At 65.8% G+C, this 57671-nt stretch carries 45 protein-coding genes and 7 pseudogenes (2 of these 52 running past the window's edge); 26 read left to right on the top strand and 26 right to left on the bottom strand.

All coding sequences use genetic code 11. The features are described from left to right. Positions 1 to 103, bottom strand: the start of a protein-coding gene (locus tag DXZ73_RS37645) for an IS701 family transposase (RefSeq protein ID WP_116208983.1). Its footprint begins 1082 nt before the window's first position; only the first 103 of its 1185 coding nucleotides appear in the window; the start codon lies at positions 101 to 103; its stop codon lies off the left edge, out of view. A 132-nt stretch (positions 104 to 235) separates the two neighbouring features. Here DXZ73_RS37645 and DXZ73_RS37640 point away from each other — a divergent pair, with 132 nt between their 5' ends. From DXZ73_RS37640 to DXZ73_RS37630, 3 genes are read left to right on the top strand one after another with little or no spacing between them, the layout of a single operon-like run. After that, on the top strand, positions 236 to 817 hold the full coding sequence (locus DXZ73_RS37640; RefSeq protein ID WP_116208984.1) for a helix-turn-helix domain-containing protein: 582 nt from the start codon (positions 236 to 238) through the stop codon (positions 815 to 817). Further along, positions 814 to 1368 (top strand): IS630 family transposase, encoded by a 555-nt coding sequence (locus DXZ73_RS37635; protein ID WP_116208986.1) that lies wholly within the window; start codon positions 814 to 816, stop codon positions 1366 to 1368. The genes DXZ73_RS37640 and DXZ73_RS37635 overlap by 4 nt, the downstream gene beginning before the upstream one ends. Next, the gene (locus DXZ73_RS37630; RefSeq protein ID WP_275898553.1) at positions 1365 to 1685 is read left to right on the top strand and encodes a helicase associated domain-containing protein; all 321 of its coding nucleotides are present in this window, start codon (positions 1365 to 1367) and stop codon (positions 1683 to 1685) included. The genes DXZ73_RS37635 and DXZ73_RS37630 overlap by 4 nt, the downstream gene beginning before the upstream one ends. Positions 1686 to 1738: 53 nt before the next feature. Here DXZ73_RS37630 and DXZ73_RS37625 read toward each other — a convergent pair whose 3' ends face one another. The 3 genes from DXZ73_RS37625 to DXZ73_RS39960 are packed head-to-tail and all read right to left on the bottom strand — an operon-like array spanning position 1739 to position 3778. Continuing rightward, the gene (locus tag DXZ73_RS37625; RefSeq protein WP_116208990.1) at positions 1739 to 2551 is read right to left on the bottom strand and encodes a hypothetical protein; all 813 of its coding nucleotides are present in this window, start codon (positions 2549 to 2551) and stop codon (positions 1739 to 1741) included. 19 nt (positions 2552 to 2570) lie between these two features. Further along, positions 2571 to 3470 carry an aldo/keto reductase gene (locus DXZ73_RS37620; RefSeq protein WP_162889887.1) on the bottom strand — a complete coding sequence of 300 codons (900 nt, stop codon included), beginning with the start codon at positions 3468 to 3470 and terminating at the stop codon, positions 2571 to 2573. Beyond that, the gene (locus tag DXZ73_RS39960; RefSeq protein ID WP_162889888.1) at positions 3467 to 3778 is read right to left on the bottom strand and encodes a hypothetical protein; all 312 of its coding nucleotides are present in this window, start codon (positions 3776 to 3778) and stop codon (positions 3467 to 3469) included. The genes DXZ73_RS37620 and DXZ73_RS39960 overlap by 4 nt, the downstream gene beginning before the upstream one ends. Here DXZ73_RS39960 and DXZ73_RS37615 point away from each other — a divergent pair. The 3 genes from DXZ73_RS37615 to DXZ73_RS37605 all read left to right on the top strand — a co-directional run bounded on the left by DXZ73_RS37615 (position 3758) and on the right by DXZ73_RS37605 (position 6304). Next, positions 3758 to 4717 carry a hypothetical protein gene (locus DXZ73_RS37615; RefSeq protein ID WP_116208994.1) on the top strand — a complete coding sequence of 320 codons (960 nt, stop codon included), beginning with the start codon at positions 3758 to 3760 and terminating at the stop codon, positions 4715 to 4717. The genes DXZ73_RS39960 and DXZ73_RS37615 overlap by 21 nt on opposite strands. 536 nt (positions 4718 to 5253) lie before the next feature. Beyond that, positions 5254 to 5793 carry a hypothetical protein gene (locus tag DXZ73_RS37610; RefSeq protein ID WP_162889889.1) on the top strand — a complete coding sequence of 180 codons (540 nt, stop codon included), beginning with the start codon at positions 5254 to 5256 and terminating at the stop codon, positions 5791 to 5793. 136 nt (positions 5794 to 5929) lie between these two features. Further along, entirely contained in the window at positions 5930 to 6304 is a 375-nt protein-coding gene (locus tag DXZ73_RS37605) for a DUF6573 family protein (protein ID WP_116208997.1), read from the top strand. 86 nt (positions 6305 to 6390) lie between these two features. Here the strand turns inward: DXZ73_RS37605 and DXZ73_RS37600 are convergent. Beyond that, positions 6391 to 6828 (bottom strand): annotated as a pseudogene (locus DXZ73_RS37600) (transcriptional regulator); the annotation flags it as partial. A gap of 101 nt (positions 6829 to 6929) precedes the next feature. Here DXZ73_RS37600 and DXZ73_RS40775 point away from each other — a divergent pair. From DXZ73_RS40775 to DXZ73_RS37580, 3 genes and pseudogenes are all read left to right on the top strand, one after another. Further along, positions 6930 to 7876 (top strand): annotated as a pseudogene (locus DXZ73_RS40775) (IS630 family transposase); the annotation flags it as partial. Positions 7877 to 8562: 686 nt separating this feature from the next. Next, positions 8563 to 10335, top strand: a complete 1773-nt coding sequence (locus DXZ73_RS37585; RefSeq protein ID WP_240351668.1) for a group II intron reverse transcriptase/maturase — start codon at positions 8563 to 8565, stop codon at positions 10333 to 10335. A gap of 1076 nt (positions 10336 to 11411) precedes the next feature. Further along, positions 11412 to 12068 (top strand): hypothetical protein, encoded by a 657-nt coding sequence (locus tag DXZ73_RS37580; RefSeq protein WP_116208999.1) that lies wholly within the window; start codon positions 11412 to 11414, stop codon positions 12066 to 12068. 285 nt (positions 12069 to 12353) lie between these two features. On the opposite strand, the gene DXZ73_RS37570 is transcribed toward DXZ73_RS37580, so the two are convergent. Next, entirely contained in the window at positions 12354 to 12716 is a 363-nt protein-coding gene (locus DXZ73_RS37570) for a beta/gamma crystallin domain-containing protein (RefSeq protein ID WP_162889890.1), read from the bottom strand. A gap of 981 nt (positions 12717 to 13697) precedes the next feature. Between DXZ73_RS37570 and istA the strand changes: the two genes are divergently transcribed. Then, positions 13698 to 15335: an IS21 family transposase gene (gene istA, locus DXZ73_RS37565; protein ID WP_116209005.1), complete on the top strand. Its 1638-nt coding sequence runs from the start codon at positions 13698 to 13700 to the stop codon at positions 15333 to 15335. Further along, a complete protein-coding gene (istB, locus tag DXZ73_RS37560; protein WP_116209007.1) occupies positions 15332 to 16156 on the top strand; it encodes an IS21-like element helper ATPase IstB in 825 nt (274 codons plus the stop codon). The genes istA and istB overlap by 4 nt, the downstream gene beginning before the upstream one ends. 1525 nt (positions 16157 to 17681) lie before the next feature. On the opposite strand, the gene DXZ73_RS38630 is transcribed toward istB, so the two are convergent. The 4 genes from DXZ73_RS38630 to DXZ73_RS39955 all read right to left on the bottom strand — a co-directional run bounded on the left by DXZ73_RS38630 (position 17682) and on the right by DXZ73_RS39955 (position 22476). Beyond that, the gene (locus tag DXZ73_RS38630) at positions 17682 to 18215 is read right to left on the bottom strand and encodes a chorismate mutase (protein WP_162889891.1); all 534 of its coding nucleotides are present in this window, start codon (positions 18213 to 18215) and stop codon (positions 17682 to 17684) included. A 1163-nt stretch (positions 18216 to 19378) separates the two neighbouring features. Then, the gene (locus DXZ73_RS37545) at positions 19379 to 20032 is read right to left on the bottom strand and encodes a response regulator (protein ID WP_116209012.1); all 654 of its coding nucleotides are present in this window, start codon (positions 20030 to 20032) and stop codon (positions 19379 to 19381) included. A 16-nt stretch (positions 20033 to 20048) separates the two neighbouring features. Beyond that, positions 20049 to 21641, bottom strand: a complete 1593-nt coding sequence (locus DXZ73_RS37540; RefSeq protein WP_240351015.1) for a sensor histidine kinase — start codon at positions 21639 to 21641, stop codon at positions 20049 to 20051. 448 nt (positions 21642 to 22089) lie between these two features. Continuing rightward, positions 22090 to 22476 (bottom strand): transposase family protein, encoded by a 387-nt coding sequence (locus tag DXZ73_RS39955; protein WP_240351017.1) that lies wholly within the window; start codon positions 22474 to 22476, stop codon positions 22090 to 22092. Positions 22477 to 22986: 510 nt separating this feature from the next. Between DXZ73_RS39955 and DXZ73_RS37530 the strand changes: the two genes are divergently transcribed. Further along, a complete protein-coding gene (locus DXZ73_RS37530) occupies positions 22987 to 23532 on the top strand; it encodes a Uma2 family endonuclease (protein ID WP_116215323.1) in 546 nt (181 codons plus the stop codon). Positions 23533 to 24227: 695 nt separating this feature from the next. Further along, a pseudogene (locus DXZ73_RS40770) lies at positions 24228 to 24800 on the top strand (helix-turn-helix domain-containing protein); the annotation flags it as partial. A gap of 49 nt (positions 24801 to 24849) precedes the next feature. Here DXZ73_RS40770 and DXZ73_RS37520 read toward each other — a convergent pair. Then, positions 24850 to 25956 (bottom strand): annotated as a pseudogene (locus tag DXZ73_RS37520) (MFS transporter); the annotation flags it as partial. A 230-nt stretch (positions 25957 to 26186) separates the two neighbouring features. Between DXZ73_RS37520 and DXZ73_RS37515 the strand changes: the two are divergent. Continuing rightward, on the top strand, positions 26187 to 26855 hold the full coding sequence (locus DXZ73_RS37515) for a TetR/AcrR family transcriptional regulator (protein WP_240351018.1): 669 nt from the start codon (positions 26187 to 26189) through the stop codon (positions 26853 to 26855). Between the two features lie 819 nt (positions 26856 to 27674). Beyond that, positions 27675 to 28284 (top strand): annotated as a pseudogene (locus tag DXZ73_RS39945) (transposase family protein); the annotation flags it as partial. 2140 nt (positions 28285 to 30424) lie between these two features. Here DXZ73_RS39945 and DXZ73_RS37500 read toward each other — a convergent pair. From DXZ73_RS37500 to DXZ73_RS37455, 11 genes and pseudogenes are all read right to left on the bottom strand, one after another. Further along, positions 30425 to 30776, bottom strand: a pseudogene (locus DXZ73_RS37500) (transposase family protein); the annotation flags it as partial. Between the two features lie 185 nt (positions 30777 to 30961). Next, the gene (locus DXZ73_RS37495) at positions 30962 to 32416 is read right to left on the bottom strand and encodes an amidase (protein WP_116209021.1); all 1455 of its coding nucleotides are present in this window, start codon (positions 32414 to 32416) and stop codon (positions 30962 to 30964) included. A gap of 133 nt (positions 32417 to 32549) precedes the next feature. Next, positions 32550 to 32969, bottom strand: a complete 420-nt coding sequence (locus DXZ73_RS37490; protein WP_162889892.1) for a YybH family protein — start codon at positions 32967 to 32969, stop codon at positions 32550 to 32552. A gap of 156 nt (positions 32970 to 33125) precedes the next feature. Continuing rightward, positions 33126 to 34160: a PseG/SpsG family protein gene (locus DXZ73_RS37485; RefSeq protein WP_162889893.1), complete on the bottom strand. Its 1035-nt coding sequence runs from the start codon at positions 34158 to 34160 to the stop codon at positions 33126 to 33128. After that, positions 34160 to 35107, bottom strand: a complete 948-nt coding sequence (locus DXZ73_RS37480; RefSeq protein ID WP_240351670.1) for an NAD-dependent epimerase/dehydratase family protein — start codon at positions 35105 to 35107, stop codon at positions 34160 to 34162. The genes DXZ73_RS37485 and DXZ73_RS37480 overlap by 1 nt, the downstream gene beginning before the upstream one ends. Positions 35108 to 35115: 8 nt before the next feature. Beyond that, complete coding sequence (locus DXZ73_RS38625) at positions 35116 to 36129, bottom strand: hypothetical protein (RefSeq protein WP_162889895.1); 1014 nt, start codon at positions 36127 to 36129, stop codon at positions 35116 to 35118. Positions 36130 to 36216: 87 nt separating this feature from the next. Next, complete coding sequence (gene pseB, locus DXZ73_RS37475) at positions 36217 to 37194, bottom strand: UDP-N-acetylglucosamine 4,6-dehydratase (inverting) (RefSeq protein WP_205519062.1); 978 nt, start codon at positions 37192 to 37194, stop codon at positions 36217 to 36219. A 216-nt stretch (positions 37195 to 37410) separates the two neighbouring features. Further along, positions 37411 to 38781 carry an aldehyde dehydrogenase family protein gene (locus DXZ73_RS37470; RefSeq protein ID WP_205519063.1) on the bottom strand — a complete coding sequence of 457 codons (1371 nt, stop codon included), beginning with the start codon at positions 38779 to 38781 and terminating at the stop codon, positions 37411 to 37413. After that, positions 38781 to 39764 (bottom strand): AMP-binding protein, encoded by a 984-nt coding sequence (locus DXZ73_RS37465; protein WP_338059101.1) that lies wholly within the window; start codon positions 39762 to 39764, stop codon positions 38781 to 38783. The genes DXZ73_RS37470 and DXZ73_RS37465 overlap by 1 nt, the downstream gene beginning before the upstream one ends. Positions 39765 to 40477: 713 nt before the next feature. Next, the gene (locus DXZ73_RS37460) at positions 40478 to 40765 is read right to left on the bottom strand and encodes a hypothetical protein (RefSeq protein WP_162889896.1); all 288 of its coding nucleotides are present in this window, start codon (positions 40763 to 40765) and stop codon (positions 40478 to 40480) included. A 1263-nt stretch (positions 40766 to 42028) separates the two neighbouring features. Continuing rightward, positions 42029 to 42229, bottom strand: coding sequence for a transposase (locus DXZ73_RS37455; protein WP_116215330.1), 201 nt, complete (start codon positions 42227 to 42229; stop codon positions 42029 to 42031). 92 nt (positions 42230 to 42321) lie between these two features. Between DXZ73_RS37455 and DXZ73_RS40205 the strand changes: the two genes are divergently transcribed. Beyond that, positions 42322 to 42516 carry a transposase gene (locus tag DXZ73_RS40205; RefSeq protein WP_162889897.1) on the top strand — a complete coding sequence of 65 codons (195 nt, stop codon included), beginning with the start codon at positions 42322 to 42324 and terminating at the stop codon, positions 42514 to 42516. 333 nt (positions 42517 to 42849) lie between these two features. Here DXZ73_RS40205 and DXZ73_RS39935 read toward each other — a convergent pair whose 3' ends face one another. Both DXZ73_RS39935 and DXZ73_RS37445 read right to left on the bottom strand, forming a co-directional pair. Further along, positions 42850 to 42999 carry a hypothetical protein gene (locus DXZ73_RS39935; protein ID WP_240351842.1) on the bottom strand — a complete coding sequence of 50 codons (150 nt, stop codon included), beginning with the start codon at positions 42997 to 42999 and terminating at the stop codon, positions 42850 to 42852. Beyond that, positions 42963 to 44045: an ISAs1 family transposase gene (locus DXZ73_RS37445; RefSeq protein ID WP_425315801.1), complete on the bottom strand. Its 1083-nt coding sequence runs from the start codon at positions 44043 to 44045 to the stop codon at positions 42963 to 42965. Before DXZ73_RS37445 ends, DXZ73_RS39935 begins: the two co-directional genes overlap by 37 nt. Positions 44046 to 44203: 158 nt before the next feature. Between DXZ73_RS37445 and DXZ73_RS37440 the strand changes: the two genes are divergently transcribed. The 8 genes from DXZ73_RS37440 to DXZ73_RS39925 all read left to right on the top strand — a co-directional run bounded on the left by DXZ73_RS37440 (position 44204) and on the right by DXZ73_RS39925 (position 52587). After that, positions 44204 to 44509, top strand: a complete 306-nt coding sequence (locus tag DXZ73_RS37440; protein ID WP_162889898.1) for a transposase family protein — start codon at positions 44204 to 44206, stop codon at positions 44507 to 44509. A gap of 109 nt (positions 44510 to 44618) precedes the next feature. Beyond that, positions 44619 to 46496 (top strand): hypothetical protein, encoded by a 1878-nt coding sequence (locus DXZ73_RS38620; RefSeq protein ID WP_162889899.1) that lies wholly within the window; start codon positions 44619 to 44621, stop codon positions 46494 to 46496. 96 nt (positions 46497 to 46592) lie between these two features. Continuing rightward, on the top strand, positions 46593 to 47867 hold the full coding sequence (locus DXZ73_RS37430) for a Tat pathway signal protein (RefSeq protein ID WP_116209039.1): 1275 nt from the start codon (positions 46593 to 46595) through the stop codon (positions 47865 to 47867). A 173-nt stretch (positions 47868 to 48040) separates the two neighbouring features. Next, positions 48041 to 49123: an ISAs1 family transposase gene (locus DXZ73_RS37425; protein ID WP_425315801.1), complete on the top strand. Its 1083-nt coding sequence runs from the start codon at positions 48041 to 48043 to the stop codon at positions 49121 to 49123. Then, positions 49087 to 49236, top strand: a complete 150-nt coding sequence (locus DXZ73_RS39930) for a hypothetical protein (protein ID WP_240351842.1) — start codon at positions 49087 to 49089, stop codon at positions 49234 to 49236. Before DXZ73_RS37425 ends, DXZ73_RS39930 begins: the two co-directional genes overlap by 37 nt. 70 nt (positions 49237 to 49306) lie before the next feature. Continuing rightward, a complete protein-coding gene (locus DXZ73_RS37420) occupies positions 49307 to 51217 on the top strand; it encodes a hypothetical protein (protein WP_205519064.1) in 1911 nt (636 codons plus the stop codon). Positions 51218 to 51391: 174 nt separating this feature from the next. Next, positions 51392 to 52474: an ISAs1 family transposase gene (locus DXZ73_RS37415; RefSeq protein WP_425315801.1), complete on the top strand. Its 1083-nt coding sequence runs from the start codon at positions 51392 to 51394 to the stop codon at positions 52472 to 52474. Then, positions 52438 to 52587: a hypothetical protein gene (locus DXZ73_RS39925; RefSeq protein WP_240351842.1), complete on the top strand. Its 150-nt coding sequence runs from the start codon at positions 52438 to 52440 to the stop codon at positions 52585 to 52587. Before DXZ73_RS37415 ends, DXZ73_RS39925 begins: the two co-directional genes overlap by 37 nt. Here the strand turns inward: DXZ73_RS39925 and DXZ73_RS37410 are convergent. Then, positions 52575 to 53534 carry a beta-ketoacyl-ACP synthase III gene (locus tag DXZ73_RS37410; protein WP_116209041.1) on the bottom strand — a complete coding sequence of 320 codons (960 nt, stop codon included), beginning with the start codon at positions 53532 to 53534 and terminating at the stop codon, positions 52575 to 52577. The genes DXZ73_RS39925 and DXZ73_RS37410 overlap by 13 nt on opposite strands. Before the next feature lie 172 nt (positions 53535 to 53706). Between DXZ73_RS37410 and DXZ73_RS37405 the strand changes: the two genes are divergently transcribed. Continuing rightward, complete coding sequence (locus DXZ73_RS37405) at positions 53707 to 55080, top strand: FAD-binding oxidoreductase (protein ID WP_116209043.1); 1374 nt, start codon at positions 53707 to 53709, stop codon at positions 55078 to 55080. Between the two features lie 425 nt (positions 55081 to 55505). Here the strand turns inward: DXZ73_RS37405 and DXZ73_RS40765 are convergent. Continuing rightward, positions 55506 to 55613 (bottom strand): annotated as a pseudogene (locus tag DXZ73_RS40765) (S-adenosylmethionine-dependent methyltransferase); the annotation flags it as partial. 342 nt (positions 55614 to 55955) lie between these two features. Here DXZ73_RS40765 and DXZ73_RS37395 point away from each other — a divergent pair. Beyond that, positions 55956 to 57671: the 5' portion of a DUF6603 domain-containing protein gene (locus DXZ73_RS37395; protein ID WP_162889900.1), read on the top strand. The gene runs 963 nt beyond the window's last position; 1716 of the gene's 2679 nt are visible here — the first part of the coding sequence; its start codon is at positions 55956 to 55958; its stop codon lies beyond the right edge, outside the window.

The following is a 57671-nucleotide window of genomic DNA, read 5'->3' as shown; positions in this document are numbered from 1 at the left end:
CCGACTCACGAGGCTCCGACCTGCTGAAGCGGTGCACAAACCGCTCGTGCAGAGCCTTCAACTCGCCAGCCCACGACCAGACATCAACAAGTACCCCACCCACAACCCCACCAACGACCCAGCTGCCCACCCGTCACAGCAAAGACCGTTGCAGTACTAGTGCTCGATTCCGCTTTGGCGGGGTAGTTGTAGGGGTGTGGGGTTGCCGGTTCGGGCTTCTCGGGGGCGAGTTGCCGTGCCGAAACTGTTGTCGGGCCGTCCTGCCCAGGACGTGGCCGAGGAGGGGAAGGTCCGCAGGCTGGCCGGTGCCCGGCATGCGCCGGCGGACTGGATCCTGCGGGCCAGGATCATCGTGCTGAGCTGGGAAGGCGACCGTGTTCCGGTGATAGCGTCCCGGCTCGGATGTCATCACAAGACGGTGTGCAAGTGGCTGCACCGGTTCAACACCCAGGGCATGGATGGACTCGGCGACCGCCCCGGCTGCGGGCGCAAGCGGCGGATCACCGAGGACGAACGCTCGCGGATTATCGAGCTGGTCCGCTGCGACCCGCCGGGCCGGCTGGTGCGGGAGCCCTGGGGCGACCTGGCCGCCGAGGACGAATCGGCCCCGGGCGAGTGGACCCTGGACACCCTCGCCGAAGCGGCCCGGCGCCAGGGCATCGATATCCAGCGCTCCCAGGTCCGCAGAATTTTCCTGGCCGAGGGCGTGCGCTGGCGCCGCACCCGGTCCTGGATCACCAGCCGTGACCCGGAGTTCTCCCCAAAAGGACGAGGATCGTCGGCCTGTACACGGACCCGCCGGAGAACGCCACGGTGATCTGCGCGGACGAGCTCGGACCAGTGATCCCGCGCACGTTCCCGCCCGCCCCGGGCTGGTCACCGGACGGCCACCGCATCAAGGCCGAGCTCGACTACAGCCGCGGGCCGGAGAAGACCTGGGTCTACGGCGCCCTGCGGCCGGCCGACGGGAACGAGATCACGATGGCCGCCTCCTCCCGCAACAGCGCCAACTACCAGCAGTTCCTGCAGCTGGTCGAAGACGCCAACCCCGCCGGGAAAATCGTGATCGTCACCGACAATCTCTCCTCCCACAACAGCAAGGCCACCCGTGAGTGGCTGGAGGGCCACCCGAGGATCTCCCACGCCTTCATCCCCGTCGGTGCGTGCTGGCTGAACCTCCAGGAGGGCTGGTGGCGCCTCTTCCGCAAAGCGGCCCTGGCAGGGCAGTCCTTCGCCGACCCCGACGAGATCGACCACGCCACCAGAATCGCAACCGCCCAGCTCAACGCCCGTGCCAAACCCTGGATCTGGGGCCGCCCCGCCCCACCAACACGCACACTCCGACGCCGTTTTGAGTACCGCCTTTGAGGAATCGAGCACTAGGCCTCACCCCCGCCGAAGAACACGAACGGCCCGTCAAACGCACACAGAACGACAAGTGGACCCTCAACATGCGGGCCGCGAAGGCGTTCCACGCCCGCGAAGGCCACCTCAACGTACCCCGAAAGCACGTGGAGCAGCTGGAGCCGGAAGACAGTTCGGGAGGCGCTGACGGCCTGGGGATCAAGCTCGGGATGGTGCTCGACAACCTTCGGAAGCGAGCCGACAAGCTGAGTGCGGAGCGCCGGGCGGAACTGGACGCACTCGGCATGCGATGGACCAGCCCGGCGCTACGGTCTCGGTAAAGGACAACAGGGGCCGATCCCGGGAACCGGCCCCACCAGCGCAGCGGCCTCTGTCAAGGCCGTTGGGGGGCGTGGTTGCGCAGGTGCCCGGCCCAAGCGTGCAGGGGCTCGGCGAGGTCCTGGTTGTGGCCCCGGGAGATGGTTTGCAGGAGTTCGGCGACGATCACCGCTTCGCCTGCCCATGTCGCTGGTGTGCCCAGCTGCGGGAAGATCGCACGGACGCGGTCCGCGGTGGCCGGTTCGAGCAGGCTGTAGGCGTAGAGGGTGGCCTGGTCGTACCCGTACGGGGCGAGGCCCCATCCCTCCCAGTCGAGGATGCGCAGGCCGGGTGCGGTGAGGTTGGCCCAGTGCAGGTCACCGTGGGCGGTGGCCCACAGGATGTTTTCCGGAGCGGGGAGGCCGAGGAATTCGGGCAGGGCCCTCTCGATGTACTCCTGGCGTACGGCGACACGGTCGGTCTCTGTGGCGACGACGGCGTCCAGGGCGGTGCGCAGGTCCGTCCACCAGTCGGTGAAGAGGGTCGCGGGGGTGCGAAGGATGGGGTCGGAGGAGATGACCGGCGTATCGAGGTGCTCGTTCAGTTCAGCCCGGTAGGCGGTGCCGTCCTCGGTCCAGTCGTGAATGGTGAGGAGCGCGGGCCGGTGGCCGCTGAGCGTGCCGAAGGCTTTCTGCGCGGTCTCGTTGCCTTCCCAGAGCTTGCCCGTCGCCTTGGCCTCCGGGGCGGTGGTCAGGCGCAGCCACACGTGGCGGCTGTCGGTGGTGGTGCCTGCGCGGCCGAGGGTGCGTCCTTCCCAGCCCCAGAATGCGTCGTCGTTGCCGACGGTGATGCCCAGGGTGCGGGCGGCGTGGTCGTGCTGGGTGCGCATGCGGTGGGTGGTGGCAGGGTCATGGGGTGGCGAGTACATCGGTGATCTCCCGGAGTCGGCGGGCGTCCAACGATAGGGCGGTGGCCTGGGCTGCTTCGGTCCAGTGCTGGTGGTCGCTGGCCGAGAGGAGGACGACGTCCAGGCTCGGGGTTGACACCGTGGCCAGGAGGCAGGCGGCGGCCGGCGAGAGGCCGGGGCGGATGAGACCGGCGAGCTCCGGGGAGACCATCCCCGGGAGTTCGCCGCCGTGGAGTGGTGCGGAGGCGAACGTCATCAGCCCGGCCGCGCGCGCCTGCACCAGGGGCCCGCGGCCGTCGAGAGCTTGGCGGATGGGCCGGTCCATGACCAGACTCACCGGCTGCTGCACTGCGATGAGGGAATGGCGGGCGGAGCCTGCGGCCTGCTGGGCGAGTTCGAGGAGGTCGCGCACGCTGAACAGTTCGTCGAGCCCGGACCAGGTGGCGACGCCGTACCCGCCGATCCGCCCGGCTGCGCGGAATTCTTCGAGCACGGTGAACGCCCTGCGGAGCGCGCCGCGCACGACGTGCGGGTGCCGGCTGACGCGTTCGGGGTTGTGGACGAACACCACGTTGGCCCAGCCGCCGAGGTCGTCGAGCGACTGCCCGGTCTGCCACCGGACAAAGGCCGGGCCGAGGTCGTGGCCCCGGGCGGCCTGCGCTTCGCTGAGGACCCCGGCCGCGACCGCCGTACGCCCCTGGGCTGCGGTGAAGAACCCGGTCTTCGTCGAGACCTGAACGTCGACGTGGGCGGCGAGCACTCGTCTGAGCAGATGATGGGCCCGGCCGTCCTGGTAGGCGGGGGCGGTGTCCACCCACGCCGCGCCGCCCTGGATGGCGGTGAGCGCCGCCAGGTCCGTCTCGCGCACGCGGTAGGTGCCCAGACCGAGGGCGGCGCTCACCGGCCGGTCCCGGTGATCGTGGCGGCCTGTCCGGCGACGAGTTCGCAGACCAGGCCGGCGATGTCGGCCACGCTGACGCCCGCGCTGACGCCCGCGGCGTCCGCCAGTTCTCCCAGGGGGCATTCGCGGCCGTCCACGAGGGCCCGGAGGGCGGGGCCTGCGGCCGGGTCGAACTCGTAGACGCTGCCGGCGGCCGCCAGGTGCACCGCGTCCTCGGTGGTGGTCAGCACCGCGCGGGCGGTGGTCATCCGCACGCGCAGCCGGGGGTCGGCCGGGATGGTGTCCAGGTGGGGGAGGCTGGGGGCCATCCGGCCGAGGGCCTGCCCGTCGAGATCGGCGGTGTACCGGGCGAGAAGGTGCGGGTCGGCGAGCTGCTCGGCGAGCAGCTGGCGCAGGCGGCACACGAACTGCTGCGCCTGCTGCCCACCCTGCTCGGACAGGTCACCGCGGCCGCCCTGAGCAGCCCCGGGGAGGCGGGCATCTGGTCACGCGTCACAGACGTCTACGGCTGCGCGTACACGATCGCGCACCGGCTGATGCAGCCTGATCTCGCCGACACCGTCGTGGCCCGGCAGACCTGGGCCGCCCGGCAGACCTGGAACCCCGGGACCGAGGCGGTCGCCGCCTGGACCGAGGCCGGCACCCACCAGAGCGCCGGACACTACACCGACGGCCTGACAGTCGTGGACCGCGCCATCACCACCTACGAGGGCGCAGCCCGACTCGGCGGGTACGGCCCCACGCAGGTTCTCGCCCTGGGCTCGCTGCACCTGCGCGGTATCGTGCTCGCCTCACGGGACAGGGACAAGGCCGCGACCACCGCGCACACCCGGCACGCCCGGGAACTGGCCGCCCGCATCCCCGCCGGGCAGGGCGACCTCATCATGCACAACCTCACCTTCGGGCCGGGCAACCTCGCCCTGTACGAGGTGGGATCGAGCATCGAACTCGACCACCCGCACGAGGCGTCAGAGATGGCCCAGCCCCTCATGGACACCCCGCCCAAGGGCCTGCGCCCGTCGAGGGTGGGCCGCCTGTGCATCGACACCGCACGGGCCCGACTGGCCATCAACGACCTCGAAGGCGCCGAGCAGGCCCTACAGGCGGCGTTCCGGATCGCGCCCGAGATGACAGAGATACACCCCATGTCCCGTGAGGTACTGCGGGTCCTGGTCATCCTCCACCAGCGCAGCAAGCCCTCCCTCATGAGCATGGCCAAACGCTCCGGCCTCGCCCCCGAGCTATGACCCGCTCCTCCCCCGAACCCAAGAGGACTGCACCCGCGCCCGGTCCTGGAGGCCGGGCGCTTCGTTATCCCGGGAAAGCGCGTGACGGCGGCCGGCACGTTCACGACGGCTCTCTCAGCACCCCCGGCTGCGCCTCCGCCAGCGGCACGGCTGCCCGGTTCCACCTGAGCCAGCGCCGGGCGACGGGTGACAGGGCGCAGCGCGGGGCGGTTGATCGGGCTACCCCAAAACCACCAAGTGCCCCTCCGGCATCTGCGGATCCGGCGTGCTGGACAGCAGCACACACCGGTACTTCTTCTGGGGAGCGATGATGACCGACATCCGTATGAGCCCTGACGTACGGAACGCGCTGGGGCCGGGTCCGGGTCGCCAAGGCCGGGGCCGTCACCCTCAACAACGCGATCTGCCTTGGCTGCGAAAAGAAGATCTACCCCAGCGAGCCGGCCAACGTCGTCGTACGGATCGCGGGGGTCGGGCGGGCCACGGGCCGTGTTGCGCACGTGCGGTACGCGTACGCCCGCTGCCACGCCTCGGCCGTGGTGGAAATCCCAGAGGCCCGCTCCTCCATGCCGCCGGCCGCGGCGGACGACGGGATGGCGATGCGGATGACCGCCGCCGCAGTCGAACACGGCCGCTCTGTGCTGCCCCCCCTCATCGCCGAACCCGAGGCACCGGTCTACCTCCACGCCGGAGCCGGAGCGGGCTCCGAGCTCCTGGACGTCCTCGCCTCCCGCGTCCTTGCCCACGGCTTCTCCCCCGTCGGACGGATGCGCCAGGCACCCGCGCACGCGGACCAGTGGCTGGCCACCTACGGCACTCCCGCCGGACCGGACCGCATCGCGCAGCTGACTGTCATGGAACCCGACGGGACGCTCTTCTACACCGGCACCATCGCTCCCCCGCCACAATGGGTCGCCGGGGTCGAGCAGTACGGCTGGAGCGTGATCTATGTGGGGAAGATCGGACTCGCCGGAATCCCCGCCAGCGACCAGAAAGCCAAGAACCGCCTCATGCGCGAAGCCGCCGCAGCCGGACAGTTCGTCGGCGCCCGCATCACCGTCCACCGCCTCGACTAGTCATGAGCGCTTCACTTGGCCAGGTGAGCGCCGGACTGAAACGCCCGCCCGTTCGAGGGACAGCGTTCAGGGGACGAAGACGACAGGCTCAACAGGCAGGACGACGAGCGGGACTTGAGAGAGCGGAGTATGCGAAATGGACGAGGACTACGGCCCCGTGGTCGCCGCCTATACGCGGGCTGAGGCGTTCGCGGACGGCACCTTCATTCCGATCGTGCCTGCGGCGGGCTCAGCCGTGGGCATCGAGATGCCGCTGATCATCACCGCGAGTGCGTGGCAGGAATTCGTGGCAGGCGACAGGGAGGGCGGGGGAGAGCGCTTGCGCACGGTGCTGTCCGCCGTAGCGAAGGCTGTCGAGCAGGCGCCCGCGAATGAAGTGTGCTTCGTGGTACCCGCGCAAGAACTTCCCTCCGGCGATGCACCCACCGGCGCCGACCGGCTCCTCGCCATCACGGAGCCCGGCGATACGGGCAAGCCCGTCATGACCTTGATACTCCCCCACGAGATGTGAACGCGAGCGGCCGGCCAACTCAAAGGCCAGTCACATGGATAGGCCTGGATCCGTATGAATCCGGGCCGCCTCCTGCCGAGGGGCTTCTATGCAGCGAAGCCGACGTTGGTGACGTACTCGTACTGGCCCCACTGCGAGCACAGGTCGACGATCGTGTCGTCCCAGGCTGCGTCGAGGCCCTGATAGTCGCCGGCCGCCCAGGAGGCGACAATCTTGTCCCAGCGGCGCACGTTCATCGTCCGGTACTCCACCACGCGCTGGAGCGGCCGGGCGACCTGGGACTGGTTGAGGGGGTGGATCTCCACCCGCGTCCCGCGTCCCTCGCGGTTCAGGCGCTTGAGGAGGTGCCGGGCGACGTTCTGCCGGCGCACCGCCCGGTACGCCGCGTCGATACACTCCAGGTTCACCTTCGACGGGCGACGCTTGCCCTCCAGCCACGCCTTCAGCATCCGGTCCGTGACCGTCAGCCCCGCATCCCGCGCGGCCTGGCGGCTCCTACCCGACTTCGTCAAATAGTGTCTATCCCCTCTGAGTGTGGAGGGTTTCGTTACTGACTTCGGCTCGTCAGGGTGATCTTTTGTGAAGCCACTGATGTGGCTGGGGTGTTGGTTGCATTCCGTGGTGTGTGAGGTATGCGGATGGGAGCGGGCTGACCGCTGCGGGACGTCAGCGCCGCGAGGCGGTACGAACACAGGCGGCTGAGTTGTTCGAGCAGAAGATCAAACCGCCTGAGGTCGCACGGCGCCTGCGGGTGAGCCGGAAATCGGCCTACCAGTGGCACCAGCTGTGGCGGGACGGCGGGTCCGGGGCGCTGATGTCCCGTGGCCCGAGCGGGTCACGGTGCCGTCTGTCGCCGCGCTGCCTGGCGAAACTCGCCGCTTACCTCGAGCAGGGTCCGGCCGCGCATGGCTGGGTGGAGGACCAGGTGTGGACCGCCGCGCGGGTGGCCACGCTGATCGGCAGGAAGTTCCACGTCTCCTACAGCGTCTCGGGCGCCACGCGACTGATGCGCCGGCTCGGCTTATCCCCGCAGGTGCCCGCCCGGCGGGTGGCCGAACGCGACGAGCAGGCCGTCGTCATACGGAAGGAGGCGACCTGGGCGGAGGTATAAGAACCCGGGCGGCCTGCGGGGGCTACATCTGCTTCGAGGACGAAGCAGGTTTCACCCGCCGTCCGCCCAAAGGACGCACCTGGGGCCGACGCGGCCACACGCCGGTCGTGACGGTCGGCGGGCGGCACTCGGGACGGCTGTCGGTCGCCGGCCTGATCGCCATGCGGCCCGGCTCGCGCACCCGGCTGTGCCACCGGTTGATCTCCCACCCGGCGGGCAAGGGCAAGCGCCGCAGCATGGGCGAACGCAACTTCATCGCGCTGATCGACGGCGCCCACCAGCTCGTCAAAGCGCCGATCGTGCTGGTGTGGGACCGGCTCAACACCCACGTCTCCCACGCCATGCGTAAGTTGATCGACCAGCGCGAGTGGCTGACGGTGTTCCTGCTGCCCGCCTACTCGCCCGATCTGAACCCGGTCGAAGGCGCATGGGCCCACATCAAACGCAGCCTGGCCAACCTGACACGAAAAATAGAGTGGTGCGACACGAGGCCGCACGAGACGAGCGAATTCGCTGGTGGGAGGACTGACTGATGTCGACAGCGTAGTTCCGGGCCAGTGCTCAGGGCCTGTCCCCACCCCGACGTGCGTTGCCGGTAACGGCTCGGTGCGGAGCTCGGGGGAAAAGCCCAAGGGCCTCTGTTCCATCCGGAGGCCACAGGCAAGGGGAAGACCGGACGGGTGAAGGCGACTGAACCCCTGATGATGCTTCGTGATTTTCGGCCTCGCAGATGGGACGTTCCAGCGGGGTGCAGGACTGGCCGTTGAGAAGCGGCAGGCGCCGGTTGGGGATTCTTTGTCAGCCGGGAGAGCATCGCCGTCCCGGAGTAGAGGGGGCACCCATCCCGGTCGTATCTCGCTCGCGTGGAACGTGGTAACCCCGATGGGGTCCGGAGGCGCTTTCTCCGGTAAGCCGACCGCAAGGAAGGCCCAACTCCCCAGCGGGCACAGGATGTTCCAAGAAGCCAAGGCCGGCAGCCGAAAGGCAGCAGGAAACCGGGACTGGTGGCCGGCGCCTCTGTCGGCCGTCCCGCACAACTGGCCGGATACGGGCACTGCCCGGACCCGAAAGGGTGCTGACGTGGATCAGGTGGGCCTGTGAAGACCCGATGACTTCAACGCTCGAACCGAAGGGCAAGTTGGACACCATGGCGACACCGATCTCCACGGCGGATGCCGTTGCGGGTGCAGGGGCTGCGGTGAACGGACCGGAGGGCGACTCCACCGACTGGCTGTCGATCGACTGGCAGGCGGCCGAGGAGAACGTACGGCGATTGCGGCAGAGGATCTTCACGGCATCGAAGGCAGGGGACCTCAAGCGGGTCCGCAATTTGCAGAAGTTGATGCTCCGTTCCCGCTCGAACACGCTGATGAGCGTGCGGCGGGTCACGGAGGTCAACGCTGGCCGTAAGACGGCGGGTATCGACGGGATGGTCGTGCTGCTGCCCCAGGGCAAGGCCGCCCCCTGGAGGCCCAGGCCCGTCAGGCGAGTGTTCATTGCGAAGGCAAACGGGCGTCAAAGACCGCTCGGCATTCCCGTGATCTTGGATCGGTGCCTTCAGGCCCTGGCCCTTGGTGCACTCGAACCCGAGTGGGAGGCACGGTTCGAGCCGCGATCCTATGGATTTCGGCCCGGCCGTGGCTGTCACGACGCGATCCAGGCCATCTTCCAGACCGCGAAGGGCAAAGCCCCCAAGCGGCAGTGGGTGCTGGATGCCGACCTGACGGCAGCATTCGACCGAATCGATCATGACCGGCTCCTCGGGCTGCTCGGTGGGTTCCCGGCGCGGGGGCTGGTCGAGCAGTGGCTCAGGGCCGGGGTGGTCGATCAAGGGAGGTTCGCCCCGACGGTGGAGGGGACCCCGCAAGGCGGGATCATTTCACCGTTGTTGATGAACGTGGCCCTTCACGGGCTGGAGGAGGCGGCAGGGATCCGCTATCGGACGACCGGTGCTCGCGCAGGGGAAACCGAGGCGGGCTCGCCGGTTCTGATCAGATACGCCGACGATCTTGTAGCCCTCTGCCACAGCCGTGGCGAGGCCGAACAGATCAAGGCGCGGCTTGCCGTGTGGCTGTTGCCCGGGGGCCTGGTCTTCAACGAGGACAAGACGCGCATCGCGCACCTCGACGAGGGCTTCGACTTCCTGGGGTTCAACATCCGCCGCTATCACGGCACGTTGCTGATCAAGCCGAGCAAGGCTTCCCTGCAGCGGATTCGGGACCGGCTCTCTGCCGAGGTGGTGAACCTGCGAGGGCTCAACGCTGCGGCGGTGATCGCCAAGCTGAACCCGATCATCCGGGGCTGGGCCGCCTACTACCGGGGCGTGGTGTCCAGCGAGGCATTCGCCTCGCTGGATTTCCACATGTGGAAGCTCACTTACAAGTGGGCCAAGCACAGCCACCCGAAGAAGTCGAAGCACTGGGTGGCGTCCCGGTATTTCGGTCGGTTCAACCGAGCCAGGCAGGACCGGTGGGTTTTCGGGGACCGGGAGACCGGTGCCTATCTCACCAAGTTCGCCTGGACCAAGATTGTCCGGCACCAGATGGTCCCGGGCCGGGCGTCGGTGGACGACCCAGCCCTGGCCGGGTACTGGGCTGCACGACGGCGCAGGAGGAAACCCCCGCTGAGTCCGGCCGGGCTGGGTCTGCTGCAGAAACAGCACGGACGGTGTCCGCTCTGCGACGGGTTCCTCCTGCACGCCGACCGCGAGCCACAGAGCCCATCCGAATGGGAACAGTGGCTCAAGGTGACCCGGATGGCGGTCCGCAAGCACGCGGTCACCGCCACCCCGGGGCGCAGCACGCCGGATGGGGCCGCATCCTTCCGCCTGATCCACACCCACTGCCACCGCTGGCGCGGCGCCAGCACCGGCAGCAGAACAGCACTGCAACCTGCCCACGGGCCCATGGGGCCTGCTTGAGCCGTGTGCTCGGACGACGGGCCTGCACGGTTCTGAGGGGGGTGCGGCGCAGCAATGCACCTACCCGACCGCGCGGGTCAGGCCGTCGGGATGGGGGCGAAGCGGTGTGCGCAGTCGCTGGGAGGGGGCGCGTGCCGGGACGCGGGGCGGGTGTTGCTGCTGGGACAGGGCGGGCTGCATGCTGGAGGACATGAGAAGTGGGCCCCGGCGCGGCCGCCGGTTTGTCCTGACCGCCATGATGGCTGGTGTGGCCGACGGACCGGATGCCGTACCCGCCCCGCCCGTGTTCCTTGACGATGTGGTGCCGGAGCTGCTTCCGGAGCCGCTGCCGGTGCGGGAGCGCAGTTGCTGCAAGGTCGTCTCTAGCCGTCGTATCTCCATCGGCGGGACTGTGATGTGCCATCACGTCCACCAGGTCACATGCCCTGTCTGGGGCACCGGTCCTGGGGTGTAGCGGGAAGAGTCCTGGTGGCCGTCGCGTCGTCCCCATCACGCCGCAACGGCCACCGCAGCGACCTTACCCGGCTTTCACCACCACCATGCCAGCGTTGCTATCAGCCCTTTGGCTGCTCGCAGGCGCAGGGTTCTCGGTCGGAGCTGCCCCTTTCCGGGCTGGACCCGCACGGGACCGGGTCCAGCGCGCGAAAACGCCCGGTGTCCAGTGGCATCCCGGTACTGCTCCTCGCTCTTCCATGCCTGGGCAGTCCCTGATACCCGTGTTTGTCTCCTCCACTCGCATCTCACCTCTCGTGACGGGTCGCACCGGGTGGCCCGGCAGGCGTCGGTCCCGGGGCGCAGCTGGGTGGTGTGCGGGGCAGGTGGGAGGGCTGGGGTGAAAAGCCGGAAGGGGCCCGGGGCGGCGCAGGTTCCTGGAGAGGTTTGCACTCTTCGGGAGTTGCTGCCTTACCCAGTGGCCGGTCCGTCTCTGCGACCGGCAGGCACAGGGGGCGGGTCCCGGACCGTGAGGCGCGGCTTTCTGGGGCGGGGGGATTGAGTGTGGCGGGTGGTACTGGCACCGCGTTGGGGTGAGTAGCATCCCTCAGCAACACCCGATACCTGAAAAATGGGGAGCCGTCATGAGCGAGGCCATGGCCGACGCCGGCATCCAGACCTGGTACGCGGCGCGGTTCGCCGCTGATCTGGAGGGCAACGAGAAGGAGCAGGTAGCGCTTCGGACCCGTCTTGAGCAGTTGGAGAAGGAGCATGCGTGGCTGCTGGGCATGCGGGACGCGGTGGCCGGGAAGCAGGATAAGACGGGCGGCGCTGCTGAGGGCACCGGCACTGCGGCTGCGGGAGGTGTACCGCAGCCGCGCCGGGCCACCAATTCGGTCGCCGCGCCGGGCCGTCGGAAGGAGAAGTCCGCGCAGGCCAAGGGCGCGGGCGCCTTGAAGGCTCCCGGGGTGCGTGCCAGGAAGAGTGGCGGGCCCACTTTGGGTGAGCTGGTTCTCGCTCTGCTCGCCGGGCACCGCCAGCCGCGTATGGTCGGCGAGGTCATCACAGAACTAGGCCAGGCCCACCCGGAACGCACCGTGAGCGCCCAGGTGGTGCGCAACACGGTCGAAGCACTCGTTGCCAAGGGCAGGTTGGAGCGCGAGCGGAAGCGGGGGTCGGTGTTCTATACCGCCACCGCGGCCGCGGATTCCGCACCCCAGACAGTGCCCCTGGCGGCAGTGCCTGAAGCTGGCGCAGGGGAGGAGAAGGCTGCCGAGGGGAAGGCGCCGGTCGGCGCCTGACTTGGAATCACCGGGCCCGCTCCAGGCGGCGCCGCCTTCACCGGGCCAGGTCAGCGATGACGGTGGGGTTGTGGCGCAGCGCGCCGATGGGCAGGTGGGACTTGATCGTGGAGAGGAAGGCGCAGTTGGTGTCCGGGGGGGCGGCGGTGGGACTCTTGGCCTGGCCGTCGCTGTCATGCCAGGGCCGAGAGGGACATGCTGTGCTCGTGGAGGAAATGTGGCCGGAGGCCGCCCCCTGAGCGGTTCTCGGGGGATGAAAGCGAACAGGGTGTCGATGGGCTTGGGCTACCAGATCTGGAGGCGTGTGAGGTACTTTCCTCCCCCGAAGTCCTGGCAGTTGTTCCGGGAGATTTCAAAGGATTCAGCGTTGAATCCGATCGAGATATCGTTGTTTCCGCTGCACACCCGGTAGACAGCGGTGATATTCGGAGTGGTGTATCCGGCATTGGCGTAGCAGGTGTCACCTCGGCTATAGGCGTACACCCTGACGAAATCGGTGCGATTGCCACACGGCGGGTTGGTGATATCGGTGATGTTCGTGACGGAGCGAGGAGTCGGGGCGGCGAACGCCGTGCCGCCGGAGGCGACGCCGGTCAGGGCGAGCGCGGCAGTGGCAGTGAGTGTGGCAATCAAGCGAAGCATCTTCATGTGATGGCTCCTCCTTGGCTGAACGGACTGCGCGCGTGACCCCGACGAGACCTCTCGTGGGCTGCCCTGGAACGCGATGGCGGCGGTCCTGGGCCGTGACCTCATTCAGAACTCCTGCGTTCGAGCGTGACATCTTCCGCCTCACACATGAAGTGGGGGCCGGAGTATGGCTGGAGACAGTCCCCGCGGAGGGCTGGTCTCCGGCCACATCTCCCCCAAAGCCCTGCTGCGGAGGGCCACGGAGGAGGCGCGGGCCGTAGGCAGGGGCGATGCGTGGGTGCGAACGGGCAGTTCGCCGGTGCTGGCCTGCATGATCCAGCGGGTCGAGTGGCAGGGCCGGCTCCCGAGGCTGGCGTTGAAGGCGACCAGCGAGCGCGAGTTCGTGTCCGCCGGCATTCGGCAGGCCAGCGGACGGCCGGCGGAGAAGGGGCCGGGCAAAGTGGTAGATGAGGTGCTCGCGGACCGGCTGCTGGACGCAGCAACGGCGCGTGGGTCTGCCCGAAACGCACCGCCTGACGCTCGGAGAGCGCGACGGCAGGGTGCAGTGGGTGCGCCGGACGTCTGCCGCCGAGGGTTCGTGACCGTATCCACGGGAAGCCTCACCGACGTGGCTCTGCCCGCTCTGATCCCGCCGCGGCCGCACCGGAGGTGCAGGGCCACACCGCGGCGCCGGTGATGCCTGGCGAGGGGTGGCTCACAGCTCACAGCCTCACAGGTCACCTTGTCTACCTGGGGGAATAGGGTGCGAGCCTCACAACTCACAACTGTTTGTGACAGGTTTCAGTGGCCCCACTCCGACAGGTTGGTCTGGCCCCAGCTTGATCGACATTTGAATTGGCCCCACCTGTCCTGGTGAGAGGCGACGTGCCCTCGTCCGAGTGAATGGTGTGAGCTGTCTGCCCGATCCCGTCAGGGTGTGTCCGTCGTTCACGGTCATGTCGGAGGCCGTGTCGTTGGTCATGGCCGTGTCGGGAGGCCGGGGTGCGTCTGTCGCGTGTCGAGCTGTTCGAAAACATCCGTCGGGACGTACGTCTCGATCCGTCGCTCTCACATCGAGCTCTGGCAGCGAAATACGGCGTCCACCGCCGGACTGTCCGCCAGGCCATGGCCTCCGCGATCCCGCCTCAGCGCAAGGCGGTGAGACGGAAGTTCCGCGTCCTGGACCCGGCCGCGGAGTGGATCGACGCGATGCTGCGGGCCGATCTGAGGGCCCCGCGGAAGCAGAAGCACACCGTCGAACGGATCCAGAAACGCCTGGCTGAGGAGCACGGCTTCGACCAGGTTTCGTACTCCACGCTGCGGGACTACGTCCGCAAACGGCGGCCGGAGATCGTGGCGGAGGACCGTGAGGGCCGCCAGCACCTGGAGGGAATGGTGCCGCAGGACCACCTGCCCGGCGAGGAAGCCGAGGTCGACTTCGCGGATGTGTGGGTGCGGGTGGCCGGCGAGGCGGTCAAGTGCCACCTGTTCACGCTGCGGCTGTCGCATTCGGGCAAGGCCGTCCACCGCGTGTTCGCCTCGCAGGCCCAGGAGTCGTTCATGGAGGGCCACGCGGAGGCATTCCGGGTGCTGGGCGGGGTCCCGACCAGGCACATCCGATACGACAACCTCAAGCCCGCGGTCCGTCAGGTCTGCACCGGCCGCAACCGGGTGGAATCCGAGCGGTGGACCACCTTCCGCTCGCACTACGGCTTCGACGCCTTCTACTGCATCCCCGGTGAGGAAGGCGCTCACGAGAAAGGCGGGGTCGAGCAGGAAGGCGGGCGCTTCCGCCGGGCCCACCTGGTCCCTGTTCCCGACGTTCCCTCGCTGGAGGAGCTCAATGCCCGGATCGCCATCATCGATGAGGCGGAGGACGAGCGGATCCTGCGCGGGAAGCTGACCTCGATCGGCTTCAACTTCCGCATCGAAGCCGAGGCCCTGGCCCCGCTGCCGACCGAGGACTTCGAGTGCGGCCTCACCTTGACGCCGAAGGTCGACCGGACCAGCCGGATCAGCGTCCGCCAGTGCCACTACTCAGTGCCCGCCCGCTTCATCGGAGAACGCGTACGCATTCTGCTGCGAGGCAACGAGCTGCTGGTCCTCGAACGCCGGAACGTCGTCGCCCGGCACCCGCGGCTGACGAAACGATACGGATACCGCGACGTGCTCGACCACTACCTGGAGATCCTGCTGATCAAGCCCGGGGCCATGGCCGGGTCGACCGCGCTGGCCGCCGCGCGGGCCGAGGGGTCCTTCACGGCCGTCCATGAGGCGTTCTGGGCCGCTGCCCTCAAAGCCCACGGGGACGCGGCCGGCACCCGCGCGCTGATCGAGGTCCTGCTGCTGCACCGGCGAATGCCCGCCGAGGCGGTCCAGGCCGGGATGGCGGCCGCGATCAAGGCCGGGTCGATCAGCACGGATGTGGTGGCCATCGAGGCCCGCAAGGCCGAGTCCGCCGCCCGGGACCCCGAGCCGGAGGACGACGAAAACGATCCTCCGCCCTGGGTGGACATCCCCGGCGGACAGCTGCTGGCGCTGCCCGCCCGCCGGACCGAACTGCCCCAGGACAACCGTCCTCCGCCGTCGGTGGACGTCTATGACCAGCTGCTGACCCGCCATCCGAAAGGTTCCGCATGAACGACACCACCACCCTCTTCGACGTCGGTGAGCGAGTCCCGGGGCCCCGCAAGGACGCCTCGGCCGCCGGAGCCGTCGAGACCGTGATCGATGAAGCCTGCCGGGCCCTGCACCTGCCGACGATCCGTTCGCGCTTCGAGGACATCGCGGCAACCGCGCTCAAGGAGCGGGCCAGCTACAAGGATTTTCTGGCTGATCTGCTGGAAGCCGAATGCCTCCAGCGGGAGGAGCGGAAGAAGAACCGGCTGGTCAGGGAAGCGAACTTCCCCCGCCCCAAGCGGCTGGAGGACTTCGAGTTCGAGAAGAACCCGAACATCACCCCCGAGCAGGTCAGCACTCTGGCGGACCCGGCCTGGGTGAAGGCGGGCCTGCCGCTCTGCCTGATCGGCGACTCCGGCACCGGCAAGTCGCACCTGCTGATCGGCACCGCGATCGCCGAGGCCGGCATGCGGGTCCGCTACACGACCACGGCGAACCTCGTGAACGAGCTTGCCGAGGCCGCCGACGAGAAGAAGCTCAGCCGGACCCTCGCCCGCTACGGACGCGTTGACCTGCTCTGTCTGGACGAGTTCGGCTATCTCGACCTGGACAAGCCCGGCGCGAAGCTGCTGTTCCAGGTTTTCACCGAACGCGAGGAACGACGGGCGATCGCCATCGCCTCGAACGCGCCGTTCTCGGAGTGGAAGCAGACGTTCACCGATCCCCGGCTCTGCTCGGCGATCGTGGACCGGGTGACCTTCAACGCGCACATCGTCGAGACCGGCACCGACAGCTTCCGCTTCAAGAAGACCCAGGAGAAGCACCGCAAGCCCAAGCCCTGAACCATCCCCGCCTCAAGAACCGAGGCCGGCGCCCCTTACAGGGGCACCGGCCTCGGCCCGGTTGGGCCCGAACCGTTCTCCGCCGGTCGCGCCAATGCCCGCGCTCGTCGGCCACCGCGGATCGGAGAATCCAGCGGTCCCTATCGAACACGGGTCGAGATCCTGTGGTCCGGCGGGGTGTCGGGGCCCGTCGTCCAGTCCGGATCCGATGTCCTTCACGCTACCGCTCCGACCCCGCCCCCCGACCAGGGAACCCACTCGTTCGGGGTGGGGCCAAAACAACTTGTCGATGCCAGGTTGACGACCCTCACCCGAGCCCCGTCACACCCTCAGTGGGGCCAACTTCAATGTCGGAGTGGGGCCAACAGAACCTGTCACAAACACACAACCCTGGCAGAGGCTGCGATCCCGTCCAGAAAGGCCGGTCAGGCCGGCTCGTCGCGGCACACCGCCCAGACTCTGGGATACCTCGTGCAGTTACGCACCAGACTGTCGGTCTTCCGGTACGTATGTGCGTCGATGCGGCCGTGAGGATCCACGTCCGGCAGCAGCACCGTGCACCGGTGGCGGTATCGCATGGCAGAACGTCCAAGCTCAGCACTTCGGGCACCTCCTACGCGGGCACAGCAGTGCCCTGTGCAGGCCCAGGATCGTAGTGTCGCTGATTGCCACCGCGAGTATCTTCGGCAGACGGGATGCGGCAGTCTCGGCCGGCGCTGTGCTGATGAGCTCCCGAAGCGTCGACCGAGGGCACTCTGGCCAACGCACGGTCGGCTCGATCACGCCGGGCCCTTCCTCAAGACGGCTCCGGTGCATCCGTGCGCCCGCTCGCTGAGCTTCCCGCGCAGACAGGCCATCCGGCCTGCCTGGGGTCCAGGCAACACAACCCCGCACCACAACACGCCTAACCAGCAGCGCGGCTGGCTGAGAGGCGGTCTTCAGCAGTCCGGTGTCACACAGTCGGCACACTGCCACCAGGCTGGCGGCCTGTCCTCACCGGAACCTTGGAAGAGCTATCCGATTGGCAGTCTCGCATCCGGAAGATCAGAGGGGCTGGGGCGCCTGGTGCAGGCCAGGGCGCAGCAACGCGACCCTGCACAAGCCGGCCGGTGCCCCTGACTACGGGGGTGACACCTCGTCGGGACCAGGTCCGCGCCTTCGGCGGGCGCAGGCTCTGCCCCGCCTTGTCGGCGAAACCTAGCCACGCGCCCCAGTCCCTGACCGTCTTTCCGCGTGGCCAGAGCTCTTCAGCAGGTCCGGCACCGCTACATCGTTGCACCGGCACCCCAGCGTGCCGGGATGCGCGGGCACCAGCCCGTCTGCTGCAAAGTGCGCGAGGCCTGCCTGGCCGGATACCGCACACCACCGGTATACATCTCGGACCACCAGGTCCGTCACTCCAGCAACGAATCCTCAGCTGCCGGGCCGCTCCGTCGGCGAGATTTGGCAACGAGTCGGCCAGAGGCTCCTCACGAGGGCAGCGGTCGCCGCTGGGAACGGTCTTCCGGTCTTGCCGAGCTACGGCTCAAGGAGTGGCACAAAGGCCCTGCAGAGCGCGCCGCAAGCCCTTCTTGTGCAGCTCATCCAGCTTCATGTTCTCTGCCACCTGACTGTGCGCCCGCGCCACTGCGGCCGCACACCGGGACTCGGACAGGAGGGGCTGATATTCCCGAATTGCCGTCAGCATCCCTGCGTTGATGCGGTTGATTTCCACTCGGACCTGGTCCAGATCAGGGCCCTGCATGGGAGCCGCGGCAGGGTTATTTCGCCAGTACTCGTGGAGCCCGTACTGAATGAGCTTATTGGCCTCGATCTGGTCCTTGAAAAATTCCTGTACCAGGGCCCGATCGACGCCCAGTTCCCGTGCCTGCGCATCCATACCTTCCAGAACCTGCCGCTCACGGACCGGATCCTCGATGGAGCGGCCCGACAGCCACTTCGAGGCGGCGACCTGATCGGCGGTCAGCGCGCGCTCGGCAGCCAACTTCGCCAGCCGCCCCATGGCCTGCTCAGTGAGGTTTTCCGTACGGTGACTGGCATAAGGCGCCTTCTCGGTCACTGCCGTTGCCGCAACGGCCGGCGTTGCGACGACTAGGGCGATGACGGCACCGGCACCTGCTGAGCAGGCCACAAACGTCCGGGTGAGTTTCTGCGAGCGGCGTATGCATCGGCGATTAGCGGGAAGTTGCATTCTTAAACCTTTCTCTTCATATTTTCCGAGCGCCCCTGTACGGGCATCTCCCGATCCCCAAGGAGCATGAGACCTGGTTCGTGACCATCTCCGTGCTGAGGGTCCAGAGATATCCGAGATCTTGAGCGTGAGGGCAGCTTCGTGGCCCGGCTCTCTCAACGGGCCCCTCGGTGCGGGCATGGGGAGAATCCCCGCGGAACTGCCCCGAGGCAGGGCAGAATGAGCACGGGATCACTCGCTGCGTCCTGCTGATCGACCTTAACATCCGTCAAGTGGTACAGCATTCAACTCACGCCCGGTAATCGCCGACGACTCCTTCACAGCTAGTCTCGGATATCCACAGCCCGCCCCGGCGGCCGAAGGCGAACCAATACGCCCAGCCCCGAGGGACTCATAGAGGAAATCCACCAGATGCCTAGGACGGCTTTTACTGACACCCTGACGAAAAAAGCCAGACTTCCAGGCGCAGACCGATGACCCCAGCCGAATCAGAATGAGGCCCAGGACACCCCTTGCCGAAGACCCGCTCACGGGAACTTCAGGCAGGCACGCGTTCGGTTGATCGGCTTCCTGCTGACGGTGAAGCCGCGGCCGTAGAGGCATTTGAAGGAGGTCGTGAGGGTTCTGCGAGCTTCCTCGTGAGCAGGAGTGACGGTGCGTACGCAGGTCTCGGTGCCGACACCCATCTGGAATCCGGCCACAACCTCGGTGACGGTATTGTGCTGGCGCGGGTACGTCAGCGCGACCAGAGCACGCCAGGACGGCAGCAGCCCCTGCAGTAGCGGCCACCCTCACGGATGACGATCAATATCGCACCCCAAGTCCACGAGCACATGCAATAGGTTGATTTACAGCAGGGCATGTGGCCAACAGGGCTTTCAAACGAGCCAGTTGAAACCTCACGCTCATCTCACTCACCAGTACGGTGGGGCGACGGCTCTGCCTCGCCAGGAAAGAGAGATGGTGACTTCCGGCGTGCCCAGGGCGGGGCCGATACACAGGGCTCGCCGTCGGCCTATGGGTGCGTCACTTCAGGCCCCGAACCCCGCGTCGCGCGCCAGCAGTGCCGCCTGCACCCGGTTATCGCAGTCCAGCTTCGCGAGGATCCGGCTGACATAGGTCTTCACCGTGGCCTCGCTCATGTGGATGCGCTGCCCCGCGTCGGCGTTGGACAGCCCCTCGCCGAGCAGCGCCAGTACCTCGCGCTCCCGCTCGCTCAGCGCTGCCACCTGCCGTCGCGCCGCCTCACCCCGGCCCGTGGCGCGGTCGCCCGCCAGCGAGTCCGCCACGTGGCGCGCAGCTGCGGGCGACAGGTATGCGTTGCCCGCAGCTGCCGCCCGTACCGCCCCGATCAGTTCCGCGGGTGCCGAGTCCTTCAGCAGGAAGCCGGCTCCGCCGTGCCGCAGAGCCCGCAGTACGTTGTCACGCTCCCCGAAGGTGGTCAGGATCAGTGCCCGTACACCTGGGGCTGTGCGTCCTAGTTCGGCGAGTGCCGCGAACCCGTCCAGGGCAGGCATCTGGATATCGAGCAGGGCGACGTCTACCAGGTGCCGACGCGCCAGTTCGACTGCCTCGCGCCCGTCCACCGCTTCTGCCACGACCTGGATGTCGTCGGCGGAGGTGAGGATCATCCTGATCCCGGCCCGGATGAGCGGCTCGTCGTCGGCGATGAGGACGCGGATCAACTGATCTCCTGTTGCGCTAATTCTTGACTTCGAACTCACGTTTCTCGATCAGTTTCCCGTCCTTGAAGCAGAACCGGTACACGATGTCGGTGAGCATCCCCTTGGACACATCGGTGGACAAAAGGGTAAGGCAGCTCGCGCCAGCCGGCTCGGCCGGCCCCTTGTCTTTTGCACCAGTGGTGAGGATCGAGTCGCCTGAGGGCAGCTTCTCGCGCACCTGATCCTCGGAGTCGCCGACCTTCACCGAGGTGTAGACACTGGGGTCAATCGTCGCCTTCTCGGCCTCATCGAGCAGCTTGCCCACCCCATACACCAGCACTGCCGCCAGTCCCACCAGGATCAGCAGCAGGGCTGCGCCGCAGCCGATCAGAAGACCACGACTCTTCTTCGAACCCATGATGTTCTTGAACTCCTCGCGCGGATCGGACCAGTCAGTGACCGGTCCACCCTCGCCGGGAGCTGCAGGGCGGGTCTGCTGTCGAAAGTCGTTTGCCGCGTCGACGAAGGTCTTCTCCCCCGTCCCGTACGGGAGCACCCCCGCGAGCCGGAAGCCCCCGCCATCCACCGGTCCGGCGTGCACCATCCCGCCGACCAGCCGGGCCCGCTCCCGGAGCCCGGTCAGCCCTTGACCGCCGCTGACCGCGGCGGGCCACGGCCCGGAGTCCCCCGGCACCGGACCGTTCGCGACCTCCACCACCATCGAGTCCGGCTCGTAGCGCAGGCTGACGGTGATCGGCGCACCGGGCGCGTGTTTGTACGCGTTCGTCAGCCCCTCCTGCGCGATGCGGTACGCGGCGTGGTCGGCCACCGGTGCCAGCGGCTGCGGCTCCCCCGAGCGCTCGAACCGGGCCGCAGTGCCCGCCGCGGCCGCCGACTCAACCAGCGCCTCGATCCCGGCTACCGCCCCGGATACGGGCTGCACTACCGGCGTCTCCTCCGCAGCGCTGCCCTTGAGGATGCCGACCACCTGGCGCAGCTCGTGCATCGCGGCCACGGACGCCTCCCGCAGCACGGCGACCGCCTCGCGTTGCTGGCCGGTCAGTTTTCTGTCCACCTCGAGGGCGCCTGTATGCACGGCGATCAGGGCAAGCTGGTGGCCGAGGCTGTCGTGCATGTCCTGGGCGATCCGCTGCCGCTCACGCATCCGCGCCTGTCCCGAGACCATCTCGCGCTCGCGCAGCAGCTGGGCGTTGCGTTCTTGCAGGGCACGCATCAGGGTGCGCCGCTGGTACCAATAGCGGCTGGTGAGTCCCGGAACGACCGCCGATGCCAGGAAGACGAGGGTGGTGAACGCCAGCTCCCAGGGGGTCAGACGATGAATAACGGCGCTGGCTGCCACGCACACCACGCAGGACACGGCGAATGCCGTCACTGCCCGCACCGCCCCGGCGATCCGGTGCCCCGCAGACCAGCCGACTGGCGCCAGCAGCAGCAGTCCGCCCGGGGTTGCCCCGGTCAGGACCGCCGTGGCGAGCAGGACGGGCACAGGCAGTGCGCGCCGTAGCAGTGACAGCGCGGCGACGGCGAGCGCCGCCGCGAGCATCCGCGGCCAGTCGCTCCCGGTGAGATCCTCTGTTCCTGCCGCGAGCAGGGCGAGCACCGCGGCCATCGCACCTTCTCCCGCCAGCCGCCGCCAGGGCCATTGCTCCGGTCCAATCAGCCGTCGCCACAGGTCGCAGGCCCACAATGTTGCTCTCATGCCCGCACGATAGGCAGCTCCGCCCGTCCGTGGCGTACATCTAACGTCGCGACTTTCGCCCTACCCGGAGGTCTGAGCGGGTGTTCTGCGAGTGCTCGGCGGAGTCGCAGGGCTTCGTCGTGAAGCCGTAATTTCCTGTTCTTGATCACGGGATAATGAGGATGGTGAGGGGTCGGGTGTCGTCGCGGGTGTTGCGGCGATCGCGTGGTGTCCGGCCAGGCCGAGGGCTCCGATGGCGAGGTTGCGCCAGGTGGCCATGGCTCGGGGGGGGCGTTGCCCGTTCACAGCCGGGAGACGTTCTCGGCGAAAGCCGTGTCTCTCACAAGGTGCAGGGCTTCCACCGGCCAGTGCCCGCAGATCAGGGATGCGAGCTGGGCGGAGTGGCCTGCTCAGCGGCCAGGCTCGTGACGGCGCGCACAGTCTTGATGCTGATCTTGCCAGTCCTGCGGTTCACCCTGTGCCGCTTGATTTCGATGGCCTGGGCAGCGCCGGGGAACAGCAGACCGGTCTGCAGGCACCGGACGGACAGCCAGCTGCCGACAGCCCGGTCGAGCAGGTCACCCTCGATCTGGGCGAGCACCCGGCGGATGGCGGCCTCACCAGGAGCGTGGTGCCGACCGGTAAAGGGATCACGGCGGGCACCGAGCCGGGCCAGGACCGGCTGCGAAGCGTCAGCGCCGCACTCCCTGATCGCCAGCAGCAAGGTCGCGCCGGTCAGGACCGCGGCGGCGCAGATGGCGAGCATGCCGACCAGGGGATGAAGCCGACCGTGGGTCACGGGGATCCATCACTGTCGCGAGGCAGGTCAACAGGCCCGGACACTCCTCAACCGACAGGGATGGCGCGGCAGCGAGTTGACCAAGCGAGGCGGGCATGGGAGATGATTCAGCAACGGCAGGCACGGTCTTCCGGCAGGATCATGGGACGTAGGCACTCACATGATCCCTGGTGACCGCGCCTGCCATATCTCATCACCAAACCGACAAAGAAGGCGAGTTGGGGTGAACGCGCTCTAGTCACCTTCATGCCAAAGCCCTGCAACAGCCACAAGCCTCATAACGTCACACACGTCTCATTTGACTTGACGCGTTCCGCAACGCCACGACGTGTCCACGGCCGGTTCCTCCCAGAGACGATCAAATCCACAATTTTGCCCCCGCCCAGCGCTTCAGCCAAGTTGACAACGCTCACCGTAGACCTCCCGCTGTACGGTGGAAGCGCCTCTCCTGATCAACGCCGCCTCTTGGAGAACACCATGAACCCGAAGCACCTCGAACTGATCGAGGAAACCCGCAGGATCGCTCCGGAGAACGTTAAAGTCGAGTTCTCTGGTGAAATCATCATCATGCAGGCGGCCCCGTCGGCCATCCATCAGCGGAATCTTGACCAGGTGGCCCGACAGTTCGCCGGCTATGTTCCTGCAGACCACTTTGCCAGCCAGAACAGCGGACTCGCATCCCCCCAGACAGGGAAATCGCGGACTCCTGACCTGACGATTCTCCCCGAAGATGTCCCTGAAGGGGAGAACAATGAGATCCCTGCTGAACTGGCTCTGATCGCTGTCGAGATCGTATCCCCTTCCAACCCTGAGAACGACTGGGTCGGCAAGGTCCGCGACTACCCTCTAATGGGCATCCCTCTCTACCTGATCGTGGATGCCCGCGAGAAGACCGTCGCCCTGTTCAGCGAGCCCGAGAACGGACGCTACCGCCAGAGGGAAGATGCTGCGTTCGGGGAGGACATCCACATCCCGGCGCCGTTCTCCTTCACCCTCGACACCAGCCGTCTCCTGCAATATTGACCTGCGCTACAGCCAGGGTTGGTTCATGGTCGTGGTGGTCATGTGAGTGTGCTGGTCACAGCGTTGTGACGATGGCGGGTCGGGCCGTCTCATCAACAACGGGGCTCCGTTTGAAGCAGGTGCCCGTCCAAGTCGCCCTGCTGAACCGGAGCCCCGATGTACCGTCACTCTGTCACCATCTGCCTGGTGAAGTCACCCACGCGTCAACACGGATCGCGGGGCTGGAGGGACGGCTGCGGACTCTGCCCGCCCCTCGCCGACGCCCGCTCCTACCTCTCGGCCGGGCAGTGGGCCCGCAGTGCACCGCAGCATGCCCTGGCCCGCCTCGGTGTCCGTGCCACCGGACCCCTTGCCGTACAACGGGCGCCCAGCACCTCGACCATCCACCACGTCCTGCTCGCGGTGTGCCCCGGGGGCCTGGCCAGTCTGGGCTCACGGACCGATGACGCGCCGGCAGTGCACCTGCTGGCCGCTGTGACCGGCACCGGACAGACCGTCACCCAGCTGCGGGTGCCGGGCAGGAGCAACGAGATCACCTGCTTCGCCGCCCTTCTGGATCCTCTCAGCCTCACCAGCGTCGTGGTGATGACCGACGCCCTGCACGCCCAGCGCGCACACGCGAAGTTCCTGGGTCGAGCGGAAGGAGGCCCACTACCTGCTCACCGTCAAGCGCAACCAGCCCCGCCTCCACACCGGAAACCGCACGGTTGCAGGCGGCCGAGTTGTTCGAGCAGAAGGCCAAGCCGTCGGAGGTGGCGCGGCGGCTGTGGGTGAGCCGGAAGCCGGCCTACCAGTGGCATCAGATGTGGCGGGGTGGCGGAGCTGCCGTTCTGGCCTCGCGTGGTCCGAGCAGACCATGGTGCCGTCTCCCGCCGCGCCGCCTGGACAAACTCGCCGCGTGTCTCGAGCAGGGTCCGGCCGCCCACGGCTGGGTGGAAGACCAGGTCTGGACCGCCAGCCGGATGACCACGCTGATCGGCAAGAAGTTCCACGTCTCCTGCAGCGTCTCGGGCGCCACCCGGTTGATACGCCGGCTCAGTTTCTCCCCGCAGGTGCCTGCACGGCGGGTGGCCGAGCGTGATGAGCAGGCCGTGAAGGTATGGAAGGAGTCGACCTGGGCGAAGGTAAAAAAGCCCGGGCGACCCTGCGGGGGCTACATCTGCTTCGAGGACAAGGCAGGCTTCACCCGCCGCCCCCCAGAGGACACACCTTGGGGCCGGCGCGGACACCCCCCGGCAATGAGCCCAGCACGGCGACCCCAAGGGCGATGGAGACCTCCTGCGCGGTGTTGGTCAGGGCGGCGCCCGAGCCCGCCTTGGCCGACGGCAGCACGCCCATGATGGCGTTCGTAGCAGGTGGCACCACATTGGCCATGCCTGCTCCCCACAGGAGGAAGACCACCGCAAGCAGCCACGGCGACGAGTGGACGTTCACCAGTTGCATGAGCAGGATCGCGAGAGCAGTCATGCTCAGGCCTGCGACGACCACAGCCTTGGCACCGAACCGCTGGCCGAGCGCGACACTGCGCGGCGCCAGGGCAAGTTGGGCCAGGGCGAACGGGAGCATCATCATGCCCGCCTGCAGCGGAGTCAGCCCGCGTACGGACTGGAGGTAGATCGAGATGAAGAAATACACCCCGCCGACCGCGAAGAATCCCAGTGAGATCGCACCGACCGCTGCGGACAGCCGGGCGTCGCGGAACAGCCGGACGTCGAAGGCCGGAAAGCGGGTGCGTGTCTCGTGCCAGGCAAACACCGCCAGTACAGCCAGGCCGCCCGCGATCGAGACGGCCACTGCCGGGTTCAGCCAGTCGGAACTCTCGCCGCCATGGACGATCCCCCAGATGACAGCCACCAGCCCGACGAAGGACAGCACCACACCGATCGGGTCGAAGCCGCCTGCTGCGCTCCTGATCTCGGGGACCAGGATGGCCACCACTGCCAGCCCGAGGATGACGATGGGGATATTGACGATGAAGACCGAGCCCCACCAGAAGTGCTCGAGCAGCAGCCCTCCGATCACCGGGCCGATCGCCACAGAAGTGCCGATCGCCGCGCCCCACAGTGCAATGGCCTTACCTCGTTCACGCGCGCCGAAGACGTTCGTGATGATCGCCAGGGTCTGCGGCATGATCGCCGCACCGCCGATGCCCATCAACGCGCGCGTCCACATCAGCGTCCCGGGGGCCTGTGCGAACGAGGCCAGCAGTGACCCTATTCCGAAGACCAGCATGCCGCCCAGCAGTACGCGCTTGCGTCCGATGCGGTCACCGAGCACGCCGAAAGTGAACAGGAGTCCGGCGAAGACCAGGATGTAGGCGTTGATCGCCCATTGAAGCTGTCCCTGTGTCGCGCCCAGCCCTTGTACCGGGTCGGCGATGGTCTTGAGCGCCACGTTCAGGATGGTCGTGTCGATGATGACCATCAGCAGGCTGACCACCACGGCGCCGTGGATGTACCAGCGGCGCGGATGCCCGTCTCCCCCTTGTGCCTGCAGGGACTCCCCCGCGGATCGGCGGCCTTCCATACGTTCTCTCCCTGCCCTTGCTTTGATCACACCAATAACTTGAGGGAACCCTCAACTTCTATGCCCGGCGACCGTACGCTAAATTGAAGGGAGTCTCAAGTTAGGTCTGACGGGGTGGAATGAGGGGCATGAGTACTGATGCGACACCGAAGGCCCGCGCCAAGCGGCGAGACGCGCAGCGCAACCGCGAGAAGCTGATCGACGCCACCATGGACGTCTTCACCGAGCGAGGACTGGACGTGCCGCTGGAGGAGATCGCCCGGCGCGCCGGGGTGAGCATCGGCACGCTTTACAACCACTTCCCCTCACGGGACGACCTGATTGCAGCGTTCTATCCCGCCAAATTCGCCGCGCAGATCGAGGACGCCGACCGGGCCCTCGAATGCGCCCCCTGGGAAGGGTTCGTCTGGTACCTGGCCAGGCTCTGCGAACGGCAGGCCTGCGACCGCGGCCTGAGCGACCTGCTATCCCGGCGTCTTCCCGACACCCCGGAACTCCGCCAGGCATGCGCGCAAAGCTACGAACGAACCAGCCGCATCATCGCCCGCGCACAACAGGACGGCAGCCTGCGCGCCGACTTCACCCCGCAGGATCTGACGTTCGTGATCTGGTCCAGCATTTCCATCATCAAAGCCACAGCTGCTGTCGCTCCCGACGCCTGGCGCCGGCACCTGGCCTTCCTGCTGGACGGATGCCGTGCCACCGCTGCCCACCCCATCGCAACACCCTCACTGGACATGGAACAGGTCCTCAAGACCATGCCCACCCTGGGAACGGCGACAGCGCAACACGAGTAGGAGTCACCCCGAACGCACGGCTCAACAGGATTCCGGCCGGAATCTTGACAGGACCGCGGATGACCGCACCTCGTCCGGATGGTCCGCGACCAGCACACCCGTGCCGGCATCGCCCGTCAAACCGGCACCGGGCGGACGAAGAAGGAGATCATCTGCTTCCTCAAACGCGCCATCACGCGGGAGACCTTCCGGTACTCGCCACGGCGGTCGCGACCCCCGAGACCACTGGCCTCAAGCCGACCCGCCAGGCCAAGAACATCCCACTCACCGCTGCCCCGAAGCGCTTCAGGGCTTGGCCCGCAACCATCTCCAGCGCCGAACGATGCCTTCGCCGGCCTACCGCGGCTGGCTCGCTGCCGCTTGCCCCAAGATGCAACCGGCATGGCAACCGCGTCTGCTTTGATTCCAGCCGGGTGGTCTTCCCTACAAGGGGTTCCTGCTCCCTCTGGCCAACCCAATCCAGTGTCCAGAGTGTCCACACACCAGGGAAACGCCCAAGAGCCTTTCGACTGCTACCAGAAGACCAACCAACAACAGCAATCGACGACCGCTGCACCCACTGAGCCCACAATCGGGCCGGCCTGCCACGCAGACAACCGCCCGCAGATTTTCCACTCCCCATTGACCACCTCATGGCGGTATGTCACTATTCGCCTACACGCTGAAGATACGTTTCCCACCTGTGAGGAAACTTTCGAACCGCCCTACGAGCGCGCAGGTTTCGTTACTGAACCCGTTTCACCCTGTGCCGTAAGGGTCGAAAGGGCTGGTCAGGCGGGGTACGGGTGACGTGGCGAAGCCCCTCGTCGTTGCGGTGTGCTGGCGCATCCACGGAAGAACGAGATGTTCGTGCAGGTCGCAGGTGGTTTCGGGGTATAGACCACGACAGCGTGGCGGTACGTGGACGAGACCCAAGGTCCTGGCCGACTGGGCGCCGGGCCTGCACGAGGCCCTGGCAGGGCTGGGCAAAGGCGACTTCGTCATCGTCGGCGGCACCCTCATTCCCGCCGACCGGACCGCCGCGGACAAGCCGTGCTACTCACAGAAGCACAAGAGACGCGGCATGAACGTGCAGGTCAACGCCCGCCCAGACGGGACGCTGCTGCGGTTCTCCCGTGCCCTGCCGGGCCGGACCCACGGCCTGACCGCTGCCCGTGCGCACGGCATTGTCCAGGCCTGTCGCACCCGGCAGATCCTTGCCCTGGCCAACCGCGCCTACCGTAGCGCCGGCTCAACCATCCGCACCCCCTGCCACGGGCACCGCGAACTCCCTGACCACTACCACCGGTTCAACCGCAACCACGCAAGACTCCGAACCCCGGGCGAACGCATCTTCGCCCGGACTCAAGACCTGACGGATCCCCCACCGACCCGCTGCTCGACCAACCGCATCGGAACCATCGTTGCCGCCATCCACGCCCTCATCCTGACCGGCGAGAACAACAGGATGAAACAGGTTCACTCACACCTGGCCAGCGAACAGAAAACCCGCCAGTTTCAGCCCAATATGCGACCACAGGGCACCGGACTACAGTCCGGAAATCTCAGGCGCTCAGGATCGGAAATCAGGACGCAGGAAGGCAGCATCATGAGCCAAGCGGATCAGGTAATTCTTGTTCAAAAAGCCGAGGTCGGATATAAAGAAGGGTACTCGAACGGCCACTACAATAACTGGCAAAAATTCTCCCCGGCCGTGCCGGGCCTGGAATGGAGTCAGAACCAGGCCTGGTGTCAGACGTTTCAGTCATGGGCGTTCCAGCAGGTCGGCCTGAAGCCTCTTGCGCCTGTGACTGCATCATGCATGACGGCGGTTAACTGGTACAAGAACAAGGGAAGATTCAGCTATTATCCGGCCGTTGGGGCCATGGTTTTCTACGGCCCCAACGGGGGTTCCCATGTCGGCCTCGTCTATAAGTACGACGCGGATTACATATATACGGTCGAAGGGAATACCAACACTTCCGGCTCGGCCGAAGGTGACGGCGTCTACCTTAAGAAACGCGGCCGCCGTGATGTATATACCTACGGGTACGGCTATCCCGAATATGCGGACGGCCTCGTATCCGCAGACCCTAAATTCGGCGGGGTGGCGGCAGCGGAGGGCGGTAAGGGGGATGTCCCGCCCCCGGTTACAGGGAAGCCCTGGGTATGGGCCGATGCTGGATCAGCTCCGCACAAGTGGCCGAATGACACCAGGCTGATCCAGTCTGCCCTGAAGAAGGAGTTCCCGGATATAGATCTCTCCTCCGATAAAGGGGAGTACCGGGAGAAGAGCAAAGAGGCGTACGCACGCTGGCAGGAGTCCTTGGGGTACTCCGGAGCCGACGCAGACGGCATACCCGGGAGGACGTCCTTGACCGCACTGGGGGCAAAATACGGGTTCGAGGTCAGAGGAGAGTATCCGGGAACCGAAACCGATTCGGAGGGAAAGCCTACTGCTCCTGTGTCTGTGGAGAGGCCATGGGTCCTGGCAAATGTCGGGAGCTCACCCGAGAAGTGGCCAGCCAGTACACGCCTGGTACGTGAGGCCCTCATAAAGGAATTCGGCAACATCGACTTCTCCGATGATGGGGATGCCTTTGGCGAAAAGACGAAGAGCGCTTACAGCCGCTGGCAGAAATCTCTCGGATACAGCGGAACCGCTGCGGATGGCATACCTGGGCAGCAATCCCTCCGCAAGCTTGCGGAGAAGTACGGGTTTGACATCCGCAGTGGAAGCGCCAGCGCTTCCGGCAGTATCGGGGCTGACCAGATCGACTTCTCCGGAAAAGGCTCATGGGACTCCGGCCACGCCGCATGCACCGGCTACATCAAAGAAGCTCTGCGGATCATGGGGCATCCGGAGACTCATTGGCTCCCGGGCATGCTCACCATCGCCCAGCGCGAGACAGCGCTCAACTCGCCACAATGGCAGATTAACACTACGGACAGCAATGCCCGGAACACTCCTGAACTATATGGTGGCGGAAAGGCGCCCGATGGATATCCGGGAATGTGCTCCCGCGGTATGATCCAGGCAATTCCGCAGACCTTCGCGCGATACCACCAGGCCGGGACATCCGAAAAAATCTACGATCCCGTAGCCTCTGCCGCAGCCGGAATCAACTACATCATCACCATCTATAAAGTGAACAGCGACGGCAGTAATCTGACAGCCAAGGTTCAACAAGCGGACCCGAACCGACCACCGAAGGGATACTGAGGTTTCTCATACTCCCGGCAGGTTGGTGGGAAATACCGCTTAGCTAAGAGCTCGTAACAGGATCGTGGTCTGTACTTGTTGAGGCGTCTCCAGCAGACGATGCCCTCCAGGCACAGTCTGTCGGACACCGGCCGCGGACCCGGAGCCCGCTCGGGCCATAGTGGAGCAACGGCTCGATCACTGCCCAGAGTTTATCGTCCACGATCCGCGGCCGCTTGCTCACGCCGTCACAAACTGCCGAGGCGCCCCTGACGTCACGGCTGACCATCCAAACTCAACAAGATCCCGTTACGAGCCCTTACAGGACACCATTTACGGCTCTTACGGTCCCTCAGTCAAGCCTGGGACTTTCCTGACCGAATCTCTCTCATCCTCCGTTTTCGCAGGTGCGGAGGGTGTGGACAGCTTGGGTGATGGTTCCGATCCGGTTGGTGGAGCATCCGGCGGAGGGCGCGCCAGGTCTTCAGCCGGGCGAAGGCGCATTCGCCGGGTGCCCGGAGGCGGGCATGGACACGGTTGAACCTCTTGCAGTGCTCGGGGAGTTCACGGTGTCCGTAGCAGGTGCGGACGGTCGCGCCAGCGCCCTGGTATGCCCGGTCGGCCAGGATCCCCCTGGTCGGACATGTCTGGACGATCCCGTGCACGCGGGCGGCGGTCAGATCGTGCGTCCGTCCCGGCAGTGCGCGGGAAAACCACAACGAAGTACCGTCGGGGTGGGCGACCAACAGGGCTCTCTGGCCGGGAGTTCAATCGTCAGACATCTCGTTGACTCCCCTCGCCGGCGGCGAGGAGGTGACCTGGAGCCTGAGCCTGACCGGTGGCGAGCCCGGACTGCTGATTGCTCTGCTCTGAAAAACCAAGCAGGTTCAGGCCGGTGTCGTGAAGGCAGTTGACGCCGCCGTGGCTAGACGTTCTGAGCGTTCTCGTCTCGCGTAGCTTCGGGATGGTTTTCCGGTCGACGAGCCGCCCAGGGACGTACCGATTCGAAGTTCGCTGCTGCACGCAGTACCGAGGCGTCGGCGTGTAGCCGTCCGGCGATCTGGAGGCCGACGGGGCGGCCGTCTGCGGTGAATCCGGCGGGCACGGTGATCGCTGGTGTCCCGGTCATGTTGAAAGGGTAGGTGAGCAGCCAGCCCAACAGCTGGCGTCGCAGTGGCTCACCGGCCAGCCAGTCGGGTGCGAACTGTTCCAAGGGGAACGTGGCCGACGACAGGGTGGGGGAAACGAGGATGTCGTATTCGTGCATGAATCCTGCGAATGCGTCCCATGTTGCGCCGCGGAGAACATCTGCCCGGCCTATGTCGATGGCGGTCAGTGTCTTGGCTTCCTTCATCAGCGCGATCAGGTTGTCGTCGACCTGGCCCTGCATCGACTCCCAGTCGAGCATGTCGTACACGGACGCGTACCCGTGGAGCCAGACGCCGTGCCACATCGCTTCTTCGGGGTTCCCCCACGCTGGGGTCGCCTCCGTGACGGTGGCGCCGAGTTGCTCGAATGCGCCCGCTGCATCCCGGCAGATTCGCTCGACCTCGGGGTCGATGTAGCCGAGCCCGAGGTCCGGGGACCAGGCGACCCGCCAGCCCTTGAGGTCCTTGCCGATTTCCGTCAGGTAGTCGGTACCGTCGGCAGGCAGGCTCAGCGGGTCTTCCGTGTCGGGTCCCGCGACCACGTTCATCATCAGTGCGGCGTCGCGCACGGTCCGTGTGATGGGGCCGTGGTGGGCCCAGGTGTAGAAGCGGCCCGGCAGCATGGACTGCGGAACGCGGCCCATCGAGGGTTTCATTCCTACGACACCGCACAGGGCTGCCGGGATGCGGACCGAGCCCGCGCCGTCGCTGCCTTCCGCGAGCGGACCCATACCTGCGGCGACGGCTGCCGCCGCGCCGCCGCTGGACCCGCCCGCGCTGTACCCGTGTTTCCACGGATTGTGCGTCGGGCCGTAGAGGTGGCCGTCGGTCCCGCCGTAGTAGGCACACTCGGGTGCGTTGGTCTTGCCGAGAAACAGCCCGCCAGCCCCCCGCATCCGCGTGACGAACGCCGCGTCTCGTGCCCCAAGGTTTCCCTTCAGGGGGGCCAGGCCGAGCGTGAGAGGCAGGTCTTTCATCGCGGTGAGTTCCTTGATGGAGTACGGAACACCGTGCAGCGGACCGAGCTCCTCTCCGTCTGCCTGCCGCTTGTCGAGAGCGCGCGCGTCGGCAAGGACCTGCTCGGGATCGAAACTCACGAACGCGTTGACGGCCGGGTTCACGTCTTCGATCCGCGCCACCATGGCGCTGGCCACTTCGGTGGCAGACAGGTCGCCGTTGCGGATCGCCTCCGCGAGGTCGCTGGCAGAGGTCCAGCAGATGTCGTTGTTCATTTGTCGCGTGCTCATTCCGCGTCGGGGTAGGGACAGGTGGCTGGTCATGTGGCGTAGTGAGGGGGAATACGTGTCACTTGTCCGTCCGGAAGGTGCCGGACAGCCGGGGGTCTCCGGGGGCGGATGAGCGGGGCTATCGTGCGCCCCAGGGGTTGTCGATCAGTACACGCCATGTTCCGTCGGGTTGCCTGCGGAACAGTTCCGAGGCTTGCGCTTCCATGCGGATGGGGGTGCCGTCAGGTGCTGTGGTGTCGCACTGCCAGTGGGTGCTGCTCTGGGCGAGGTCTGCGTTCACGATGACCTGGGCGGCAAGGGTTTGCACGGTCGGCTGCATCTCCAGCATCTCGGAGAAGAAGGCGCGGATTTCGAGGGTGCCGCGGTGTATCTGGCCGGACTCATCGACGATGACGGCGTCGGGCTCGTACAGGGCGACCAGTTCGTTGAGTGCGCCGGCGTTGCAGAGCTCGTTGAAACGATGGCCGATCATCGTCGGATCGGTGAGCGGCGTCCTGGGCGTAGCCGGTCCGGTGGAGGGGTGGGAAGGGGTGGTCACTGAAATGTACTCTCCTTTGGTGTGAAGCTGTCGGCTGGGTGCGACGGCAAGGGCACTTTGGGGTGGGCCTCTGTTTGTGGCGGGGAGTGTTGGCGAGCCGGGGTGTTGCGAGGGCTCGGGGGGATGCCACACGGGCTCCGCCTTGGAACAGGTTCGTTACCTGGCTGCTGCGGCACCTGTCACGGTTTCGAGAATCCGCTGTCTTCCGAGGCCGTCGACCATCTGCCAGGCACGCTGGGCGAGTTCCGCGCGTCTGGCGGGCTGGGCGAGCAGATCACGCACGTGCTGCGCCATGGTGGCCGGGTGTGCGAGCACTTCGCTGATGGAACCGAGGCCTTCGGCGCACCGGTGGGAAACCGCCCCTTCGTAGACCGGCTTCTGGTTGTCGACGACCTGGATCAGCGCTGCAGGCACGCCCAGGCAGCACAGCTCGATCGTGGTGGTCCCGGCCGCGCTGATCACCAGGTCCATTCCTGCCATCGTCTGCGGCAGTACGGGTGTGGGGGCGATGACGTCCAGCTGCTGCCCCGGGGCAACTGGCAGAGCGCGCACACCAGCGCTGTCTTCGGTCACCACAGTCAGGTGCAGGGCCGGGATCTGCAGCAATGCTTTTGTGAGTTTCCGCGCGGCGCGGCGGACGTCGGTGCCGCCGAGAACCAGCAGCACACGTGGTGTTGGTGTTGCCGCTCGGCTCAGTACCTGTTGCACCGGGTCGGCGGGGCGTAGTGCCCGGATGTTGTCGCGGATGACGGCGAAGGCGGGTCCGCGCAGCAGCAGCCCGCCGTTGGTGGGGGGCGGATTGGAGCGGTCGGCGCCAATGTTCTGGTCGTAGAGCACATCGGCGCAGGCGTGTCGTATCTCGCCGTCGTAGGCTGCGATGACCGGGGCGGCCGTCGCAGCCGCGCGATAGTGCGCCGTGGGTATGTGGTAGGCGTCGACCACGACAGCCGCGGGTGCCAGCGTCCTCAGGCACATACGGAGGCCTTCGGCGGTGTCCGGCGCGTCCATCACTGTGACTGGCGTGGCGGCCAGGACTTCTGTCAGCCAGGGCACCTCGCACGTCCCGAGCAGGACCGGACGCATTCCGCGTGCGGCCGCCTCCTGTGCCAGGGCGATGCAGCGCATGATGTGCCCTGTGCCGATATCAGGTGTGGCGTCGGCGCGCAGGGCCAGTACTTGGCTGTCTGCCATTATCCGCCCTCTGCAACGTGCTGAGCGTGGACTCGCTGCCAGTGATCGCTGATCATGGCCTCGAGGCTGGAGTGTTTCGGGGTCCATCCCAGATGTTTGATGGCCTGCCGTGCGTCCGCGATCGAGCAGGTCACCTCGTTGGTGTGGGCCGGCTGGTGGTCGACGGTGATGCTGCGGCCGGAGATCTGTTGTGCGGTGTCGATGACTTCATTCACGCTGGCCGGCACGGCACCGATGTTGTATGTCTGTGCCGTGCCCGGCGTTGCGGCGTCCAGTGCCAGGCTGACTGCGTCGACGACGTCGGCGATGTGGACGAAGTCCCGGATCGCGTTGCCGTCACCGTGGACGCGCAGGGTGCGGCCGTAGGCTGCGCAGTCCAGCACCTGGGGTATCAGTGCGTTGCTGCCGGGAGCCTTGCCTTCAGGGGTGACTCCGGCGGCGTTGAACAGCCTGAGGGTGACCGCGCCGAGCGCGCCGGTGCGGGCATAGCTGTCGACCGCGTGCTCGGCGGCGAGCTTGGTGCGGCCGTACACCCCTGTCGGCGTTGCCGGATCGGTTTCCTGCAGGGGCCGTTCCTGTCCGGTGCCGTAGACGGCGGCACTGGACAGGAACACCATGCGCATCGGGTGACCGGTGCGGGCGTGCTCTGCGACCATCGCGTCGAGCAGGTGTACGGTGCCGGCGACGTTGGTGCGGTAGTAGTCGCCCACAGCGAGGGGTGAGCGGACCCGCATCAGTGCCGCCAGGTGGCACACCGCGTCTGCTCCGCGCAGCGCGCGGCCCGTCGATTCGTGGTCGGCGAGGTCCGCGGTATGACCGTGTACACCAGGCGGCCAGTCGGATCGGCTGGTCCTGGAGAGCGCCACGATCTCATGTCCGGCAGCCGACAACGCGGCGACGACGCTGAGACCCAGGTATCCGGTTGCCCCGGTCACCACAACTCGCATGGCGCCCGTCACGCACCCGCGCTGGCCAGCTCGCGGGCGATGAGGTCGAGCCACAGCACGTACTCGAGCGACATATCCAGGTCGTACCAGATCAGGTCGGTCGTGCTGTCCCAGTCGGTGCCGTGGAACCACTTGTCCCGCGTCCATACGCCCTGGGGGTCCTGGTTGTGCACAATCAGATCGGCGATCTGGACAGCGAGTTCCGCGTAGTGGCACTCGCCCGTGAGGCGGAACAGCATTGCGGCGCTCAGTCCTACCTTGCCGCATGACGGGTGCAGGAGTGCATCCGGGTTGCACGACTGCACCATGTAGGTCATCAGGTCGTGCGCCAGTGCGAGGTGCCTGGTATCGCCGGTCTTCTCGTAGAGCGCAGTCAGGAACACGGCCGGGGCTCCCAGGAACCACCAGTCCTGTCCTGGCTTCTGGACGTTCAGGTGGTGGGCATCGTATGTGGTCAGCAGTTCGCCCTCGGCGGTAGCCGAGGTGTAGAACACCGATGTGCGGCCGGGCTGGCAATTCCACAGGTCAGCAATGAAATCGGCCGCGGCCAGGGCTACGTCCTGCTTCCCGTGGAACAGCGCGGCGAGCCCGCTGATGCTGGTCGAGACGGTGTCGCAGTGCCCGTCGCTGGCCCGCGGGCCCACCGAGCGGAACCCGCCATGGGCCGGGTTCTGCATGGTGGCGATGAAGGACATGAATCGTTCGGACAGGTCGAACTGGCCGAGCAGGTGCGTCCCGATAGCCAGGTAGCCGTTGGCGTACAGGTAGTGGATGTCGAGGAAGTAAGGTTCCTGACGGGGCGAGGGCACATCGCCGTCAGCGGCGAGATGTGAGCGCACGTAGGTCGCAAGCCGCGCAGCTTCGGTTGTCTTACCGGCGCACTGCAGTGCCCAGATTCCCTTGTAGGAGGACTCGATCACCTCGCGGGATGACGGCAGCGAGCCGTCGGGGCGCTGGCTCTGCGCCAGCCGGTCAGCTGCCCGCGAGGAGGCTGCCTTGTAGATTTCAATGCGCTGATTCATGTCGATCTCTTCGCAAGTCAACTGAACGGATCTCCTTGTCCGGAAAAAGATGTACGAAATGAGTGCTCAAATTCGCCGTTGCGGGCGTCAGGCGATGAGTTCTTGGATATCTGCCACCGACAGCCACTGGTCGTTGGTGTCGGACTGGTAATTGAACCCGTCCGGCAGGCGGCCGTCCGTCGGCATATCTCCGTCGAGCAGGCCGGACTGCGGCAGCATGATGTAACGGTCGCCGCGTTTGAACGTCCGGACAGCGTCGACCGTGGAAATCATCTCCTCGTGGAGCTTTTCCCCCGGCCGCAGGCCCACCTCATGAGTGGCTGCTCCCGGCGCAATGGCCTCTACCAGGTCGACGACTCGCATGCTTGGGATTCTCGGGACGAAGAGCTCGGAACCCTGCATAGAGCTGAACGAGCTGACAATGAATTCCACTGCCTGGTCAAGCGTAATCCAGAACCTGGTCATCCGCTTGTCAGTGATCGGCAGCGACTTTTCCTCGGCTGCCAGCCTGCGGAAGAACGGGATCACTGAACCCCGGCTGCCCAGCACATTACCGTAACGCACCACGCTGAATTTGGTCGCCTGGTTGCGCGAATCCAGATTGGCCGAGGTGAACAGCTTGTCCGCACACAGCTTGCTGGCACCGTAGAGATTGACCGGACTGGACGCCTTGTCCGTGGACAGGGCGACCACCTTGCGAACCCCAGCACCAACGGCTGCGTCGATCACATTCTGCGAACCGGTCACGTTGGTGCGCACGTATTCGTACGCATTCACCTCGGCCGTGTCGACCTGCTTGAGCGCTGCGGCGTGGACCACGAAGTCGACACCGTGCATGGCCTTGCACAGCCGCTCACGGTCCCGGATGTCTCCGATCATCCACCTCAGCCGCGGATCCCGGCCGAAGTGTTCTCGCAGCTCGAACTGCTTGAGCTCATCGCGGGAATATACGATAACCGAACGCGGCCCCAGCTTTGCCAGCGCATGCTCGATAAACTTTTTCCCCAGGGACCCCGTCCCTCCGGTGATCAAGATGACACTGTCGGCGAATTCATTCGTTGACAATTTTACCTCGGCTCGAAATTTTCATTGTTCCGCACTGACGAGACCAGGGCGGATATGTCTGTGACCACGCCGAAAACGTGACATCACTTTCAGGAATGCGGGATGAGTACGCTGGCGGTTCCCGCGCCCGGCGCACCAGATGCCGCAGCGCTCTGCCCGTAGGCTGGCTGGAGACCTGCTCCGGCCCGGCCACACGGACACGTGCCCCTCGCGGGGCTACCGGATCACTGCCTTGGTCCGCATGAGGAACTCCCCGAGGTATCCGTCGTGTGGAACTCCGGGCAGCATCAAGGTCGTCGGGGTGTCGCCGAGGTACACATTGGTGATGCTCGGCTCGCGCAGCAGGTCCTCGATCAGCTGCCGGTCTTCGGTCATCGCGGTCACGACCAGGGACCGCTTCAGCGGGGCGATCCCGTCCTCCGGTGCCCACGGTCCCACCCATACGCAGGGAAACGGCAGTTCGACGTTGAGCTGGGAGGCGTCCGGCGACCGGACTTCGTGTACGGCGGGTCGCAGGACGGCCCCGCCGGCGGGCAGTTCGTCGACGATGGAGTCCCCTCCGAGCCATGGGCGGGTTCCCTCGGCGACCGTGTGCAGATACTGGTCGATCTTTTCGGCCTGTTCGCACGGCTGGACTGTCAGGACCGCCGCCGGATCTTCAGCTGCGAGGCTCGGTATCTGGGAGAGCCTGTCCGCCAGTGCTTCCGCGAGCGGAGCGGGATCACCTTCGATGAGCACCGAGGTGGTGCACACGCATGCAGTACCGCCGAGGTAGCTCACCGCGTCGGCGATCAGGCTGACCTTGTCGCGCCAGTCGACGTCCTTGGTGACCAGGATCTTGGACCGGCCGGGGCCCTGCGGCAGTACCCGCGGATTGCCGGCGTACTTGTCGACCACGTCCTGGCCGCCATAGACCATGGCGTAGTCCGCCTCGGCGATGATCACATCCGCCGTCTCGTAATCGGTGGGCAGCAGTGCAACGCTGTCATCGCTGAAACCTGCTTCCCGCAGGGCCGAGATCAGCCGGAATGCGGTGAAAGGCTCACGGTTCGAGGGCCGCACCGCCACCTTGTAGCCCAGCGCTAGCGCCTCCGGCCACAGCCCGTGCACGCCTGGGGTATTGCCGGAGGCATGCACCGCGAACACATCACCCTTGCGGGTCCATACCGCCGAGCCGCTCTCCGTCCTGGGGTCGTCCCAGCAGGCAGCTGCCCCCATCGGCATCGCGAGCCCGGCGGTATGGCGCAGCGCTCGCAAGGCGTCGGCGACCCCGGCGATCGATCCCCGGACGACAGACAGCGGCACCCCTGAGGCAACCGAGACCAGGTGGGCGTACTGGTCCGCGTTCATGTCTGCGATGGTGCCGGTCAGATAGATGTCGGCAGCCTTGTCCAGCATCGCGATGCGGTCGGTTGCGCTCGGGACCGGCGCTTCACGCATGGCGGCCACCGTACGCCGCACGTACAGAGGGGAGACCAGGCCGATCTCGCCGATCTTCTCACCGGACACGCTGGTCAGGTCCATGCGCCGGCGAGTGCGGTAGATGCCGTCGGCGCCGAGCGCGTCAACATGCACCAGCTCTGCCATCAGTACACCCCTTCGATCACCGGGGTGCCCCCGAATGTGGACACGGGGCCGACTCCGGCCACTGAGGAGCCGATCACACCTTCCGGCGGCTTGATCCGGGTCGCCATGTCGCGCTCCAGATTGTTCGGCAGCAGGGCGTATTTCGTGAGATGGCTCATCACGACCTGCCCGCGCTGGCCGAACCCGACCTCTTCGCCCGTCTCCGGGTCGACGACGCGGAAGAAGATGTACGGCGAGAAGGGATCACTGACAGGGTTCCCGTCGAATTCCTCGTCGTGGCGCTCTTTCGCGCCTCCGAGGATGGTGGTGCTCCCGTAGATGCCGAGCAGCGGGATGCCGGGGAAAACCTGCGAGCGGAGCAGTTCCCGGGTGTCCGCGTCCATCTGCGCCCCGGACCAGATGATCGCTCGTACCGACTTGTTGATGAGGTCCACCAGGTCCGCGTGGCGTGCGAGGCGCTCCAGCAGTGCAGGGGTGGTGGCCAGGACCCCGACGTCCTGGGTTCGCAGGATGTGTGCCGCCTGGTCGACGATGTGCTCGGCGTACGCGTCCGCATCCCCCGTTCGTCCCTGGGAAATGAGGACCTTCACCCAACGGGGATCGAGGTCCACGGTGAACTTAACGCCCCCGCAGCGGCGGGCCCAGCGTGTCGTCACCTCACCGAACATATGAGGACCGGACGGCACGATAGCCAGTGAGTTGAGCGGTCCCGTCTCCGCGACGATCTCGTCCAGCCGGTCACCCCACCAGGAGAGGAACCCCTCGAGCCACTCCTCGAACATGACGAACCGCTTGGGCGGTCCCGTGGTGCCACTGCTTTCGTAGATCCCGGCGATCTGCTGACTCTGCCCGAGACCGCGCGGAATCAGGTCCTCGATCGCAGTGTCGCGGAACTCGTCGATGAAATTGGGGAACTTCGCAAGGTCAGCGACGCCGTTGACATCGGTGAGTGGATCAAAGCCGAGTCGGGCCGCGCGGCGCAACCAGAACGAGCAGCCGGTCTCGGGGCGGAAGTGCCACTGCATGAGCTCGCGCACATACTCATCAGGATCGATCCGGGACGGATCCGTCGTAATATCGAGAATCGGTGAAGACATCGCACCCTAATTCGCTCGTATCTTTTTTCGGTAAAACACATCAGCGTATGCTGATGCCTGCACAAAGAGCGGACTGAATACGGCGGCCCTTGGTTCAAGAGGGATGGCACAGTATTGGATCCGAACTTTACAAAACTCTAAGCCTTCGCTAATGAAGCACCGCCTGGGCACCTCACATGCATGCAGCACTGAGAGTGATGAGCTACCTGCCCTAAATTGTGTGGCGGGCGTGCTGGGCAGCGAAGCTGGCGCACCACGATGTGGAGCTGGAATTCTGGATTCCGCAGAAGCGTCTCGTTCCGTGAGTGAGGCCGTCGGCCGAGGTACCGCTGGCCGCGCGGACATGACCTCTTGAGGTGGGTGCACGGCAGCTCGTCGAGGGCAGCCCGGTCAGGCGCAGCTCAACGCATCCGGTGTTCTCAACGAACCAGGCGCAGACGGTTGTCCGGTGGGCTGGGGCCTGGTCGGCAACCACGTAATCACTTGCGGCGCGCGCCTGTCGGGCCAGATCATCCACACAGACCGCTGCCTACGAGCTCAGCCCACCGCTACTTAGTGTTCTGGCCCGATCTGCAGGCTTTTCACCCAGGGCGCGCAGATCACGAGGAGCCGGTCCGGATGATCTGCCACAGCTCCTTCGGTACTGCTCTCCACCCTTTGGCCCGGATGGTGCGCACCGTCTCTTTGCCGAGCAGAGCTACGCCGAACAATTTCACTGCCCAGCCGAGCAGGGCGAGGATCACCAGCACGACAACCGGAGTGAAGTTCAGCTCTCCTTGGCCGTCGGCAGCGGACTTGGCCAAGACGGCCAGGGCAGCGGCCTCGAAAACGTACGACATGCCCAAACCGCCGAGCACGCATAGCGCGCCTGCGCGCACTCGGTTCATGATTCCGCCTCTCAGGTGGTGCACCAGATTTGCTGGCCAGAGCCTCCTGCACCGGTGAGGCCAGACCGGACTCCTGCTCTCCGCCGATCCGCTCCGCAAACGCCCTCCAGCAGGCGGCCGTGCGCATGGTGACGGGCAGTCAGCCATTACAGACTTCCGGCGCCCGACACAGGACCTCCCGTCCCAGCCAGCCCCGCCGATTTGCCCGGCGGGTGCTCTTCCATTCTTGGGGGCTACGGCCGGTTTCAAGATCATCCCGGGGGTCGATTCTGCCTCCGCCTTACGCTGAACCGTGATACGACGAAAGTTGCAGTGCATCCCGCTTCCCGGCAGAAACACCTGGCCAGGGCGGTCAGACATGCAGAGCTCTCCTGAAGGCGCCCGCCGCAGGCACACAGCTCCTGGAACACAGCCCTGAACGCGCGCTGTACCGCAGCCCTTGGCCCCTCCCGGAGAGTTACCCAGCCCAGGAACCCTCTGTCCGGGGCAACACTTCACGAGCATGAGTGCTCAATCGCTGTCCACTGCCTACGTCCATCCCCTGTCACAGTCAGACCCTCTGGGTTCACCTACGTGCACGTGGCAGCTGGACATGTCAACTGAGGGCGCACCTGCTGGACTTGCGGGGGGATGCGGTGCGGGTGTACCGCACCACCGTGTCAAGACCCAGACCCAGCGGCACGCCGTCGGCTTGAGTGTGCACCCCCCGTGGGCCCTGCGGGCGGCCTCGGGGACTTTTCTGCCGCGCAGCCCGGCTCGGGGAACCGCGTTCCGCGATGAGCACCCGCATCTGGGAACCGCACATCACCTCCTTCGTCTACTGCCACTGGTGCTGCGCGGTACGGCAGCCGTGCGAGCGGCGCCACCATGATCCGGAGCCGCCTGTGGATCCGCGGATCCACACGGACCCTGGCGGAATCTACGGCTCACCGCGGCTGCACACCGTCCTCAAACGCGAGAGCATCCACGTGGGGCAAAAGGAGCGAACGCCTGATGCACGCTCGCTCCTTTTCCGGTTCGCTGTTGACGGATCCTGGGGAGTGTGTCACGCTGCCTTCAGATGGTGGTGCTGTGTGGCCGAGATGCGGTCCACACGCCACTATTTTGCTTTCGGTGGCACCTACGCTATGGCAACTGCCCTTCCTTGCGCCCCGCAGCTGGCTGATCGTCACGACGCTTATGCCGTCATGCATCCACAGCTGCCCTGTCGGAGGGGTTCTATAACTGAAGTTCCCCCCTGTACCTGGGCAGCGGGTGTCTACGCTACTGGGGTGAGGTTCCCCCGTTGTCGACAGCGCACCGGCCGGTCCCTCGCCCCGGTCGGTCTTCGCCTGCTTTACCCAGCCCCCGCAGGCCCTCCGGACTCACGCCCAGGTCCCGGGCGACCTCGGTCACCGTCTCCTCCGAGGACAGCGCCAGCGCGACCGCGTCCCGCTTGAACTCGGCCGTGTACCGCTTGCTCATGTTGCTCTTCTTGCTCACTACCTGGATTGAGGCGACCCGGTGGTGTGGACACTCTGACAATGGATCTTGTGGATCCGAGGAAGGGTGTCCTGGTGGGACGTAGGTCTCCGTATCCGGCGGAGTTCAGGAACGATGCGGTGGCGCTGTACCGGGCCGCGGGCGGGAAGCGCACGTATGCCGCGGTCGCGGCGGACGTCGGGGTGACCGGCGAGACCCTGCGCAGTTGGGTGCGCCAGGCCGACGAGATGGTCGGCCGCGACAACAGCCGCGGCGGAGAGCCGGGATGAGGAGCTGGCGAGACTGCGGGCGGAGAACGGCCGGCTGCGCAAGGCCGAGAAGGAGTGGGAACTCGAGCGGGAGATCCTGCGCCGGGCGGCCCAGTATTTCGCGGGGGATTGTGTCCTGAACACGAAAGGAAGCTGACTGTAGGGCAGCAGCCAAGAGTGATGCTGTGTGGAAGATGAAGGTTTCGTGGCCCTTCGAAGCCGCCCTGCGGGGGGAGGCTTCAAACCGCCTCATGCTGCGTTACTCCGGTTGAACTGGCGTTGTCCGCGGGGCCGTGACGTGTGGTGATCGTCGCGGTACGACGGCACCATGCGGTATGCGCAAGCAGGGCTTGCTCAAGTTCCGTGAGTGGCCGGGTTTTTGGTGATGCCCGGGACGGCCAGTGCTTGTTCGGGTTCGTGGCGGATGGCGCGGGTGGTTTTGGCGATGTTGTCGGCTCCGAGGATCTTCAGGACGCCGATGGCGAGGTTACGGAAGCTGGCCATGGCGCGGGGTGCGCTGTCGGTGTGGACGGTTGAGGCGTCCTCGGCGAAGGTGACATCTCGGATGTGGTGGGAGGAATTCTCGATCCCCCAGTGCCCGCGAATCGCAGCGGCGAGGTCGGCCGGGCTGGTCTGGTGGGTATCCAGCTGGTGACCGCGAACACGCTCTCGCGGCTCTCCGTCCGGCCGGTGGGCTTGCGGCGGCGGTGGACACGGATGGCGAGCCGGGCATGCGGGAAGGCGATCTCGCCGAGGTTGCCGGCGAGGGCGCACGTCTTGATCGACCGGGACTCGCGCCGTCCGTGGGCGGTGACGGAAGACGTGTGCTGAACCTTGATGCACGTCCAGGGAAGAGCGGCGGGCTGAGCGTACGTGGTGGGCTGGTTGGTCTTGATGACCGCGATGTAGTGGGCCTTCTTCGTCTCGACCAGCCAGGTGGTGTTGGCCTTCACCGAGTGCAGGGCGTCGAAGGTGACCACGGTGTCCGCCAGGTCGAGCGGCGCGAGCAAGGGCTTGAAGTGCCGCGTCTCGTTCGTCTTCGCGCCGATCTCGACCTGGGCGAGCGCGGCGACGGGGTGGTGCGTGACCGCGGAGAGCAGGTGACGGCGCGGCGTATCGAGGCGGGCCGAGCCCTTCAGTGCCTTGCCGTCCACGGCGATGACCCGCCGCGGACGAGTCGCCGACGCGTCCCCGCACGCCAACTTGCGGTGCTGGTCGGCCAGGTAGGCGCCCACGGCCTGGTCCAGGGCGTCGCCGTCGAGCGCCATCAGGACGCGCCCGATCGTGACCGGCTTCGGGCTGCGCCGCCAGCCGAGCAGATGACGCCGCATCCCGAGGGAAGCCAGCAGGGTGTTCGTGGCCCGCTCGCCGAACTCGGCGGTCTCGTCCAGGCTCTTCGCGCCGGACACGACCGCGCAGGCACACACCAGCAGGACCGACACCAGCGAGTGCCAGCGGCCCCGGCGCGAGCGCGGGTCGGGCACCGATGCGAGATAAGGACGCAGGTCAGCGATCCGGTCCGCATCCAGCGGACCCAGCTTCTCCAGCACGGAAGGGATAGGGGAAGATACAACGGCAGGCACGGGACATCCTCGTGATCATCTGGCTTAGTCACCACAATGATCACGAACCCCCGTGCCCGCACTGCTACCCGCCCCTACCCGCCCCTACCCGCCCCGATCGCCAACCACCCGCGCATCCACGGAACTTGACGGAGCCCTGGCTGTACCCCGCCGTCCGTGACGGTCTGCCGGTCCTGGCTGACATCGGATACATCGGCGCCGGCGGCGGTCTGCAGATTCCCTTCCGGAAACATCCCGACCTGCCCGGCGAGCTGGGCACGGACAACCAGACGTACAACAAGCTGCTACGCGGTCTCCGCTTCCCCGCCGAGCGAGCCATGGCCGAGCTCAAACAACGCTGGCGCACCCTGCAATACGTCACCCTCAGCCCGAACCGAATCGGCGCCATCACCCAAGCCGCCCTCGTCCTCAACAACGCCTGGCGACCATGAACGCTGAGAAAACCTCACTGTGTCGTCAGTTTCCCATGTTGACATTGTCACGCAATTCATATGCGACACCTTCAAAATTTGCCCGACCCGTTTCTCGAAGGAGATAGTGATGCTGGTAGCTGACATCGAAAAGCAGGCATCCAGCGGAACGCTGGAACTGTCCGACGCGGTTCTGGGGCTGGGGGCGAGATCGCGAGCGGTGTTCTCCGATGCAAATCTCGGCACTACCTGGCGGGTTAGGGATGCCAAATTTGACAGATCTTCCCTATCGGTCTCGGGTACAGCGCAATTCGCCAAGGCCGAGCGGGGGGTGAGAGTGGAGTTCGTTTCTGACCGGGACGAAAAGGTGATCGGATTGGTCATCTACGCCGATCTGGCCGGCCGCTGGGACCAGTTGGCAATCGGTCCCCAAATGCGCACCCCGGACATAAGCGTGTTCAAACCGCCGGAAGTGCACGATCCCGAAGCGCCGAAAGTGCACCATCCCGAAGCTCTTATTATGCTTGCCCCCCAGCCGTGGCGCGAGGATCCTATCGTTGGTGCCTGCTTCCACTTCGATACGCCTGGCACCACCGGTGGGCGCGGCACAACCGGTGTAGCAGGCACAGCAGCAACGAACCGTATCCATGTCATAGAAGTCGGCCAGGATAACTACAGGCTGCGTGGCAAGTTCGCGCCTATTCCGATCTCCGCCGGACTATCGGAATTGTCGGAATTAGTGTTCGGCACGGAACTTGGCACGGTGAAGTGGCCCGACGGCGTTGGCGGCTGGGTCAAAGATCTACCGGTTTCCGTGACTGATCTCGATGTGCAATACGACACCAGAACCAAAAAGGTCAACCAGATCGCCGTATCGGTCGGCGTGGTGGGAAGCGCCGGAACTCCGCTGGTCAAACTTGCCGACATGATCGAAATCGACGCCGTGGAAGTCACTTTCAGCGGCCCGCAGAACCTGGAGACAGGCATCACCGTGCGCGGTGCCGTCGACGGCTACTCCGTGGTCCTGGACGGCAGGTATTCCCCCGGTTATGGCACTCGGCTATCTGGCCGCTTCAAGCTGCCTGGCTCCATCAAGGGCAAGGGCTTCACCGGCGGCTGCCCACCTGAACTCGACCTCACCGGTGCCGACGACAACACCCTGGAAATCCAGATCAACCCCGCCGCCAAGGAATACAGTCTCGAGTGTCTGCTCGGCGGCACGAACCCTGTGTGGCGGCTCAACGACAATCTCGCCGTCACCGACCTGTCGCTGAACGTCGCCGGCAGCGGCAGCACCCTGACCTACACCGGTTTTTCCGGAGGTCTGAAAATCGCCGACACCACAGTCCGCCTGATGGGTCATCGCGGCGACATCAGTTGGACCTTCAGTGGTGAACTCGAAAACCTGCCTCTGGCTGAATTCACCGAGTGGTTCAATAATTCCTTCACAGTCTTCCCCTTTCAGCTGCCCGCCACCACTATCAACACACTCGGCATCAGCGTCACCAACAGCAGCCTGCAACGTGTATTCGGTTTCACGCTGGACACCGCATTCGACACGAGCGCGCCCACCCCTGCGAACCTCACTGTCCGGGTCGACCTCACTCAAACCCGCTCTAAGCCCGAGGCCGGCTGGAGCCAGCTCGATCTCGAAGCCGGTGCCGAGCTCCAATTCGCCCTTCCGGGCACACCCGACCTCACGCTCAGCCTCGTCGGCGATCTCACATACAGGACCGGGGCCGATCCCTACTGGACACTCACCGGCAGTTTCACCACCACCGATGACACTCTCACCGTCGCCACCCTCCTCACCGCCCTCGATATCCCCGTTGCCGACTTACCCGCCGTCTTTTCCGGGATCGACCTCAAAGATATCACCGCCAGTCTCACCCATTCGAACAAAGGCCACGCCCTAGCACTCAACATCGCCGATACCCACATTGCTTACGTGTCCCTCAAGGAAAAAGAAATCGCCACAACGGCGGTCGACCTGCTGGTACCGGCCTGAAGCAGCCCGCTTTTCATCCGTTCGACAGTTCGACAGGAGCGGGAAGTAACAGAAGCCGACGCCTGGCCGTTTCGCGGAATAATTAAAGGACGATCAATGGACAGAACATACACCGTGTGCTTCAGCGGGACATCGTGCACTCGTGATGAGGGCGAGGAGTCACGCTCTGATAGTGACAAGCGGATCTACAGCAAAGAAACCGGCTATATCCCGGTCCGTATCCACATGGAGATCTCCGGCGACCGCTTGGAAGCCACGAATCCCAGCGTGATCGTGCGCGGCGTGGGAGCGAACGACTGGGGCAACGTAGATATCAGCGAAGCGCTTACCTTGAATGCTCCGCTGAAGATTCCCCCGGGCCTCAAAGAGGCTACTGAGCAGTATTCGCGGGGCGATCGGCGGTCTGATATTGGCGTTAATATGGACACTGCCATCGGTCGGACGTCGGCGGCCGCCCTTGCTCTGCATGGCGCGAACCTGGCTGCCGCCAGCGATGCGACGGCGTATAACTTCATCGGGCACAGTCGGGGCGCCGTGGAATGCATGATGGCCGCCTGGTTCCTGTATGCCTACGGTGGGGCAAAGAAGGACGTCCCCGTGCGCATTTTCGCGATCGATCCGGTTCCTGGCCCCGGAACGTGGTACTCGATCATGACCAAGCTGGCCCCGAACGTCACCAACTACGTTGGGATCACCGCCTGGGACCACATCGGCGAATCCCTGGACAGACTCTTCGACCCCGGACTTGTGCCCAAGCCCAACGCGAAGATGGCACGGATCAGCACAGCCGAACCGGATGTGAGGAAGCTGAACAAGCTGGGATGGAAAGACCTTGCCGACAGCTACCTGAGCGGGCGCGCGAACCCGCTGGAACCCGCCAAAATCGCTGGCACCCCTCAGCCCGACGGCTATCGGCTGTTCGCGTGCCGTGGACGACATGCGACGGTCGCCGGGAACACGACCCGTGACGGGAAGTACGACCCGACCAACGCCGACACCAGCGTCGCGCGGGTTCCGCACCTGGTCTACAAGATGGCCAGGGCCTATCTCACGGACTGGGGAACGGTTTTTTCACGAGAGCCGGCTGTTGATCTTGGTGCGCTGGAGCTGCGGCAGAGGATTAACCTCGATCACGGCGCCTTCGACAAGATGGGCGGTGGGTCGCGGCGCGACAAGGTCGTGTTCGGCGATTTACGCACCGCGATCTCGGGACGCGACGGCGACGTACGGTACGTCTCGTCAGCCTACGGCAGAAACCCCATGAACAAGAAGTACCTCGAGGACGTGGCCGGGGACCCTTCATACCGCCAGCCTTATCCCGTGACCGCCAAACGCACCGGCGCCGGCTGGGTGCACTGGACCTATCTTTAGGCAGGGCTCCGTCAAGTTCCGTGGATGCGCGGGTGGTTGGCGATCGGGGCGGGTAGGGGCGGGTAGGGGCGGGTAGCAGTGCGGGCACGGGGGTTCGTGATCATTGTGGTGACTAAGCCAGATGATCACGAGGATGTCCCGTGCCTGCCGTTGTATCTTCCCCTATCCCTTCCGTGCTGGAGAAGCTGGGTCCGCTGGATGCGGACCGGATCGCTGACCTGCGTCCTTATCTCGCATCGGTGCCCGACCCGCGCTCGCGCCGGGGCCGCTGGCACTCGCTGGTGTCGGTCCTGCTGGTGTGTGCCTGCGCGGTCGTGTCCGGCGCGAAGAGCCTGGACGAGACCGCCGAGTTCGGCGAGCGGGCCACGAACACCCTGCTGGCTTCCCTCGGGATGCGGCGTCATCTGCTCGGCTGGCGGCGCAGCCCGAAGCCGGTCACGATCGGGCGCGTCCTGATGGCGCTCGACGGCGACGCCCTGGACCAGGCCGTGGGCGCCTACCTGGCCGACCAGCACCGCAAGTTGGCGTGCGGGGACGCGTCGGCGACTCGTCCGCGGCGGGTCATCGCCGTGGACGGCAAGGCACTGAAGGGCTCGGCCCGCCTCGATACGCCGCGCCGTCACCTGCTCTCCGCGGTCACGCACCACCCCGTCGCCGCGCTCGCCCAGGTCGAGATCGGCGCGAAGACGAACGAGACGCGGCACTTCAAGCCCTTGCTCGCGCCGCTCGACCTGGCGGACACCGTGGTCACCTTCGACGCCCTGCACTCGGTGAAGGCCAACACCACCTGGCTGGTCGAGACGAAGAAGGCCCACTACATCGCGGTCATCAAGACCAACCAGCCCACCACGTACGCTCAGCCCGCCGCTCTTCCCTGGACGTGCATCAAGGTTCAGCACACGTCTTCCGTCACCGCCCACGGACGGCGCGAGTCCCGGTCGATCAAGACGTGCGCCCTCGCCGGCAACCTCGGCGAGATCGCCTTCCCGCATGCCCGGCTCGCCATCCGTGTCCACCGCCGCCGCAAGCCCACCGGCCGGACGGAGAGCCGCGAGAGCGTGTTCGCGGTCACCAGCTGGATACCCACCAGACCAGCCCGGCCGACCTCGCCGCTGCGATTCGCGGGCACTGGGGGATCGAGAATTCCTCCCACCACATCCGAGATGTCACCTTCGCCGAGGACGCCTCAACCGTCCACACCGACAGCGCACCCCGCGCCATGGCCAGCTTCCGTAACCTCGCCATCGGCGTCCTGAAGATCCTCGGAGCCGACAACATCGCCAAAACCACCCGCGCCATCCGCCACGAACCCGAACAAGCACTGGCCGTCCCGGGCATCACCAAAAACCCGGCCACTCACGGAACTTGAGCAAGCCCTGATTCCCTCCGGCACCAGACGTAAACCTACTTCAGACTCGAAACGCTAAGGGAGACAAGCCATGGATGAAAGCGTCAAAGTCAAACATCTGCCCAACGAAGCCCCTAACTATATCCGGCTCATGGACACGCCGCGGGTCTGGGGAAGGCCGTTCGGCCCGGCGATCATGCAGCAGTCGTGGGCTCGGCAGGGCGAGTTCCAGCGGGCACTGGAGGAGGTCGTCCAAAAATCTCGGTATCGCTGCGACATAGCGTCTCTCAACGCCCCGGATCCGGCTTGGGCCGGCATCATTCTCGGTGCCATGGACACCGCGCTGAGCCAGAAGATCCTCCGGCCCGCGCCCACACAGTTCCGGTTCCTGTTCGGCCAGACGCCAACGGCGCTTAAAGAATACGGCGCCCCTGAGAACTACACGCTGTTGAAGCAGGCCGTCATCCGCATGGTCCGAGAGCGGAGCAGACACTGGACGCACCTCCCAGAAATCTGGTTGGGGCGTTACTACCAGATGGCGGGCGGAATAGCGGCTGCCATCAACTGGAAACTCTTCGGGGACGTTGTAGAAGCACCCGACGAGAGGATGACCTGGAACCACTCGAAGATCATTGTCGCCGACGCCACGGAGGTACTGGCCGGCGGGCACAACCTGAACATGGACCTGTTCCTGAGCTATCCGCCCGTGCACGACCTGTCGGTCGTGGTCCATGGGCCAGCAGCGGCGGACGCGCACACCTATTTGGATAAGATGTGGGCTTGCGGAAAAGACCTGCTGGCCGTCGAGCGACTCGAGGCACTCAAAAGCGCGAAACCGAAATGGGAGGATCATACCAACACCCAGACCCGGCCCGCCAACCCGCTCAAATCGCCGAATGTAATCGAGAACGTCCGTAAAAGTCAGCGAGAGATTGTGGAATTGCACCAAGGCGTCGCCCCTGCGGTGTCGGCTGGTTCACCGAGCCCGGTGCCCCGCGACCAGTACCAGGTGCTCGACGGCGACCTCGATACAGACGTCTTCCCCGTGCGACAGACGTTCGCGGGATACGACGCGCTCGGCGAATATAAGCTCGCCACCAGATACGGGTCGGTGGGTAAGTACTGGTCCAAGACAGAAAAAGGGGGGTACGAGGACGACTCCGGGAAAATGAAGGAAGACCTCATCCTGGGCGCGGAGCGCACTATCAAGATGTCGCAGATGGACCTCATCAGCGCGTGGAAGAAGAATTGGAAGGACCATGTCGTTTGCCACTCGATCCTGAAGGCGTTGCTGGAAAAGAAGGATTTGACCGTGCAGGTGGTGGTGTCACCACTAGATGCCGGGGCGGGTGCGGGGGGGGACCAGTATTCGTTCGGATCCGGCGCGGTCCGCACATTCTCACTGATGCGCTACTACATGCTGCACGACGTGGAGACCGACGCCGAGTATCCTGACCAGGACAGGCGACTTGAAGCTTTGAGCCGACTGTTCATTGCCCCGTTCTACTACACGGATGTCCCATCCCGAAACACCGTCGAGGGCAAGACCTACAAGTGGCCGCATCTCCCCACGGCGGGTTTTACCGCCACGCTCAAGCAGCCGCCACTGAGCGAGCGGCGCCCGAAGGAGGGCGTGATCGGCGATGCCTATGAGGCCGCGCAGAAAGGGAAGGGTTTTGGATTTGACCTTCTTAAATTGAGATTGACATCCACGACGGTTCCCTCGGCACCCGGCAATCACGCGAAGCTGATGGTGATCGACGACGAGGTGTATGTGGTCGGGTCGGACAACCTGTACCCAGGGTTCCTATCGGAATTCAACTACGTCATCGAGGGCGAAGAAGCGGTGGCCGACCTGCTCGAGAACTATTGGAATCCGCTGTGGGGATATGCGAGCAGGCATGCCCTGTCCGGTGGAAGGCCCGGTTCGTGTTGTGGGGGACCGGACAAATGCTGGTGTACTCGCGACCTGGCTCCCAGGGGCCTTTGCAAGCTCGTGTGATGCAGGGCTCCGTCAAGTTCCGTGGATGCGCGGGTGGTTGGCGATCGGGGCGGGTAGGGGCGGGTAGGGGCGGGTAGCAGTGCGGGCACGGGGGTTCGTGATCATTGTGGTGACTAAGCCAGATGATCACGAGGATGTCCCGTGCCTGCCGTTGTATCTTCCCCTATCCCTTCCGTGCTGGAGAAGCTGGGTCCGCTGGATGCGGACCGGATCGCTGACCTGCGTCCTTATCTCGCATCGGTGCCCGACCCGCGCTCGCGCCGGGGCCGCTGGCACTCGCTGGTGTCGGTCCTGCTGGTGTGTGCCTGCGCGGTCGTGTCCGGCGCGAAGAGCCTGGACGAGACCGCCGAGTTCGGCGAGCGGGCCACGAACACCCTGCTGGCTTCCCTCGGGATGCGGCGTCATCTGCTCGGCTGGCGGCGCAGCCCGAAGCCGGTCACGATCGGGCGCGTCCTGATGGCGCTCGACGGCGACGCCCTGGACCAGGCCGTGGGCGCCTACCTGGCCGACCAGCACCGCAAGTTGGCGTGCGGGGACGCGTCGGCGACTCGTCCGCGGCGGGTCATCGCCGTGGACGGCAAGGCACTGAAGGGCTCGGCCCGCCTCGATACGCCGCGCCGTCACCTGCTCTCCGCGGTCACGCACCACCCCGTCGCCGCGCTCGCCCAGGTCGAGATCGGCGCGAAGACGAACGAGACGCGGCACTTCAAGCCCTTGCTCGCGCCGCTCGACCTGGCGGACACCGTGGTCACCTTCGACGCCCTGCACTCGGTGAAGGCCAACACCACCTGGCTGGTCGAGACGAAGAAGGCCCACTACATCGCGGTCATCAAGACCAACCAGCCCACCACGTACGCTCAGCCCGCCGCTCTTCCCTGGACGTGCATCAAGGTTCAGCACACGTCTTCCGTCACCGCCCACGGACGGCGCGAGTCCCGGTCGATCAAGACGTGCGCCCTCGCCGGCAACCTCGGCGAGATCGCCTTCCCGCATGCCCGGCTCGCCATCCGTGTCCACCGCCGCCGCAAGCCCACCGGCCGGACGGAGAGCCGCGAGAGCGTGTTCGCGGTCACCAGCTGGATACCCACCAGACCAGCCCGGCCGACCTCGCCGCTGCGATTCGCGGGCACTGGGGGATCGAGAATTCCTCCCACCACATCCGAGATGTCACCTTCGCCGAGGACGCCTCAACCGTCCACACCGACAGCGCACCCCGCGCCATGGCCAGCTTCCGTAACCTCGCCATCGGCGTCCTGAAGATCCTCGGAGCCGACAACATCGCCAAAACCACCCGCGCCATCCGCCACGAACCCGAACAAGCACTGGCCGTCCCGGGCATCACCAAAAACCCGGCCACTCACGGAACTTGAGCAAGCCCTGGCACGCGGTGCCCCGGCCGCAGCCAGCCGCTGTGCACGATGTCGTTGAGCAGTAGTGGGATCGACGCTGCCAAGGTATTGCCGACGCGGTCGATGTTGACCGCCACGCGCTCCTCCGGCAGTTCCAACTCCTCGGCGACGGCCTGTACGATCCGCACGTTGGCCTGGTGGCCGACGAACCATTCGATGTCATCGACGGTCCACCCCACACGGTCGAGCACGGCACGGGATGAGGCCGACATCCGCTCCACGGCCTGTGTGTACAGTGGCCTGCCCTCCATCCGTAGGTACCAGTCCTCCGTCGGCACGGAGCCATGGCCGAGGCCCGCTGAACCGGAGCGCTGCCTCGAACCGCCGGCGGGAACGGCCAGCAAATCGGCGAGTGCGCCATCACTGCCCAGGTCGAAGGGGCCGAGCGCCCCGGGCTCGTCCGCCTCGCCGCGGCGCAGCACCACCGCCCCCGCCCCGTCCCCGAAGATCGGCGCCGTCGTGCGGTCCTCAGGGTTGACCAGGGTCGTGAACGCCTCAGCGCCGATGAACAGCACACTGTCCGCAACCTCGGCGGCGATGAGCCCGGCTGCAGTGGCGAGCCCATAGAGGAACCCGCTGCACGCCGATGTCAGGTCGTAGGCGGGCACCGTGCGCAGACCCAGCAACGAGGCAACCTCCGGCGCCACAGCTGGGCATAAACAGTCGAACGAGGTGGTGGCCAGCACCACGGCGTCCGCCGCTGTCCCCCCGGCAGATTTGAGCGCCCTCGCCCCAGCTTCCACCGCCAGGTCCCTGGTGGACAGTCCACCGGAGACCACACGTCGCTCGCTGATCCCCGTGCGGGTGCGAATCCATTCGTCGGTGGAGTCCAAGACTGCGCACAGATCGTCGTTGGTCACCACATGCGGGGGCAGCCAGCCCCCGAGTCCCGCGATTACCGCTGCCATCAGAAACCCCCTCCGGCCACTTTCCCAGAAACTCCGGTGAACAGGGATTCCAGAATCCCGCTGACCGGCGGCGGCCACTTTTCCATGTCCTTGCGCCGCCCCTCAATTGACCTTTGGGACATGTACCAAAGAACAATATTGAGCCTCTGGGTACGGCACGTACGGTGGCGCAATGAGCGCGACTCCTGCCGAACTCGAAGGCGTACTTCCCGAAGGCCGGATCCTGTCCGACCCGGGGGTGCTGGCCTCCTACGCGCACGACGAGGCGGAACGGGCGCCCTACACCTTGCCTGCCGCCGTGGCACGGCCACAGTGCACCGAGGAGGTGGCCGCACTCGTCTCGTGGTGCGCGGCACACGGCGTCCCGGTCGTGGCGCGAGGGGCGGGCACCGGGCTGTCCGGCGGCGCCAACGCCGTCGAAGGCTGCGTCGTCGTGTCCTTCGAGGCCATGAACGCCGTACTCCGCATCGACCCGGAAGAACGCTTGACCATAGTCCAGCCAGGCGTCATCAACGACCATCTCAGCGAGGTATGCGCCGAGCACGGCCTGTGGTACCCCCCGGACCCGGCGAGCTCCCCCTGGTCCACGATCGGCGGGAACGTCGCCACCAACGCGGGCGGGCTGTGCTGCGTGAAGTACGGGGTGACGCGCGACTACGTTCTCGGCTTGGAAGCCGTCGTCGGGACTGGCGAAGTCGTACGGCTCGGCCGCCGCAGCGCCAAGGGCGTTGCCGGATACGACCTGACCGGCCTGATGGTCGGTTCCGAGGGCACCCTTGGCCTCATCACCGAGATCACCCTGCGATTGCGGGGCCCCCGGCCGATGGAGCGCACGGTCGTCGGTTACTTCCCCGACGCGTCCACCGCAGGCCGGGCGGTCGCCGCGATCGCTGCCGCGGGGGTGGTGCCCAGTGCCCTCGAACTCGTCGACCGCTTCTGCCTGGAAGCGGTCGACGCCCGGAAGCAGATGGGGCTCGCTGCAGCGGGGGACGTCCTGCTGCTGGCCCGCTGCGACGCACCCGGCGCGGCAGGCGATGAGGAGGCCGCTACAGTGCTCGCCTCGTTCAACGCCGCCGGCGCCACCTGGAGCGCCCGCTCCTCCGACCAAGCCGAGGCGGACGCCCTGTTCACCGCACGCCGTCTGGTGTACCCCGCGCTGGAACGGCTCGGCCAGGTGCTCACCGAGGACGTGTGCGTACCCCGCATGAAGGTCCCCGACATGCTCGCGTGCATTGAAGGCATCGCCAGGCGCCACGAAGTCCGCATCGCAGGACTCGCACACGCGGGGGACGGGAACCTGCACCCGGTGATCGTGGTCCCCTATGGCGACGATGCGGCGCGTGCCCGTGGTCACGTGGCCCTGGAATGCGTCATCGACAAAGCCCTGGCGCTGGGAGGCACGGTCACCGGGGAACACGGTGTGGGGCTACTCAAGAGACGTGGCCTTGCCGCGGAGTTAAGCCCGCAAGCGCTCGCTCTGCATCGTGCCGTCAAGAACGCATTGGACACGACGGGGATCTTCAACCCTGGCAAGGTGTTCCTATGACGGTACCGTCACTGCCCTGCTTGCCTGATCATCAACACCTCCCGGTATCAGGCCAACTGACACAGTGCGGCGAGGGCCGCTGCGGCCCAGACCGTCACCAGTAGACGACTCGGGCCGCGGTCACCATCAGGACGCCGGGGGTTCGCGATCAACGGTGGATCTTCGAAAGGGAAGTGACACCTGATGGCAGACGTCGGCATGTCGGCCGAGGCCGTGGAGAAAGTCAGGTGGGTGTAGCTCCGGGTCGGGTAGCCCGGGGGAATCCCACCTCCGGGCTACCCGACCCGGAACCGCGCCCATTCGGATATCCGTGGTTGTTGGTCCAATCACCCTCTCGCCGTTCCGCTTCCCTGGTACTTCGGACCTGTTCAGCCTTCGGGGCGCGAGCAGGTTGTGCGGTGTCGTCAGTGTTCAGTCGGGTCGTTCTAATAGTCCTTGAGCATCTCACCAGGCCAGCCCGGCTGCTGAACCGAACCGCAGGGGCCCATCTCCTGGAAGAACGGCGCCAGGTCGATGACGGGCGTGCCGTCGCGCGAAGAGATCTCCCGGGACTCGTTACATCGGATTCTGATGCAATCAGAAGCGACTTCATTCGGCAGTAGGTTACGCCCTCCATGCGAAGTCCCTGCCGAATGTGGGAAGTTGCGAATTGTTGCGTGAGATAGACCTTCAACGTCTGCCTGTAGAACACGATGCCCCTCAGGGTGATGGGCCTCGTCGCCTTCGTTCGCTCTGAGGATCCGGCTTCAATGCTGACAGTTCATTGCTGCAAGTGGCCAGCGACGGGCTGATGTTCCTTTTGGCGGTGCATGTGGCGAGACTTCAGGCCAAAGGATTCTCCTTCTTGTCCGCCCTCAACAGAGTAGGGACCCCTCATGAAGCCGTCACCTCTCCCAAATACCCAACCGCAAGATGTCGTCAAAGGCTCAAAAAAGGAAGGGGCCGGAGGTCGATCCTATCTACTTGCCGTCGAATCGGAGTCCGGATTCTCCCTTGCCAAGCTGCCACTGGTCGGTCATGAGATTCCGGACTCGATGAACGTGAACTTCTCCCAGCTTCGTGGCATCTTCGCCTCTGCTGACCTGGGGGATGATTCGGTAGAGAAGATCAACGATCAGTTACGTCAATTCGGATCCGGCGCCTCTGCACTGCCGTCAGGAAAAATAAACAAAGGCTTTTCACTCGACCTCACCTGCGCAGTGCCGTCCATGGCGCCGCACACCTTCCATCTCCATGCCGGTGGGTCCGGCCCGAAGGGCACGACGAGTGGCTCGTCAGAGGTGGCTTTCCCCGACAAGACCAGGAGAACACTGCTGCACGCCGCACCGAACACCTCGGGCACCGCACCAGCGGCATCTGCGGCAACATGGCTGAATGTCAACAAGACGCTCGGCCCGCTGACAGTACGTCGGCTCGGCGCCGGCTACCACGATCAAGAGCTGTCTGTTCTCCTCGACGCGACGATGAAAGCCGGACCGCTGGCCATTGGCGTCGACGGCCTGGGGCTGGGCGTACGCCTGGACAAGCTCGTCCATGGCGAATTTGACATCGAAGGCAAGCTCTCGGGACTGAGCATCGACTACTCCTCCCCTCCATTGGAGATCGGCGGTGCATTCCTCAAGGGAGACCCGCCAGTTGGATATGACCTGGAAATCTCCGGGCTGTTGGTAGTCAAGGCCTCCAAATTCAGCTTCGGTGCCATCGGCGCCTATCTGCGCAAGATCGGCGGCCAGCCGTCACTGTTCCTCTTCGGCGAGCTCGGCGGCCAGATCCCTGGCCCGCCGCCCATCATCATCACCGGGTTAATGGGCGGCTTCGGCTACAACAGCCGTGTCCGTATCCCCACTCTGGAGGAAGTGGCCGACTTCCCGTTCGTAGCGGGACTCAGCGGTTCCGCCTCTGCTCCCGCCCCGAGCGACGCCAACGCCCACAAAGACGATCTGCTGGCCAAGCTCAACAGCCTGACCAGTGGTGACAACGCCTGGGTGGCACCTGCGGACGGGGAAGTCTGGATCGCGGCAGGTGTGGCATTCGAGGTATGCAAGCTCGTCCATGCCCGGGCCCTGCTGATGGTGGAGTTCGGCTCCGGTTTCGCGATCAGCCTGCTCGGCCGGGCCGAAGCCTCACTTCCGCCCGAATCCGACACCAAGTACGCCAACGTCGAACTCGAGCTGGAGGCCGTCTACACCACCGAGAAGGCCATGCTGGCCATCGACGCACTGCTCACCCCCCGGTCATTCCTCCTGGACCCGGCCTGCCACCTCACAGGAGGGTTCGCCTTCCACTGCTGGTTCGACGGCAGTGAACACCCTGGTGATTTCGTTCTCACTGCGGGGGGCTACCACCCGCAGTTCAAGCCGCCGGCTCACTACCCCAACCCGCCGCGTATCGGCATCAACTGGGATGTCAGCGACGCGGTCAGCATCAAGGGCGGCTCCTATCTGGCCCTGACCCCCTCGGCCTTCATGGTCGGCGGCGGTCTGGATGTCCGGTACCACAGCGGGGATGTGCGGGCCTGGCTGACCGCCCACTTCGATGCACTGGTCCAATGGAAGCCGTTCCACTTCGACCTCAGCACCGGCATCTCGCTG

It is taken from the genome of Streptoverticillium olivoreticuli subsp. olivoreticuli (genome assembly GCF_003391135.1).
GTDB classification, from domain to species: Bacteria; Actinomycetota; Actinomycetes; order Streptomycetales; family Streptomycetaceae; genus Streptomyces; species Streptomyces blastmyceticus.
Note: the sequence above shows the minus strand (reverse complement) of the source record. Positions and strands in the feature narration are given on the sequence as shown.

Excerpts from the sequence above, each read along its gene's own strand:
- DXZ73_RS37625 (WP_116208990.1), bottom strand. The coding sequence starts at position 2,551 with ATGCGCACCCAGCACGACCACGCCGCCCGCACCCTGGGCATCACCGTC.
- DXZ73_RS39960 (WP_162889888.1), bottom strand. The coding sequence starts at position 3,778 with ATGGCCCCCAGCCTCCCCCACCTGGACACCATCCCGGCCGACCCCCGG.
- DXZ73_RS37605 (WP_116208997.1), top strand. The coding sequence starts at position 5,930 with ATGGACGAGGACTACGGCCCCGTGGTCGCCGCCTATACGCGGGCTGAG.
- DXZ73_RS37585 (WP_240351668.1), top strand. The coding sequence starts at position 8,563 with ATGGCGACACCGATCTCCACGGCGGATGCCGTTGCGGGTGCAGGGGCT.
- DXZ73_RS37580 (WP_116208999.1), top strand. The coding sequence starts at position 11,412 with ATGAGCGAGGCCATGGCCGACGCCGGCATCCAGACCTGGTACGCGGCG.
- DXZ73_RS37570 (WP_162889890.1), bottom strand. The coding sequence starts at position 12,716 with ATGAAGATGCTTCGCTTGATTGCCACACTCACTGCCACTGCCGCGCTC.
- istB (WP_116209007.1), top strand. The coding sequence starts at position 15,332 with ATGAACGACACCACCACCCTCTTCGACGTCGGTGAGCGAGTCCCGGGG.
- DXZ73_RS37540 (WP_240351015.1), bottom strand. The coding sequence starts at position 21,641 with ATGGCCGCGGTGCTCGCCCTGCTCGCGGCAGGAACAGAGGATCTCACC.
- DXZ73_RS39955 (WP_240351017.1), bottom strand. The coding sequence starts at position 22,476 with ATGCTCGCCATCTGCGCCGCCGCGGTCCTGACCGGCGCGACCTTGCTG.
- DXZ73_RS37530 (WP_116215323.1), top strand. The coding sequence starts at position 22,987 with ATGAACCCGAAGCACCTCGAACTGATCGAGGAAACCCGCAGGATCGCT.
- DXZ73_RS37515 (WP_240351018.1), top strand. The coding sequence starts at position 26,187 with ATGAGTACTGATGCGACACCGAAGGCCCGCGCCAAGCGGCGAGACGCG.
- DXZ73_RS37495 (WP_116209021.1), bottom strand. The coding sequence starts at position 32,416 with ATGAACAACGACATCTGCTGGACCTCTGCCAGCGACCTCGCGGAGGCG.
- DXZ73_RS37485 (WP_162889893.1), bottom strand. The coding sequence starts at position 34,160 with ATGGCAGACAGCCAAGTACTGGCCCTGCGCGCCGACGCCACACCTGAT.
- DXZ73_RS37480 (WP_240351670.1), bottom strand. The coding sequence starts at position 35,107 with ATGCGAGTTGTGGTGACCGGGGCAACCGGATACCTGGGTCTCAGCGTC.
- DXZ73_RS38625 (WP_162889895.1), bottom strand. The coding sequence starts at position 36,129 with ATGAATCAGCGCATTGAAATCTACAAGGCAGCCTCCTCGCGGGCAGCT.
- DXZ73_RS37470 (WP_205519063.1), bottom strand. The coding sequence starts at position 38,781 with ATGGCAGAGCTGGTGCATGTTGACGCGCTCGGCGCCGACGGCATCTAC.
- DXZ73_RS37460 (WP_162889896.1), bottom strand. The coding sequence starts at position 40,765 with ATGAACCGAGTGCGCGCAGGCGCGCTATGCGTGCTCGGCGGTTTGGGC.
- DXZ73_RS37455 (WP_116215330.1), bottom strand. The coding sequence starts at position 42,229 with ATGAGCAAGCGGTACACGGCCGAGTTCAAGCGGGACGCGGTCGCGCTG.
- DXZ73_RS39935 (WP_240351842.1), bottom strand. The coding sequence starts at position 42,999 with ATGGCCAGCTTCCGTAACCTCGCCATCGGCGTCCTGAAGATCCTCGGA.
- DXZ73_RS38620 (WP_162889899.1), top strand. The coding sequence starts at position 44,619 with ATGCTGGTAGCTGACATCGAAAAGCAGGCATCCAGCGGAACGCTGGAA.
- DXZ73_RS37430 (WP_116209039.1), top strand. The coding sequence starts at position 46,593 with ATGGACAGAACATACACCGTGTGCTTCAGCGGGACATCGTGCACTCGT.
- DXZ73_RS39930 (WP_240351842.1), top strand. The coding sequence starts at position 49,087 with ATGGCCAGCTTCCGTAACCTCGCCATCGGCGTCCTGAAGATCCTCGGA.
- DXZ73_RS37420 (WP_205519064.1), top strand. The coding sequence starts at position 49,307 with ATGGATGAAAGCGTCAAAGTCAAACATCTGCCCAACGAAGCCCCTAAC.
- DXZ73_RS39925 (WP_240351842.1), top strand. The coding sequence starts at position 52,438 with ATGGCCAGCTTCCGTAACCTCGCCATCGGCGTCCTGAAGATCCTCGGA.
- DXZ73_RS37410 (WP_116209041.1), bottom strand. The coding sequence starts at position 53,534 with ATGGCAGCGGTAATCGCGGGACTCGGGGGCTGGCTGCCCCCGCATGTG.
- DXZ73_RS37405 (WP_116209043.1), top strand. The coding sequence starts at position 53,707 with ATGAGCGCGACTCCTGCCGAACTCGAAGGCGTACTTCCCGAAGGCCGG.